The organism is Allobacillus halotolerans (assembly GCF_018967645.1).
In the GTDB taxonomy this organism is placed as follows: domain Bacteria; phylum Bacillota; class Bacilli; order Bacillales; family Alkalibacillaceae; genus Allobacillus; species Allobacillus halotolerans.
Genome location: NZ_JAHLZF010000007.1, coordinates 72,604 through 119,114, shown reverse-complemented (window position 1 = coordinate 119,114; position 46,511 = coordinate 72,604). Strand labels below are relative to the sequence as shown.

Genomic DNA, 46,511 nt, shown 5'->3' with positions numbered 1-46,511 from the left:
CTAACTGTTGAAAAAGCAACGCTGACTGCTGATAAATGAGGGCTAACTGTTGAAAAAGTGCGGCTAACTGAGTTCCAACTGTTGAAAAAGCATAGCCAACTGCTGATAAATGAGGGCTAACTGTTGAAAAAGCATAGCTAACTGCTGATAAATGAGTGCTCACGACCCCTTTAATCACGATCATCACTTATTTTGATAAACCCAAACCATAATGCAAACAAAAACCCGAGCGATTTATTTTTAAATCGTTCGGGTTTTCATTTCATCTATAAACTTTCATACAATTCAATTAGTAACTTGATTGTCCTTCTTGACCATTCACAATATCTACGCCTGCTGAAGCGCCAATACGAGTCGCTCCTGCATCTAACATTGCATTGGCATCTTCTAGGTTGCGGACACCACCAGATGCTTTGACACCCATTTCAGGGCCAACTGTCAAACGCATGAGACGGATATCATCAACAGTTGCACCGCCACCGGCAAATCCTGTGGAGGTTTTGACGAAGTCAGCACCAGCTAGTTTAGCTAGCTCGCACGCTTTCACTTTTTCATCTTGGTCCAATAAGACGGTTTCAATGATCACTTTAACAATCGCTCGACCTTTTACAGCTTCTACGATTTCTTTGATTTCCGTTTCAACTTCTTCAAAGCGATGATCTTTTAGTGAACCGATATTAATGACCATATCCACTTCAGTTGCACCGTTTTCAACAGCTTGTTTTGCTTCAAATACTTTTGTTTCTAATGTTGTTGCACCTAAAGGGAAACCGACCACGGTACAGACTTTCACATCTGAATCTTTCAATAGTTCATGACAATGTGCGACCCATGTAGGGTTTACACAGACGGAAGCAAACTTATATTCCTTTGCCTCTTCACATAGTTGATTGATTTGTTCTGCTTGAACATCTGGTTTCAATAACGTATGGTCAATCATTCCTGCGATATTCCGGTCCATCTCAAATCTACTCCTTTTATGAACTGATTACTTGATTATAAACTTCATCATCTTCCATGACACGGACAAACTGCCCTTTATTATAAGGATAACCAGCTTCTGTGATTTTTACTTTAACTACATTTCCAACCATATCCGGAGAACACTCAAGCACAACTTTCATATAGTTGTCTGAATACCCTTCATATAAACCACTATCTGGATCTAATTTATATGGAACTTCCGGAATGACTTCTAACACTTCACCTTCAAAGAGAGAAGCATATTCTTTCGCTTGCTGATCGGATAGCTCAATGAGTCGATGAACTCGGTCATTTTTTGTTTCGTCGTCAATTTGATCTTTCATTCGTGCAGCAGGTGTCCCGGTTCTTTGTGAATATGGAAACACGTGTAATTCAGAAAAACCGATCTCCTGAATGGAACGATAGGTTTCCATGAATTCTTCTTCCGTTTCACCTGGGAAACCAACAATGACGTCTGAAGTAATGGCTAGTCCAGGTAAAGCTTCTTTCACTTTCTTCACCCGTGTGAAATAAAACTCCATGGTGTATTTTCTTCGCATACGTTTTAAGACGGTATCAGAACCTGATTGTAGTGGAATATGCAAGTGACGGACAATCTTTTTCGATTGATCGAGCACTTCAATCACTTCATCAGAAATCTGACTCGCTTCAATGGAGGAAATTCGAATCCGTTTTAGACCGACAACTTTGCTTTCCAAATCACGGAGCAAAGCAGCTAGGTTATAGTCTTCTAAATCTTCTCCATATCCGCCGGTATGAATACCTGTAAGTACAATCTCCTGGTACCCGGCGTCCACAAGCTGTTGCGCTTGTTTAATGACATCCTCTGGTGGACGAGAACGCATTAAACCTCTTGCCCAAGGAATGATACAAAACGTACAGAAATTATTACATCCTTCTTGAATTTTCAAAGAAGCACGTGTACGGTCAGTAAATTCAGGTACGTCCATCGCTTCAAAAACGCGATTTTTCATAATGTTTTTAACGGCATTGATCGGTTCTCTTTCTTCTTTATAAACTTCGATGTACTCTAGCATCTTTTTACGATCCTGCGTACCGACAACAATATCCACTCCAGGAATTTCCATGATTTCATCTGGAGAGGTTTGTGCATAACACCCTGTTACACAAATAACGGCTTCAGGGTTTTTACGCACGGCTCTACGGATTACTTGTCGGCTTTTTTTATCGCCGGTATTCGTTACAGTGCATGTATTGATGACGTAGACGTCTGAATGCTGGTCGAAATCAACACGTTCATAATCATGCTCTTTAAAAAATTGCCAAATTGCTTCTGTTTCATAATGATTGACCTTACAACCTAGGGTGTGAAAAGCAACGGTCGTCACACGATCAACTCCATTCTTCAAAATAAAAAGACAAAGCAGCAAGTACATAAAGTGGTGCTGTCTCCGTCCGTAATATACGTTTTCCAAGTCGTATCGAATACACGTGCTCATGATCCAAGAAAGCTAGTTCCTTCTCAGAGAACCCACCTTCTGGACCAATGACTATAAGTATTTGATCATTTTTATTTATCTTACCAAGAACTTCTCGAAAAGTCGAAGAATGATCTGTTTGCTTGGCTTCTATTTCATTAGCTACCAAACAATAATCATACTGATGAAGATCCAACTCTTTTAATGATGTCATCGGTAGTATGTGAGGGATGATTGTTCGATGCGATTGCTCACTAGCTTCTTTTACAATTTTTTCTAAACGAGCTCGCTTTTTCGCTTCTTTTTTTCCATCCCATTTAACAATCGATCGATCCATTTGAACAGGTAGAAGCGAATGCATGCCGAGTTCTGTCCCTTTTTGTGCGATTAGTTCAAGTTTATCACCTTTCGGCATACCTTGTGCTACAGTGACCGTTATTGGTAACTCCTTCTGTTCATCTAACTCTTCCAGCAAAGTAATTTTAATTTCTTCTGGATGAATTTGGTCGATAACACCTATATGGCTCGTTTCGTCAGGTTGGCAAATAACCACTTGATCTCCAGGTTGAAAACGCATGACATTCGCCATATGATGACGGTCATCACCTTGGATGGTAACCGTATTCATTTGTACGTCATTTACTGACACAAAGTATCTTTGCATATTATTCCCGATCCTTTTTCGCACCATCTGGCTTTTGCGCCACAATGGAGACCCAGTCCTCTAAATCTTTCGTTTCAACGATTTGAAATCCTTTATTCGTCAAATCTTCTAAAACCTCTTGTTTTTTTCTTTGGATAATACCAGAAGTAATAAGTAATCCATTCGGTTTTAGCAAGTGAAAAGCATCTTCGGTCAATTGAATGATGATCTCAGCTAAAATATTGGAGACGATTACATCCGGCTCTTGTTCCACGTCTTTTAATAAATCATTCTTCTGGACGGTAATCCTCTCATCTGTTTCATTCAACGTCGAGTTATTTTGTGTGCTAGTAACCGCTACTTCATCCAGATCGTATGCATAGACATGAGATGCTCCTAATTTTGCCGCAGCAATACTAAGAATACCTGAACCCGACCCCACATCTAGTACGAGATCTTTCGAATTCAAGTAACGCTCCAATGCTTGCAAGCTTAAGATCGTTGTAGGATGGGTACCTGTACCAAAAGCCATTCCGGGATCCAACTCAATAATCAATTCGTCTGAGGAAGGTTGATATTCCTCCCATGTCGGTTTTATGGTAATTCGTTCGGATACTTTGACGGGCTTATAATATTTTTTCCACGCTGTTGACCAATCTTCTTCGTGAACCTCTGACAGGGTCACTTCATTGCGCCCAATCGGAATATCAAATCTTGGCAAATCACTGATGGCCTGTTTGATGAAAGACACTTTCTCAGTCAGAGAATCGTCTGTAGGTAAATAAGATTTTACATAGACTCCATCTGTTGGATAGTTGGATGCGTCGAGCTCATAAATTGTTCCGTATAATGTAACATGATCCTTATATAAGTCATGTGGATCAACAATGACTACGCCACTCGCTCCAGCTTCTTGAAATATATGAGAAACAGCTTCAATTGCCTCGTTTGTTGTATGAACTTTAATTTCAGACCACGTCATCAGTGAATCGACCAACTTTCTTTTACGTCTTTATTAATCACCTTTAAATGCTCGTTTCATTCGCTGAAACAAGTTGTCGTGATGCTCATCTAGGGTTTCATCACTTTCCATTTCATGAAGTTCTCTAAGCAGTTCTTTTTGTCGTTCATTCAGTTCTTTTGGAACCATTACTTTAACAAGGATATGCTGATCTCCCTGTCCATAACCATGAACATTCGGTACACCTTTTCCTTTTAAGCGGAAATGGGTGCCTGTTTGTGTTCCACCTGGTATTTTAAACTTGACTTTGCCATGCACTGTCGGAACTTCGACTTCATCACCGAGTGCCGCTTGTGCATAGGTGATTGGCATCTCACACAGAATATCATCACCGTCACGCTCAAAAAATTCATGACTTTTTACCCGGATCACAACAAACAAATCTCCTGGAGGTCCCCCGTTTTCACCAGGGTTCCCTTCGCCGCTTACACGAATTTGTTGACCATCATCGATCCCCGCTGGAATATTAATGTCAATTTTCTTTCGTTTACGGACGGTTCCTTTACCACCGCAAGTGGAGCATTTCTGTTCGACTTGTTTTCCGGTTCCACTACAATAATGACAGACACGACGATTGACGACGCGACCAAAAGGCGTATTCTGCGTTTCATTCAACTGTCCTGTCCCTTGACAGTGTGAACAAGTGTTTACACTCGTGCCTGGTTTGGCGCCTGAGCCTTCGCACGTATCACATGTTTCTTCTTTCGGGATATGAATTGTCGTTTCTTTTCCAAAAACGGCTTCTTCAAAATCGAGTTCCATCGTATATTGAAGATCTTGACCTTTTTGTGGCGCATTTGGATCTCTTGTACGTCCGCCTCCGCCAAAGAACATGTCAAATATATCTTCGAAGCCACCAAACCCTTCTGCTCCGAAACCACCGGCACCAAAGCCGCCTTGGCCGCCTTGTGTTCCTGCATGGCCGAATTGATCATACTGAGCTCTCTTTTGCTCATTGCCTAAAATTTCATAAGCTTCTTTTGCCTCTTTAAATTTATCAGCCGCATCCTCTTCTTTATTCACATCGGGATGGTACTTGCGCGCCATTTTTCGATAGGCTTTTTTAATTTCATCCTTAGAGGCATCTTTAGAAACCCCTAGGACCTCATAATAATCTCTTTTACTCATGAGACCACTCTCCTGCATCATATAACATAAAATTTATCATAACATTAGATGATTTCTTTCTGCAACGTAGAGTCGGATTTACTGATTGATCATGTATCGATAATTTGCTTACGAATGATTAATTATGTTTTTTCTTAAAGACAGAATCCAACTATACATATTAAATGATCGGCATAGAGAAAATCACCTTAAAAAAAGCCAAAGCCAGTAAGTTGACTTTGACTTTTTTTAAACCTTTTACACATGAAGCTTATTTTTTCTCTTCATCGTCTTGAACTTCTTCATATTCAGCGTCTACAACGTTGTCATCTTGAGACTGTTCGCCGCCTTCTTGTTGCGCTTGCTGTGCTGCCTGCTCATATAATTTCACGCTGAGGTTCTGTACCTCTTGCTCAAGTGCTTCTTTTTTCTCTTTGATTGCATCTAGGTCTTCGCCTTCAAGAGCAGACTTCAATTCTTCTTTGAGCTCTTCAGCTTTCTTCTTCTCATCTTCTGAAACTTGTTCGCCTAGATCTTTGATCGTTTTATCCGTTGTGAATACGAGTTGATCAGCTTCGTTGCGTAGCTCTACTTCTTCACGACGTTTTTTATCTTCTTCAGCATTTTCTTCTGCTTCTTTTACCATACGTTCAACTTCATCATCGGATAGACCTGAAGAAGATTTGATCGTAATGGATTGTTCTTTGTTTGTGCCTAAATCTTTTGCACTAACGTTTACAATTCCGTTGGCATCGATATCAAAAGATACTTCAATTTGCGGAATACCACGTGGTGCCGGTGGAATATCCGTTAACTGGAAACGGCCAAGTGTTTTGTTGTATTGTGCCATTTCACGTTCACCTTGAAGGACGTGAATATCAACTGCTGTTTGATTATCAGCCGCAGTAGAGAATACTTGTTTTTCACTTGTTGGAATCGTTGTGTTACGTTCAATCAGCTTAGTGAATACGCCACCCATTGTTTCAATTCCAAGTGAAAGTGGTGTAACGTCCAATAGTACAACGTCTTTAACGTCTCCTTGAAGCACGCCACCTTGGATTGCTGCGCCTAGTGCAACAACTTCGTCTGGGTTAACGCCTTTTGATGGCTCTTTTCCAATTTCTTTCTTAATCGCTTCTTGTACTGCTGGAATACGAGTGGAACCACCGACCAATAGTACTTTATCAATGTCTGAAGCTTTCATATCCGCATCATTTAATGCTTGGCGAGTTGGCTTCATTGTCCGCTCAACCAATCCAGCAGATAGTTCTTCAAACTTCGCACGGCTTAGTGTCATTTCTAGATGAAGTGGTCCTGCTTCTCCTGCTGTAATAAATGGTAGAGAAATTTGTGTTTGTGCTACACCAGAAAGATCTTTCTTCGCTTTCTCAGCAGCATCTTTCAAACGCTGAACTGCCATTTTATCTTGAGATAGATCAATGCCGTTTTCTTTTTTGAATTCTTGAACCATATGATCAATAATGACTTGGTCAAAATCATCTCCACCTAGACGGTTATCACCTGCAGTTGAAACAACTTCAAATGTTCCGTCACCGATATCTAGAATAGATACGTCAAACGTACCTCCACCAAGGTCATAAACCAAAACAGTTTGATCATCATCTTGGTTAATTCCGTATGCCAATGCTGCAGCAGTCGGCTCGTTAATGATACGCTCTACTTCCAAGCCAGCAATCTTACCAGCATCTTTTGTTGCTTGTCTTTCAGCGTCATTGAAATATGCAGGTACTGTTACGACTGCTTTTTCAACGGATTCACCTAAATATTCTTCTGCATATGATTTCAAGTGTTGTAGTAAAATTGCAGAAACTTCTTGCGGTGTATATTCTTTACCTTCTGCTTCTTCTTTGTGGTCTGTTCCCATATAACGTTTAATGGACTGAATGGTGTTAGGGTTCGTGATTGCTTGACGTTTCGCAACTTCACCTACTTGGCGCTCGCCATTTTTAAAGGAAACAACGGATGGTGTTGTACGGTTTCCTTCTGGATTTGGGATGATGGTAGAATCGCCGCCTTCCATTACGGCTACGGCAGAGTTTGTTGTTCCTAAGTCAATTCCGATAATTTTACTCATAAAAAAATCCTCCTTGCACACTGTTTGATTTGGTTTATTATTACTGGTTTACTTTAACCATTGCCGGGCGGATCACACGGTCTTTTAACTGATACCCTTTTTGAAGCACTTCGATTACCTGATTTGATTCAAATCCATCTTCTTGAACTTGCATCACAGCTTGATGGACAGTTGGATCAAATTCTTTTCCTTCAGCTTCAATTTCAGTCACACCGACTTTTTCCAAGGCTTGTTGAAGTTGTTGATATACCATTTCTACGCCTTCAATAAAAGAGGCAACATTCTCTTGATCGGCGCCTGTTTGCAACGCTCGTTCAAAGTTATCCAACGCAGGAATGATTTCTGTAGCAAGCTCTTGAGATTTATATTTCAAATCCGTCTCTTTTTCTTTTTTCATTCTTCTTTTGTAATTATCAAAGTCTGCTTGCAAACGAAGGAGACGGTCATTTAAATCAGCATTCTCATCCTTTAATTGGTTGAGTTCGGATTGATTTTCTTCCGAATCAGCTTCTTGTGACTCTTCAGTTTCGTTCTCTTCTTGATTTGTATCTTCAATTGTTTCATTTTCTTCTTCAATCACTTCATCGAAATGATCTTCTGGGTCTGTTACGATGCTATCTTTTTCGTTGTTATGTTCATCGACCAATCCAGTCACCTCCTCATGTAACGCTTCCTAGATTTCCAATTGTTAAATATATCATCTATCGATTAAAAATCAACTAGTAGGGATTGACATCAAATGATTAATTTTTATCATACCAGGACTTTAACGATTGGCTCATTTGCTTACTCCATAATTGAAGCATGGCAACAGCTTTCGCATAATCCATCCGTGTTGGCCCGAGTAAAGCAATCGTACCTACTTGGTCTTCGCCAATTGTATAGGTAGATGTAATTAATGATAAATCATTTAATGCCTCGATTTTATTCTCTCGTCCGATAAAAATATGGGTTCCTTCTTCTTTCGATTTTAAAATCGGTGCAATTTGTTCTTCGCTTTCCATCATACTGAATAGAATTTTAATCTTTTCAATATCATTGAATTCTGGTTGGTTTAACATGTTCCCTTTTCCACTTACATATAAGTTGGTCGGCAAGTCGATCAATAAAGCTTCTTCTAGCAGTTGGTAAGCTTTTGAAAAGTCGGACGTATACTTCTCAATTAAACCTCTCACTTCTTTCTTGATCATCCGGTCCAAATAGACGAGTGGTATGCCCACAAGCTTCTCATTTAAGATATTGACCGTCTTCTCAAGGTCTGATCGATCTAATCCTTGAGGGATAACAAAAGATCGGTGCTCAACATGACCCGTATCTGTCACAAGAATTGCAATCGCTGAATGCTGCGTTAACGGAACAATTTGTACTTGTTTTAATTTTGTTTCGAAAATTTCAGGACCAAGAACCAATGTCATGTACTGCGTCAATTCGGATAAAATGTTAGCAGAATTCTCCATAACACGTTCCAATTCGATCATCTTATGACTAAAATATTTGTTGATGCGCATGATTTCGTCTTTTGTCAATTTTAATGGGTCCATCAGATGATCGACATAGAAACGATATCCTTTTTCAGACGGCATCCTCCCCGAAGATGAATGAGTTTTTTGCAAGAAACCCAACTCCTCTAAATCAGCCATTTCATTCCGGATTGTAGCTGGGCTAAACCCGACTTGATCTTTTTTGGCGATGTTTCGAGAGCCGATTGGTTGTGCAGTATCAACAAACTCATCCACAATGACTTTCAATATTAACAATTGGCGATCTGTAAGCATTTAACTCACCTCTGTTAGCACTCTTTTTGTTCGAGTGCTAATGCTATTATTAAATTATCAAAAACCATTTTAACTGTCAATAAGAGTGTATTGATTTTCATCCAATAGAAATGATGAGAATACTTCGTTACCGAACATTAACCCTTGCCGTGTCATACGAATGGTATCTTTGTCGTACTCAACCCATTCTTTTTGACTTAATCGTTTAATCTCTTTTCCGTAAACATCAAATAAAGAAACGCCATACTTTTGCTGAAACAAAGAATCAGATACGCCACTTCTTCTTCGCAGGCCAAGAAACATTTCTTCTTCAATTTTTTCTTTCTTCGTGATTTCATCGATATGTAATATCGGCTTTTTCCGATCATTGATCGCTTGAATATAATGATTCACCGGCCGGTAATTCACATATCGCTCATCGTTTAAATACCCATGTGCGCCTGATCCAAATGCATAGTAGGGTGCGTTACTCCAATAGGTCAAATTATGTTGACTCTCAAATCCCTTTTTCGCATAGTTACTAATTTCATAATGATTTAACCCGTTGCTTTCCATCATATCCATCAAGGCGATCAGCATATCCGCTTCTGTTTCCTCTGGCGGTTTATTCAACTTACCTTGTTGGTGACGCATGTGAAATACAGTTCGCGGCTCGATTTGTAGTGCATAAGATGAATAATGGGGCAAATCATACGCTATCGCTTGATTTAATGTTTGTTTGAAATGCTCTAACGATTGATCTGGTAGCGCGTAAATAAAGTCCATACTAATATTTGTCAGGTCATGACGCTCCAATGAGTGGACAGCTTTGTTGACATCTTCGACAGTGTGAAGCCTGTTCAACTGTTTCAGATAAGCATCATCCAATACCTGGACACCAAGCGAGACTCGGTTGACACCGAATTCTTTCATAACTTTTACATGATCTTCTGTAAACTCACCCGGGTTCGCCTCAATCGTAAACTCTTCAACTTCATCGACGTTAAAATATGTCGAGATGGACGTCATTAATTTTGTCAATTGTTCTGGATTCAAGCTTGTCGGTGTTCCTCCACCGATATAAATGGTGCGTACCGTTTTTGGTTGCTTTCCAATATATAGCTCCATTTCCTTGTCTAAAGCCTTCAAATAGTCATCTGCCAATGATTGATTGTAATACATTTTTGCAAAATCGCAGTAATGGCAAATTTCATGGCAAAAAGGAATATGAATATAAGCTGCGTTTGTCATCGGTAACCTTCTTTCTTCGAGACAGTGTGTTAAAAACAAAGAAAAGGGCGACCGAATTGGCCTGCCCTAGTCGTCGTCACCCATTTCAAGTACGGACATAAATGCCTCTTGTGGGATTTCGACTTTTCCAACCATTTTCATTCGTTTCTTACCTTCTTTTTGTTTCTCCAATAGTTTTCTCTTTCTCGAAATGTCTCCACCGTAACATTTGGATAAAACGTTTTTACGCATGGCTTTGATTGTCGTCCGAGCAATAATTTTATTACCGATTGCCGCTTGAACCGGCACTTCAAATTGTTGCCTTGGGATAATCTTTTTTAACTTTTCGGCGATATGCTTTCCTCGATGAAATGCAAAATCCCTATGGACAATGAAAGACAATGCATCGACGGATTCACCGTTCAGAAGAATATCCATTTTAACCAGATTCGAAACTTGGTAGCCTTTGAAATCATAATCGAACGAAGCGTATCCCTTCGTCTGTGACTTCAATTGGTCAAAGAAGTCGTAAACGATTTCGGATAAAGGAATTTCATACGTAATATTTACACGGTTTTCATCTAAATATTGCATGTCCTTGAATTGACCACGTTTCTTCTGACAAATTTCCATCACCGCACCGACAAAGTCATTCGGCACCATAATAGTCGCTTCAACATATGGCTCTTTAATTTCTGAAACTTCCTGGGGATCAGGGAGCATAGATGGGTTATCGACATGAATAAATTCTCCATCATTTAGTTGAACTTCGTAAATAACGCTTGGTGCTGTTGTGATTAAGTCAATGTTAAATTCTCGTTCAATTCTTTCTTGGATAATTTCCATGTGTAGAAGTCCAAGGAACCCACAACGGAACCCAAAACCGAGCGCTTGAGAAGTTTCCGCTTCGTATTGTAAAGAAGAATCGTTGAGCTCCAATCGTTCCAGGGCTTCACGTAAATCATTATATTTGTCTGCATCAACTGGATACAAACCACAGAAAACCATTGGGTTCATTTTCTTGTAACCTGGTAATGGCTCAGCTGCTGGGTTGTTCGCTAATGTAATCGTATCCCCAACTCGGGAATCCCCTACATTTTTAATCGATGCCGTCAAGAAACCAACGTCTCCGACAGTAAGCTCGTCTTTTTCAATAGGGCTTGGCGTGAAAACACCTAGTCCGTTTATTTCAAAAGTTTTCCCAGTCTGCATCATTTGGATTTTATCGCCTTTTTTTAGGCTGCCTTCTTTTATACAAATATAAGCAATGACACCGCGGTAAGAATCATACAAAGAATCAAAAATCAAAGCTTTTGTTGGCTCTTCTTCATCTCCAGCCGGAGCAGGTATATCTGTCACAATACGTTCTAAAATTTCATCTATACCTTTTCCTGCTTTTGCAGAAGCCAAGATAGCATCATCCGCGGGTATCCCGATGACATCTTCTATCTCTTGTTTCACACGTTCTGGGTCTGCACTTGGTAAGTCAACTTTATTAATAACTGGAATGATTTCCAAATCGTTATCCAAAGCTAAATAAACGTTTGCAAGTGTTTGGGCTTCAATACCTTGCGCTGCGTCAACGACTAGGATCGCCCCTTCACAAGCTGCCAGACTACGTGATACTTCATATGTAAAGTCGACGTGTCCAGGCGTATCGATCAAATGAAATAAATAATCTTCACCATCTTGATCCGTATATCCTAATTGTACGGCATTCAATTTGATGGTTATTCCACGTTCTCTCTCCAAATCCATGGCATCAAGAAATTGTTCTTTCATTTCTCTTTGGGTCAACGCATTCGTTCTTTCTAATATGCGATCGGCTAGAGTAGATTTACCGTGATCGATATGGGCAATAATTGAAAAATTTCGTACGTTTCTTTTCTTTCTCTCTGTCAAACTGCATCACTCCTGTAATTCGCGAAAATACGCTAGCTTGATTATAGCAATACAATCGACAACATTCAATTGATTTTCGTTACCAGAATAGCAAAGAAAATCGATGAAGGAATTCGAACAGGAATGAGAACAAGCTTTTTAGTCCTGTTTCCAAAAAGCTAGCAATCATGAATAGCTCGCTTCCTTTAGGCTTCTCATTTAATTGCTTCGTATGTTTTACTTCAAATGATTCAATATCCTGCTCTTTCTCTTCCAACTCTGTTTCATTTGCTATAACTTTTGATGCGTTTGGTTCCGCATGCTTCCCAAAAGACACACCTACTTGGAAAATAAAGAACAATACAATGAGAATACCTAAAAGCCTTAACATGATTACACCTCTTCCGCCGTTTTATTGTAATAATAATCCGCTAAAATTTCACTGAAGTACTTAATGGTCAAATAAAGTTCTTCAAATGTATTTTCATAACCACCAACCTCAAGAACAATTGAGTGCTCGGCTAAATCTTGGTTATAGACTCCGTTAACCCCAGATCCTCTTTTCACTTCCACACCCCGACTTAACGTTGGATATTTTTCTTCAATCCGTTCGTGAAGCTCTGCTGCGAATGCTAAGTTTTTCTCATAATTCTCATGTTCGCCACCGATGACAAACATTATCTTCGCGGCCTTTTGACCGTTAATTTCTGTCGTTGTTATATTCCTTGGCTGCGCATCACGATGGATATCGATCATAAAACTTAAATCTTCATTGTTTGCTTGCGCTTGTTGAACCACTCTTCGTGCATAATCATATGACTGGTGATAAACCATTCCTTCTTTTTTCAGTTCATTCCAAATATCCGTTTCATCCACAAACGATTCAATTTGCTGATTCTTTAAGTGTTCACTCATTTTTTTGGAAAGCTTCATAACGTTCTCCGTCTGATGGAAGGCTTCATCTGGAACTCGACCTTCTGATAGTTCAGGTAAAAAAGATTCTCTATTATGGGAGGTATAAATGAAAACGGACTCACCGGTATAGGTTTGATCTGGCTTACTGTCCTCATCAATTTCTTCATCTTCGAACAGATCTTCTGGAGGAGCTGACTCGACAGATGTGGTAAATTGGTTCGTTCCACTCCCTCGAATAGCAATCGTACTATTATTAATCGAAAAATTCGGTAGTTCATGCCCAAACAACAAACGAATATCCTGATACGGCAAGCTCGTAAGCATCGGCAATAAAACAGATGACAGTGACAATTGCTCATCTGCAGAAACAACCCCATCCATAATCGGCTGGTCAATGGTTAATAAATGGCTTAACGAAACAGCGTCCACATCAGCTAACCATTCATCCATAAAAGAATCAGATCCGTTTGGAATCGGTCTGATTGTAAATGCTGGAATTAACAGCCACAAGACGATAAACAAGACAATGAACAAAACAAATGGATTTTTCATCTTCTTTTTAAAGTTTTTTGAGTTGAAGGATATTGGATTCTTCATTCATTTCAACCTCTCTAGTAAAGTTCTACTAAAACTCTATTCAAGAGATGCAGATGATAGAACGATGAATCAACGAAAAACAAAAAGAACCCTAGTCTCGAACTTCTTAAACGTCCGCTAACTAGGGTTCATTTTATTGACTCTATAAAAAATCTTTAGCATTCTTTGGATTAATTGATGCATGAAGTCCTTGATTAAGCCCGTTGGCAATCACTTTGCTTAATTCTTCAATCACCTCATCGACTTCTTTTGGTGTGACCATTAAATTATGTCCGATCGGATGAAGAACCTCTTGAATCAGCTGGCGTTTTTCCTCTTCTCCTAAAGCTCCGATCACACCCATGAATTTCTTTCTTGTATCTTCATCTGGTAAATCTTCTTGTTTCAACTGTTTACGTTTGCCGAAAGACATTCCTGCAGGTGTTAGTGCTTTACTCGCTCGGTCTTGTTCAGAAATTTCCCTGCCAAAGTGTTTAAGCATGTAATCAATCGTGTCGCTTGTAATCGTAACCGCGTCGACGACAGTCGGTATTCCTATTGAAAAAACAGGAACATTTAAAGTTGCTTCACTGACTTCTTTTCGGTTATTTCCCACTCCAGAACCTGGGTGAATCCCCGTATCAGACATTTGGATTGTCGCATTCACTCGGTTAATACTTCTTGCCGCAAGGGCATCAACGACAATGATAAAATCAGGTTCGGATTGTTTGGTCACACCGAAAATCATATCACTCGTTTCAATTCCGGTCATTCCCATCACACCAGGAGTAAAGGCAGCGATCGGACGGAAGCCTTCATCGACCGATTCTGGATGAAGCTTGAAGAGATGGGCATTTACATAGGTCTTATTCATCGTTCTTGGACCTAGTGCATCCGGTGTTATATATTCATTCCCTAAACCGACGATTAGGCACCGTGCGTCAGCCGGGATTTGATGCTTTTGAATCAACCGACTAAGCTCTTTAGCCATCATCGTACTGATTTGATTCAGGAAATTTGATTGTAATTCTCTTAACTTCTGTGACTCCAACGTGATATATTCTCCTGGACTTTTTCCTACACGTTTACTTCCTTCTTCGTCAATTTCTACGCGGGTTAATTTCACATCATCTTCCTGAAATTCTCGAATAATGATTCCGTCAAGCTCGTGTTCTTTTTCTGGATTTTTCTCAACAAACATTTCTTTTGCTTCTACAGCCAAATCTGTTCGTGGTTTGAATTCATTTTTCATCTAATACCCTCCAATCTCTGCTCCTTAGTCTGTTCTAAATTCCATATTTTACTCGATAAGCATTCGCGCTTGACAGGAATTAATTGAAATTTGGACCAAGCTTTGGTACAATAATTTTTGTCCAACGAATATTTCTTGGACATTTCATCAGGAGGTGAATGAATATGGCGAATACTAAAAGTTCAACAAAAAGAATCCGTGTGAATAATGAAAAGCGTACAGGAAACCAAACGATTAAATCTGACATGCGTAGTTCTATGCGTGAGGTGGAGAATCATGTACGTAACAACAATGTAGATGAAGCAAAAGAATCTTTAGTTACAGCGGTCAAAAAAATCGACAAAGCACAACAAAGAGGTATTATTCATAAAAACAATGCAAGTCGTAAAAAACGTACGCTTATGACAAAAGTAAATGAATTGACTTCATAAGTGAAAATTTAGTTGGAATTTATTAAAAAAAGAGCTGGTCTTCAAGCAAGCTTAACTCGAGTGCTTGAACATCAGCTCTTTTCATTTGATTTATTTGATTGATTTCAGCTCGATTCTTTAACCTCTAAGCAGGCTCACCAATTTTTCTTCCGGCTCTTTCTAAAAACATCTCCAAGGCTAACCATTTATCCTTTTCACCTGTTTTCATTTGCTCATCACAACGTGCTGCTTCAATGATCATTTGTTTCAATTGATCTTCTGTGAATCTTCTTTCCCTTTTTAGAGCCATTTTGACCGCATACGGATGCACTTTCAACTGCTTTGCCATTTGTTGTTGTTGGTAATTCGATTTTTTCAGCAATTTGCATTGCAAAATTAAACGGATTTGGGATGCGACAAGTGCCAACAGTGCAATCGGTTCTTCATTTCGTTTACGGAATTCCTTTAAAGCTGAAAGTGAATGACCTAGGTTTCCTTCAGTCAATGCATCAATCAATGTAAACGTACTCGTTTCTGCATGAGTGGAGACTAGTGACTGTGCTTGTTCATAATTAATTGCTCCGTCAGTCGCATATAAAGCGATCTTTTTTAATTCGTGATCTAAGGCTTCTATATGCTCCCCAATTCTTTCGATCAGTAGATCAATCACTTCATTGGACAACTGTAGGCCATGTGATGCTGCCATTGGTTCAATTGTACTTTTCATGTCATATAAGTTTGGTGGTGTGCAATCAATCACCATGCTATTTTCTTTCACTATTTTGGTGATTTTTTTTCGTTGATCGAGTTTTGGATAGGGAGCAATGATGATTACGGTCGTAAAATCAACTGGATGATTGATAAAATCCATCAATACATCCACCTGGTGATCAACATCTCCTTTATGTACTTGACCCGTCAAAAAATGTGCGCGATTGATAATCACTATTTTATGATTGCTGAAAAAAGGAAACGTTTCTGCATCATGAATGGCTTCTTGGATTGGGGTTGTTTCCATGTCATAAAGCTGAACATCATCATTTTCGTTTCCAATACCTGATGATTGAACAATTTTTTCTCTTACCTTTTGAATATAAAACGTTTCTTCTCCATATAATAAGAAAACATTGTGCTTAATTTTGTTCCCTTTTGCGTTCAAAAATTCCTTTGCATGCATTTTGATTCATCTCCTCCTTTTTTATCGTATAACGGATTACCTGCAATGACAATGCAAATATATAGAGGGTGTCAGAACTGACACCCTCGAATCTATATAAACGCCAAAAAGACAAAATCCCGGGCCGTTTTTGTCTTTGGCGGCGTTTGGTGGTATACTTATTGTGTGTATTGTTAGCAGGAATATAGCTGACAACTCTTAACAATCATTTGTTAAAATTTTATGGAAGTTATCGAAAAGACTAGACGTTAACTTCTGTCTACCAGTATAATGTATATGAAACGGGAGGGATGAACGTGAACGAATTCGAACAAGAAGTACAATCAAAAAACAATGATGTCGTTGATTCAATTAAAGGTTTTGGTTTTTCTTTCTTATTCTTTTTCATTATTTTCTTCATTGGAACAGTCTTTCAGGTGATCGGTTCTTAATCAGTATAGTTAGTTCAAAGAGGCTGAGTTATTCAGCCTCTTTTTTCTATTCTATGGTGTAAACGGAGAAAATGTGCTTTGTCCATTTTTATAGATCATTTCGACAGCACCATGGGTATCCGTTCGCCAAACCTTTATTCCATGATCTTCCAAGCGTTTAATGACTACTTGAGATGGATGGTTAAAGGTGTTGTCTTCTCCAACCGAAATCAAAGCATTCTTCACATCTACACCGACTTCTCTAATAAATGCTTCACTCGTAGAAGTTTTGCTTCCATGGTGGGCTACTTTCAATAAATCAATCGGAGGCAAGTTCCTTTGTAGAATGCGTCTCTCCCCTGGTTCCTCTAGATCTCCGGCAAATAATGTGCGATGTCCATCTACTTCCAGAATAAATACTAATGAATGATTATTTTCACTTCCGGATGATCGATTTGTTTTAGGTGCTATGACTTCAATTGTTCCACCACCAAACTGTAGGCGATGACCGTGCATGAGATGAATGGGTTGATATTTGTCACCAAAATAGCGTGTAATTGGTTCGAGATCCTGTCTTTCCGCAATAAACAACCCTTTTGGTTTGAATGAATCCATGATTTCTTTTCCGCCTGCGACGTGATCGTAATCAAAATGACTAATCAATAAGGCGTCAATCTGAGTAATGCCTTTGGACCATAAAAAAGGTTGAATGATATTCTTTGTGTTTCTATTTGATTGGTCCAAATGAGAATATACAACCTCTTCTCCTGCATCTACCATTAAAACACCCGATCTCCTTGGTAGCTCAATGACGAATGAATCACCTTGGCCGACATCAAGCATTGTAATTCTGTAGGCATTGTCCATATAAGGAAGGGCTTGCTGCATCCACCAGCATCCAATCAAAGCAATCGCGAATACTGCAGCGAATCTCAACTTTCCACGATTCCACATAGCCATCATGATGAGAAAAATTACATAATAAATGCCAATCACAAGAATTGATGGTTTGCCGACAATCCATTGAGCAATCGAAAATTGTTCAAGACCGAATAACGCATCCATCATTGGTTGGTTGATCCATATAAATAACTTTTCCAATAATACAGCAAATGGAGTGTGCAGAAGCTGCAACAACAAGAGAGTGATTAATACCGGTAGCATAAACACGGTGAAATATGGGACAAACAATAAATTGAGGAGAAATGAGAGCACATTTGTGTAGTAAAAGTGATAAAACTGAAGAGGCAATAATGCGAGTTGGCTAATTAAACTAATTTTTATCGAAGTCCACAACCATCCATCCGTTGTAATGATTTGCTTCGACAAGATTAGACTACACGTCACAAGAAAAGAGAACTGAAAAGAGAGCTGATAGAACAAATAGGGATCGAACACGAGAGAAATAATATAAATGATGGCCAAAACATCCAGCAATTTAACAGTCATTTTCAGCTTTGTAACCAGAATGACCAAAACAGCCATCAGGCCTGCACGAATGACAGATGGTTGGCTTCCAGCAAGCACAATATAGACCGGAATGCTAACGAGCAATATGTTCATAGCAGATTCTTTTGAAATGCGAAAACCAAAATACAACACAGCATAGGATAAGGCCAAAAGTAACCCTACATGTAATCCACTGATCGCAAGCAAATGTGACAGATTCCAAAATTGAAAAGTTTCCATGAGTTGGTCATCGAAATTTGACCGTTCGCCAAACAAGAGGGCTTTCATCCACATAGAAGTGTTTGGAGAAAAAACATCGTCAATTTGTTCCAACAAACGATCCCGATACTCATATAAGGGGGATACGAACGATGAACCAACACACTCTTCAATAGTTGCATCATATGCAATTCCCTGAATGCCTTGATGATTCAAAAATGAACGATAATCAAATTGGCCCGGATTCGTTGCTTGATTAACTTGCTCGATAGACATCTCTGTTAGACAGACGGCACCATGCTTGATCGCATTTTGCTCAACTTTTTGCTGGCGGATGAGCACCATTTGCTGATTGGATAACTCAACTTCAAATTCAGTGTAGAATTCTTTGGTGATTGGATGACTTTTAATAATGGCTGGTCCAGCATATTCTTCTGGTAGAGTGTTCTCTTCCGAGGGGGCTGTTGTTTGAGGCGAGAGATATATGGAGAGGATAAAAAGAAAAAGGGATACTCCGAGAAACCATTTATGACTGTACCAAAAACGGAGAAGTGTTAGTAACAATGCTCCAAGCAAACAAAGGCTCACTGCAAACGGCAAGTATCCCAACGTATAGATTACGGCAGCTAAATAGATATTACCTTTCAATTCGACCTCACATCATTCGACATGCATGAATAGGTCATTGACTTGTTCTCGGTAATGACGTAATTTTTCCTCTTCGACCCCTTGCGCTTCCAACTCTTGAATTAATTTTGTCATTAAGGTGATTTTTTCTTTCGTCCCAGTGTCAATATGTAAATAATCCAATTCTACTTTTTCATATTCAACACCTGCAGCTTCAAGCAGTTCAATCGCATACGGATGATTCCGATAGTCTTCAGCATAATAAATTTTACTGATCCCACTTTGGATGATCGTCTTGCAACAATTCAGACATGGAAAGTGGGTGACGTAAATTTCAGCCCCCTCTGTTGGCACGCCGAATTTTGCACATTGTAATATCGCATTAATTTCTGCGTGAATTGTTCGTACACAATGACCTTCAATAACTTTACATCCGACTTCAATACAGTGATCGCCGCCAGAAACACTTCCATTATATCCACCAGCAATTACACGTTTTTCACGTACGATTGTCGCTCCAACTGATAACCGTTCACACGTACTGCGCAAGGCCAATAAATGACTTTGCGACATAAAGTATTGATCCCAAGAAATTCGCTCCATTGGTTATGATCCTCCTAGGTATTTTCAGTTTATTATTTTCCTTTAGTATATCATGTCAGCTCTATGGGACAATCACCATTTCTCTAAACCGCTCAAGCGTTTTTTCTCCGATGCCAGAGATTTGTAACAAATCATCAACGGATTGAAATTTACCATTTGTATCACGAAATTCGATAATACTTTTCGCTTTTTGTTCGCCAATTCCTGGTAAAGTCATGATTTCATCTAAACCCGCAGAGTTAATCCTTACCTTCCCTTCTTCCACTTTTCCACCTGTGGAAAAAATATTGGCGTCTTCTGTTTCTCCCTTAGCTGGTACGTAAATAACCATTTCATCTTGGATCAATGCAGCCATATTGACCATCAATTCATCAGCATCCTTTAAAAAGCCACCTGCTACCTGGATCGCATCCTTGACACGATCTCCTTCTTTTAACTGGTATACACCTGGCTTTTCAACCATGCCTTTAATATCCACCCATATTATTTTCGATTCAATCGAATCATCGATTGAATTAGTCACCTCTTCCTCCGCTTCAATTGGCTCTTCAATCACAATTGAAGAAGTTTCCGGGTTTTGCTGAAAGAGAAATAACGCAATAAGTAAAAGTAAAAAGATCAGTACATAAATCAACCATTTCTTTTGAATAATCATGTTCAAGACCTTCTTTCATATATTAATTTAGGGATACCTTTAAGGAGGTTGTGAAATGAATTGGGGAATTATCGGAACAGGCAATATGGGGAAAGTTCTTTTGCATTCTTTAACGCAAAGTCAGGCTGTGGAAGAAAAGAACCTTTACCTTTATAATCGAACATTGATGAAGGCTTATGAGCTATTAAATCAGTATCCAAACGTCCATGTCGAACGAAGTTTAACAAGCATGGCCAATAAATGTGATGTGTTACTATTATGTGCTAAACCGAAAGAGATCCTTGAAATTGCCAAAAAGCTTCAACCGAACATTAGAAAGGACCAACTGATTATATCGATTACGAGCTCGATTTCAACGGATCATCTTGATCAAATCTTACCGTGTAAAACTGCACGTATGATTCCGAGCATAACGAATCAATCATTGACTGGAGCCACGTTATTGTCTTTTGGTCAGCGAACGAACGCAATTGATCAGCAAATGATTAAACAAACATGCAAATTGTTTTCAGAGCCCGTTGAAGTCAAAGATGAAACGGTACGTGCCGCTTCTGACCTCGTTTCTTGCGGTCCAGCTTTTCTAAGTTACGTATTGGAAGATATGATTCAATCGGTTGAAAAGGAGACTTTGCTTAAGAGGGAAGATGCTGAAAAGTTTATAGAGACAATGGTGATTGGTTTTGGCCGTTTACTGGAAGAGAGACATTTTTCACTTCAAACTTTACGGGAAAAGGTGATGGTTAAAGGTGGAATCACCGGAGTAGGTATGAAGGCGTTGGAAAAAGAGATTCACAACAGTTTTAATCAGGTATTCATTAATACGCATGAAAAATTTGCTACAGAGCAAGAAATGGTCGAGGCATTAATCCATGAGGCAAAAATGAATTTCAGTGGATAATTCTATTGTTAATCAAGTCAAAGAAAAAAGCAACAAATTTATGTTGCTTTTTTCACTATGCTTCACAGACAAAGAACAAACGGTCTCCATCTTCACTTTCCTCAAAAAAATTAAAATCTGCATATACGCGTACAGTCGAAAAACCCGCTTGCATCAGCCAGTGTTTATATTGTTCGACCAAAAAAGTCCGTTGGGTATGCTCTTCGTCAAATCGTTGATAACGCCCGTCATCATCAGCTACGAAAAATGTGAGGTCGTAATGGACCTCTCCTTTTTCTTGTCCAGGTAGACAAAACCAAATATAACTTAGATCATCTGTTACATATGAATAAATTTCATCTTTAATTAGTTGGTTCATATGTTCAAGACTATGAACATCAAAAAGAAATTTTCCACCTGGATTCAGGTGCTTTTTTATTCGTCGGAAGGATTCCTTCACTTGATCTTTTTCTGTTATATAGTTGAGAACATCCAAAAAGCTGACAATGACATCGAACTGTTCATCGAGTGATAACTGAACCAAATCCGCTTGCTCAAACTCGGTCGAACTGCCGTGTGGTTTTTTATCATTCGCTTGCTCAATCATTTCTGCGGACAGATCGATACCGACGACTTTTTTTGCGGTCGGCTCCAAGCGTAATGACATCTCCCCCGTTCCACAACCGAGGTCCAAAACCGACGGATTCAAATGTTCTTTGGTAAACGCTTTGTAAAAATCAACCCATTGATTATATGGTACGTCGGTCATGAAGTAATCATAGATTTTTGCCATTTGGCCATACATGAAAATTGCGTCCTTTCTTAGATCGGCAAGTCAACTTTTGACGCGTCGCCCCATAACTTTTCCAAGTTATAATACGCTCTTTCTTCTTTATGGAAAATATGGACAACAACATCTTCTAAATCAACGAGCACCCATCTTGCTTGCTCTTTTCCTTCTATTTTTTTCACTTCTTTTCCTTGTTCTTCTACTGCGTCTTTTATGGACTTGCTGATTGCGTCCACTTGACGTTCATTGTTTCCAGAACAAATTAAAAAGTAATCTGCAATTAATGATACTTCTTTCATATCGAGTGCAACAATATCTTGACCACTTTTATCATCACAAGCCTTTGCTGCAATCTCGAGTAGTTGTTTACTATCCAAATAAAACCCTCCTATTTTTTTGTTAATTCATTATATGCATGAAACGTATCAGGGTAAATCAATTGATTTTTACTCATTAAAAACTGAATCGTTTCCCTTAGTGAATATCGGCAAGCTTCATTCAAGTCTTCAGTAGCTAACTCCCTTACTTTATATACGGCAGGAAAATCTCTTCCTGGTTCAATATAATCCGCTAAGAAAACAATTTTTTCTTCAAGAGACATTCTCGCTCGCCCTGTCGTATGGTAACGAATTGAATGAAGAATATTTTTTTCTTCTATATTAAATTTTCGCCGGATGAGCTCTGCACCTGCTGGACCATGTAACAGCTCTTCATTAAACAACAATAAGTCTTTGGGCAGATGAACGGATGACTCAATCGTTTTCGTAAGAAATGCTTTATCAAACTCTTTTGCGTAATCATGTAGTGCAGCGGCAATACCTACTTGTTCTTGATCAGCATGATACAATTTAGCTAATTGCAATGCCTCTTCGGTTACACGCTCTACATGTGCTTGACGTTTGCTACTTAATACTTTTTTGGATTCCGCTAATGCCATTTCAACGTTCATAAAGATGATTCTCCCTTATATACCGTTCTACTTCTTTCTGCAAACCTTCTACCGGTTCATTTTGTTGCAATCCCTTTCGAATGCTAGTCGATGAATAGGGTAGGTCGGGAATCTCCAGCATCTGAACTTGATCGGATTCCGTATAAGAATAGCCTTCTCTTCTCACCCCAATAAATTGTACCAATTCTTTTAATTCCTCGATTTGATACCAATTGGATAAGAAAGCTATTTGATCGCCTCCGATAATAAAGTAAAACGCTACATCTGGATGAAGCTCTCGTAATGCTTTCACTGTATCGATTGTATAAGAACGGCCTTCTCGGTCGAACTCAATGGTTGATATGAAAAGTCCATCCTCACCATCAATCATTCGTTCCAACATACGTAGTCGGTCGTCTGGTGATGCCGTTGCTTCATCTTTATGAGGGGGTTCATAAGTTGGTATAAACCAGACTTCATCCAAATCCAATTTTTCTTTGACGGTTTTCCCGATCACAAAATGTCCTTTATGTGGTGGGTCAAATGTGCCCCCAAACAAACCTACTTTCATAAGATCACCTTCTATATCGGTATAATTATCTTTCCACACTCGTCGACCAATATAGCTCGCAAGAAACATGGGTGGTTGACACCCTATTATTGAAACTACGCATTATGGTAATTCAATCTGTTTATTTTCTTCAGAAGGCTTGTACAAAATAACGATATTCCCAATGATCTGCACCAACTCAGCATTTGTTCCCCGCACAATCTGTTGGGCGATCTCTTCTTTATCTTCAAAGACATTTTGTAAAATATTTATCTTGATCAATTCTCTTTTCTCAAGCACATCATTTAATTGGGCAATCAAATTGTCATTGACACCTTGTTTACCAACTTGAAAAATTGGTGATAAATGATGGGCTTCTTTACGTAAAAATCGTTTTTGTTTTCCGGTTAACATCTGATCACTCCTTCAGCCATTCTAACAGCCTTTCATTAGGTCGATGTCCTGTCCAAATTTCAAATGATTTTGCCGCTTGATGAATCAACATATCAATACCGAATAAAACTTCAATCCCCAATTCATCCGCTTGCTCTAGAAATTTCGTCCATTTCGGTTGATAAACGATATCACTCACTATAGCCTGTGGCTTTACGCGATCTAATCGGATTATTTGTGTATCGATATTCGGTTGCATTCCAACGGTAGTCGTTTGAATAATAAGGTCATATTTACCTAGATGTTCTTCAGCTTCAGTTAGATCGTATACTTGGCTTGTTTTTAGTTTCTTCGTAAGTTCAATTGCTTTTTCTTCGGTACGATTCGTAATATCAATCGTAAAATTTTCTATATCATTCAATGCAAGTGCGATTCCTTTTGCTGCGCCCCCTGCTCCGATAATCAAGATCTTTTTTTTCGTTTGATTGAAAAATTCTGATTTAGCTTGTCTTAAAGCTTCAATATATCCAATTCCATCTGTATTGTAACCAACAAGCTGCCCATCCATCAATTTAACGGTATTCACCGCATTCATTTCCTGCGCATAAAAGTCCAGTCGATCCAAATAAGGAATGATTGATGCTTTATATGGTGCAGTCACATTAAAACCCATCAATCCGTCTTGCTTCACTTGTTCTGTAAAGGCATCCAATTCTGCATGTGTTAATTCATATAATTCATATGCACCATTTACCCCAAAATCTTTCAAAAAATGTTGATGGAGTTCAGGGGATTTGGAATGTTTGATGGGATTTCCAATCAGTCCGAAGTGATACATGGAATTCTTCTCCTTAGATAATTGCTTCGCGTATGATTACATTGACCCCTTCAGGTGCATACGCATCTACCGTGATTTTTCCGGCTGGAATCGTAATCCACCCAAGACCAGAAACAACAATATCCATTTTCTTTTCGTGAATATGAAAAGTTTTTCGTTTTAAAGCTGGCCACTTCTCTATTGTTTCTTCACTTGGTGGAGACAGCATTTCACCTAAATGATTTTCATATAAGTCTTCTGCTTTTTCCGTTTTCGTTCGGTGAATAGACAATCGGTTTGAAAAATAACAAATATAGCCATATTTATCATCCGCTTCAGAAATGTCCAACCGAACCATTCCGCCGACGAATAACGTTTGTCCATCATTCAATTGGAAGACTCTCGGTTTCACTTCTTTTTTCGGAGTAATAATCTTCAAGTCTTTCGCAGTCATCAAATGGGCCATTTGATGATCATTAATAATTCCCGGAGTGTCAATCAAATTTGATTGTTCATCTAATGGGATTTCGATGAATCCAAGCGTTGTACCAGGAAAATAGGATGTCGTAATAACATCTTTCTCACCGACCGATTGATGAATTAAATGATTGATGAAAGTCGATTTGCCAACGTTTGTACAACCGACAACATAGACATCTTTACCTTGCCTTAGTTGATCGAGTTGTAAAGAGGCCTCTTCAATTCCTGTTCCTTTGACAGAACTGACTAAAAAAACATCCTCAATAATCAACCCATACTCTTTGGCTACATTTCGCAACCAAAGCTTAACTTTGTTCAAGTTTGTAGACTTTGGCAACAAGTCAACTTTATTACCGACTAAAACGATCGGGTTATTTCCAACAAACCGTTTTAAGCCTGGAATAAAACTTCCGTGGACATCAAATAAATCAACAATATTAACGACCACTGCATCTTGGTCACTAATATCATGAAGCATTTGAAGAAAGTCATCTGCATGCATGTTGACGTCTTGCACTTCATTATAATTTTTCAACCGAAAGCAACGCTGGCAAATCAATTGTTCTTGATGCAATGCAGATTCAGGTACATATCCAGGCTCTTGCTTATTTTCTGTCTGAATGGGTGCCCCACAACCTTGACAGTACAGTTGCTCATTCATACTATTCCTCCCAGTTCAACTTACCTTTTCGTTTAAAGTAATTCATGATTCTTCTTTCGATCATCCGATTGAATTTTGTAAAAAACCCATCCGATTCAACAACGGGTATGACAAGTATTGTATATAAACCTCCACGATTCCCACCGAGAACGTCAGTCAATAACTGATCACCTACCACCACAATTTCCTCTTTCGGAAGGTTCATGGTTTTTCTTGCCTTTCTAAAAGCTTTTTGTGTAGGCTTTTTAGCATTATGGATAAAAGGAATATCTAAAGGATTCGAAAAAAACCTTACCCGTTCTTCATTGTTATTGGAGATAATCGTCACTTGGAGTCCAGCTTCTCTCAATGATTTGAACCATTCAATGATTTCAGGAGTTGCCTCCGGCTGGTCCCAAGCTACTAACGTATTGTCTAAATCCGTAATAACGCCTTTAATTCCTCGTTCTTTTAAATAAGCAGGTGTTATTTCGAACACGTCTTTAACTTGGTCATTGGGCAAAAAATCTGAAAGCATACTTACACCTCACCTATATTCGCTAGTATTCATCATAAAGGAACGTCTAACAATTGAAAAGCGTTTTTAATGGATAAACATGAGCGAATCATTTTTTAGTGTATTATATGTTTACTTTATGAATTGAACGGTAATAATGAATAATAAGATTTCTTAAGCAAAACAGCACGAATGTATGCTAAAAATCGTTCGACAAATTCATACATTTTTCTCTCTGTGGATAAACAAATCAACAGGATAAACACTAATATCGCAACATTTTTAAGTGATTTTTGTTGCATTACGCACAACTTATGCACAAGTTACACACAAAAAAATCGAATTGTTTATTCACCTTATTAGTGATAGGATAAATCACGTAGATTAGAGATTGACTCAGAGATTTATGGGAGGTGCGCCCTGCTAGGGTATTCATAATGGAACAATTATCAGACCGTTTACTCATTGAGTCTTATTATCGTGCCGTTAAGTTGGATTTAAATGATGACTTTATTAACTTAATCGAACGAGAGCTTGTCATTAGAGGGCTGGATGAAAAAATCAAAGAAATGTCATAAATAGCTTTTCTACCTATATATAACTAACACGAATAACTGTGTTAGTTTTTTTATTGGCTGATGGTTTACTCTTTTCAATTTTAATCATTAGCCATTATAATGGTTACTATATTTGTATTTATACCGTTGAAAGGATGTCACCATTCATGATTTACGCAGTTTTTGCACCACTTCTATTTGCAATCGTCATTCCATTCCTCAGCAGGATGAAACATAAAATACATACTGGATGGCTCATCCTGCCTGTTCCGTTACTGGTTTTTATTTATTTTGTCTCATTCGTCGGGAGTGGTTTTGAAAGTCAAGTAAGCAGCTATAGTTGGATACCTTCACTTGATATATCGCTTAGTTTCCACTTAGATGGGCTGAGTCTTTTATTTGCTCTATTGATCAGTGGGATTGGTTCGTTGGTCGTCTTATACTCCATCTATTATTTAGACAGAGAGGAACGGCTCGGTCATTTTTATACATATTTGTATATTTTTATGACAGCTATGTTGGGTGTTGTCCTATCCGATAACGTGTTTGCCCTCTATGCTTTCTGGGAGTTCACGTCCCTCTCTTCGTTTCTTTTAATTGGTTATTGGCATTTTAAAGAAAGATCCCGTTATGGAGCAATTAAGTCTCTATTAATTACGGTCAGTGGTGGTTTTAGTTTATTAGCTGGGTTAATTTCATTAACCGTCGTTACCGGGACGACAAGTATACGCGAAATGGTTGGCCAAGCGGATGTTATTTTGGAAAGCTCCTTTTTCCCCTTGATTTTAATCTTTTTATTACTTGGAGCATTTACGAAATCCGCACAATTTCCTTTCCATATTTGGTTACCGGATGCGATGGAAGCGCCGACACCTGTCAGTGCTTATTTACACTCGGCAACAATGGTAAAAGCCGGAATTTATTTAATGGCTCGTTTCTCAGCCATTTTCGGTGGCGAACCTAGTTTTTTCATGTTATTAAGTTTATTTGGAATCATTACTTTAGTATGTGGTTCCTATATGGCTGTCCGTCAAACGGATTTAAAGGCGATTCTTGCTTATTCAACGATCAGTCAATTAGGTATGATTATGGCTATGTTAGGTTTTGGTACGGATATCGCAATCTTCGCAGCTGTTTTCCATATTTTAAACCATGCAACCTTTAAAGGAAGCTTGTTTATGATTGCGGGTATTGTCGACCATGAAACCGGCACGCGGGATATTCGAAAGCTGGGTGGGCTGATGACGTTTATGCCAATGTCTGCCACACTGGCCCTGTTTGGAACATTTTCGATGGCCGGGGTGCCAATGCCATTTTTAAACGGTTTTTATAGTAAAGAGATGTTTTTTGATGCATCACTCCAATTATCTGGATATGCAGGAACCTTTGTGGAAGTACTTGCTGCCGTGCTTCCTTACTTAGCAGTGATTGGTAGTATTTTCACGTTTGTTTATTCGATGTATTTATTCTTCGGAACATTCAGAGGTAAATATAAAGAAGAACAATTACCAGTTAAGCCGCATGAAGCACCATTCATGATGCTTTTATCGCCCATCATTTTAGTAGTTGGTGTAATTGTCATTGGGCTTTTCCCTAGTCTTTTCAACAATGGCTTATTGACCCATGCAGCAGATGCCGTTTTCGGTGCTGAAGTTACAAAAGAAATCAGCTTCTGGCATGGATTCATTCCACCGTTGTACATGTCTCTAGCAGTAGTCGCGCTTGGAACAGTACTGTATTTAACCAAAACAAGTTGGGAAAAAGTTTACACGATTATACCAGGTAACTTTTCCTTTAACCGGATTTATGATTGGGGAGTCAATCAATTAGAAGCTGCTAGTAATCGGATTACATTCACTTATATGAATGGTTCTTTACGGCTTTATATGATCTTGTTACTAGCTTCTGTCACCACGATTACAGGAACTGTGTTATTTATTAGTGATGGCATCAATTTTGAAGTATCAGATGTGGCTCCTGTCACTGTTCATGAGGTTTTAATTGCGATTGTGATGGCAATCGCAGCAGTCGCAACCATTTTTGTGACCAATCGCATTGCTGCCATTCTAGTTGTAGGTGTAGTTGGATATGGTCTTGCGATTTTGTTCGTTCTATACAGTGCACCGGATTTAGCGCTGACTCAGCTGATTGTTGAGACTGTTACTGTCGCACTGTTTTTACTTTGTTTCTATCACTTACCGAACCTAACCAAACGAACAGAATCAATCGCCCATCGCGGTATGAACGCATTGATTTCGGTTGGATTCGGCGCATTGATGCTCGTCATATCCATTAGTGCATACAACAGTCAATTTTTCAGTACGATCTCCGATTACTTTACAGAAAACGCTTATAAGCTAGGCGGAGGAGACAATATCGTTAACGTGATCTTAGTTGATTTCCGTGGAATGGATACATTATTTGAAGTTTCTGTACTGTTTGGAGCAGGACTTGCAATTTATTCATTAATCCGTTTACGGAAGAATAAGGGGGCGAAATAATATGGAAATCTTGATGGCTATCTTGGCGTCCATTTTGTTCGCCACCGCCATATATAACTTATTGCAAAAGCAGTTTTTAAGAATCATCATAGGTACGGTACTACTTTCACATGCTGCCCATCTATTTTTGCTTACGATGGGAAAATTAAAACGAGGAAATCCTCCTGTATTGGTTGAGGGTGTAACAAACTATGCGGATCCTCTACCACAAGCTCTCATTCTGACATCCATTGTCATTAGCTTTGGGGTAACTAGTTTTCTACTCGTATTGGCTTACCGAACCTACACACTGAACAAATCTGATAATATGGACGAATTGAGAGGTAGTAGTGATGAGTAACTTAGCAGTTTTACCGATAGTTATACCTTTGATAGCTAGTGTTATCTCAGCGTTTATACCAAAAAAGCTTGGTCTATCACGGTTCATTGCGAAACTATTCGCGATAATCTTTTTAGTATATGCGGGGTACTTAGCTTGGGTCGTTTTCACGGACGGAATCATCGTTATGCAAGCAAGTGGCTGGGCCGCTCCATTCGGCATATCGATTGTGGCTGATTATTTATCTGTGACGCTTGTTTTGATTACATCAATCTTGACCACTGCAGCCGTCTTCTATGCACCAAGCTCATTAAGTCAACTTCAAGAAAGCTACTATTTTTATACGTTTATGTTCTTGATGATTAGTGGGGTTGTCGGTGCTTTCTTGACCGGAGACTTATTTAACCTGTTTGTATTCTTTGAAGTATTGTTGATGGCCTCGTACGGGCTCATCGTACTCGGAGGAGGAAAAGTACAATTAAGAGAATCTCTTAAATATGTACTATTTAACGTTTTCTCTTCCATGCTATTTGTCACGACGATTGGTTTTATCTATGCCTCCGTCGGAACCGTAAACATGGCTCACTTAGCTGAAAGAATTCAAGAAGCTGAGCAAGCAGGAATATTAACAGGACTCGCTGTCTTGCTGTTTTTCGTATTTGCGATTAAAGCGGCCATATTCCCACTTTATTATTGGTTACCTAATTCTTATATCGTCCCAAACCCGGTCGTTTCCGCATTATTTGGGGCATTACTTACGAAAGTCGGAATCTATTCCATTCTTCGTGTTTTTACATTAATCTTCAATCATGATATAGGTATTACACACGAAATTTTCACCTGGTTAGCCATATTCACCATGTTATTCGGTGTAATTGGAGCCTTGTCTACGCAAAATGTTAAACTGATTGTTACGTATAACATTATACCGGCAATTGGCTTCATTCTAATGGGGATTAGCTTATATTCGTCAGCCGGCATTGAAGGCTCAGTCTATTACTTAGTGCATGATATGATCATTAAAGCAGCCCTTTTCTTTCTCGTTGGTGCTTTGGTTGTAGCCGCCGGTACGGACGATCTGCGAAAAATGGGTGGATTAATTACCCGATATCCTGTGCTTGGCTGGCTTTTCTTTATTGGTTCTCTCGTATTGGCAGGTGTACCGCCATTCAGTGGGTTTATTGGAAAGATACTATTATTAAGAGGATCATTAGAACAAGAAGAAATCCTTTTAACCGTAGCAGCCCTAATAACAAGCTTATTGATCCTTTATTCGATGATTCGTATCTTCGTACGTGGTTTTTGGGGAGACACTGTTGAAGGACTTCCAGAAGGACAAAATAAAAAAGTTCGCCATCTAACCATTCCAGCCGCAGTATTACTTGCGATCAGTATTTTTATTGGAATCGGTGCTGAGTTTATCTATCCTCACGTTGAAACAATTGCTAATATGTTGTTAGATCGAGCAGAATACATTAACGCCGTACTAAGGGAGTAAGATTTATGGCTATTCAAATAATATTCAATTTACTTATTGCAGTTTTATGGATGTTTATGACAGAGTCTTATACATTCGTCACTTTTCTGATTGGTTATATCATCGGCATTGCTTTATTGTTCTTACTTCGTCGCTTCATACCAGATGCATTCTACTTTAAGCGAGTCTTATTGATGATCAAGTTGATCTTGTTATTTTTAAAAGAATTAATTGGATCGACCTGGCAAATAGCCAAACTTGTATACAAGCCCAAGTTGAACGTAGAACCCGGGATCTTTGCACTACCGACTGAACTTCGTACGAATTGGGAAATTACGTTGCTTGCCAACTTAATTTCATTGACTCCTGGAACGTTGAGCGTTTCAATTTCTGATGATCATACGACAATCTATATCCACGCGATGGATATGCCGGATATCGAAAAAGAAATTGAAGGTATTAAGGAAACCTTTGAAAAAGCGATTATGGAGGTGACGAGATAATGTTAGAAGATTTCGGAGGCGAACTATTGGAATGGACAGTGATCGTTTGTCTGGTCGCAGTAGCTTTTTCGGTAGTTATCCTATTGATTCGCATTATCATTGGTCCGACAAATGCGGACCGTGCTGTCGCCTTAGATACGATGGGAATCAATTTAATGGCTTTCGCCGGTCTGACAGCGATCCATCTAGTGACGACAAAACTAAATGATGTTATTTTATTGATTGGAATTTTATTGTTTATCGGTACGATCGCAATTGCGAAATTTATTGAAAAGGGTGTTATCATTGATCGAAATAATCATTAGTTTATTTTTACTTGTTGGCACCTTTTTCATTTTTTCAGGGTCACTCGGCATACTGCGGTTTCCTGATGTCTATACACGACTTCACGCAGCAACGAAAGCTTCTACACTCGGTGTGGCCAGTGTCTTGCTAGCAGCGTTTTTATTTTTGTACGTAGACCACGAAATCATTAGTGGAAAACTTTTAATTGGGATATGGTTTATTATGCTAACCGCCCCGATTAGTGGACACATGATCTCCAGAGCTGCACATAACGCAGGAGTTAAATTACATGAAAGTAGCATTCGTGATGAATTACGAGAAGCAAATGAACGAACGGATGCTGAACGACAATCTGAACAGCCAGATTCGTAAAATCTAATCTGAGACAAACTGTGCTCCAAGTAAAAGGAGCACAGTTTTTTTATAGTTTTTAAGGTGGATAGGCACTAATTGAAATTTTCGCCATATAATTGGGGTGTAGGCAAATATCTAATCAACAGGAGTGATGTTTTGCTTAGTTTCTTAAAACTGCTTTCATTATTCGTGCAGCACCCATACTTTTTTGCCCTTTATATTAAGGGACAAATTTTTCCTCAACCGCTTTCAAAAGAAGATGAAAAGAAGTATTTGGACCTTTGGCAAAATGGTGATTTGGATGCCCGAAATAAACTAATTGAACATAACTTACGACTTGTAGCACATATTGCAAAAAAATATGAAAATAATAAAGAGGATCAAGAAGACCTTATTTCCATTGGTACAATCGGTCTCATCAAAGGAGTAGAGAGTTTCTCACCAGAAAAAGGCACGAAACTAGCAACTTATGTGGCGAGATGTATCGACAATGAAATACTCATGTTCTTACGATCTACGAAAAAGAGCAATAAGGATATGTCTCTACAAGACCCGATTGGCAACGATAAAGAAGGAAATGAAATTAGCTTAATTGACATATTACAATCAGACCAACCCGACCTTGCTGATAAAGTTCAAACAACGATGGAAATTGAAAAAATCTTTCAATATATTCATTTATTAAATCCACGCGAAAAAGAGGTTATTGTCAAAAGATATGGATTGAATAACCAGAAGGAGTTCACACAGCGAGAGATTTCTCAAGAACTCGGCATTTCACGTAGCTATGTCTCTCGAATCGAAAAACGAGCTTTAATGAAAATGTTTCATGCATTTTATCGTGAAAAAGAAAAGGCAAAAAAGCAAAAAAACCCTAAATGATATTGACCACTAAGCAAGATCAAAAGTACATTTTCACTGCTTAAAACACGGCTTACAAAACTGTTTGATACCCAATTTCCGAAGGTGAGTGACCTGATTACCGACCGAATTCATCGTCCAACAGACTGTTCAGGTAGTGGTCGTATTTCATCCACTCACCGATATCTTCCTGGAACATAACGAAACCCTAGACGGAGATCGATTTATGAATCGATTCCCATCTAGGGTTTTAGCTTACAGCATATTTAATATGAACGTTGCGCTGTTTTCCGCTGCTTTCTCGAGAAATTTTTCAAAACTGACTTCAGACGTTTTTCCGGCAATGTCAGACAATGATCGGATGATTAAAAATGGTGTTCCATATTGGTAGCAAACTTGTGCAATTGCAGCTGCTTCCATTTCCAATGCTTTCACTTCAGGAAACCGTTCGATAACTTGGCTGACTCTTTCAGCATCAGACATGAATGAGTCAGCTGTACCAATGATTCCTACTACCTTCTGAAAATCGCCTGTAAGCCGCTCAATCGATTCTTTTGCTCGTTGGACCAACTGGTCATCTGAAGTAAATACTTCTGGCATTTGTGGAATTTGCCCGAATTTATAACCAAATGCAGTCGCATCTGCATCGTGGTGAAGAATATTCTCACCAATAACGATGTCGCCAACCTCCAAGGTTGGATCCGTTCCACCGGCGCTACCTGTATTTATGACATAGTCAGGCTTAAACCGTTCATGTAAGATGGTGGTCGATAAAGCTGCATTGACTTTACCGATGCCAGACTGTAATAGAATAATTTCATGATCGCCATAGCTACCTATATTATATTCGCAATTTGCTATAGTCGTTGATGAATGAATTGTTATCCGTTCTTTGATTGCTTCCACTTCTTCTTCCATTGCGCCAATAATTGCGTATTTCATTTTCTATCTCCTTCGTCGAACTATTCAAACCGATGTTTTTGATCATTTTCTTCTAAAACTTTTACGAGTTGTGGTTGCCATCCTTCATTTTCAACCCACTCTAAGTGGACACGGTATATCTCACCATCTGTTTGATTTTCTATCGTCGCTTCTACATAATTCGGATTCCCGTCACTTCCAAACCACCAATAGGTAATATCTTCGGAATTACCGTTGATCGCTGAAGCTGAAGCTTCTTCCAGTTCTTGACGATCTTGGCTTCCTTTGTCTAAATCAATCGAATGTGGTTCTTCTTGTTCGGTTGGATATGTTGGCCAATCACCTTTAATGACTTGTATAACATTCTCTTCATCGGATTGCTCAACTTCAATCTCTTCTCCAAAGTTACTGTATTCGCCTGTATTTTCATCTGTTGACTCGTTCGTTTCCTCATCTGATTTTTCTTGTTCGTCTGTAGACTGGTCTTCGTCGGATGGTGTATCCTCATTACTTTCATCTGTTGACTCATTATTTTCTTCTTCTTGGCCTGATGCTTCGTTTTGATTCGACTCTCCATCAGATGAATCTTCTAACTCCACACCTTCTTCTGTTTCTTCATCCCCAGCCTCTTCATCACCAGAAAAGAAATATAGCATGATCAGCAACAGGATTAAAATCCCTGCTAAGATCAACATGTAATTCATCATTTTTGTTGTTCGTCTTCTTTTCTCAAATCGTTCAGCTCTTGTGTGTTCATTTTGATACTCGTCTGCCATAACACGGACCTCCACGAAATGGATTTGGTATACAGTTCAATAATATGTAAATGTCCTACACAGCGTTGCGTAGGACAATACATGGATGATTTGGTTATTTTACTTCTGTAATTCGAACTTCTAATTCGCCACCTGGTGTAGCGACGGTCACTTCTTCTCCGACTTTTTTACCGAGTAGGCTTTGAGCCATTGGAGAATCATTTGAGATTCTACCCTCAAATGGATCAGCTTCTGCACTTCCGACGATTTGATATTCTTCTTCGTCACCATCCGGTAACTCTACGAATTTAACTGTCTTACCTAGTTGGACAATGTCTGAGACGTTTTCATCGTTTTCGATGATCACTGCATAACGAAGCATCGTCTCAATTTGAGAAATACGAGATTCAACAAATGCTTGTTCATCTTTTGCCGAATCGTATTCTGAGTTCTCGGACAAGTCACCAAAATCTCTAGCTATTTTAATACGCTCGACCACTTCTGGACGACGAACGGTAATTAACTCGTTTAATTCATCTTCTAGTTTCTTTTTCCCTTCCTCTGTCATAAAAAACTGTTTTTCTTCTGCCATTTCTAACACCTCTCGTTAATTTCTAATCTGTTTGTTTCTAATCCATTGTTATGAATGTTTGTCTTCAATAATACTTTTAATTTTTGTCGTCAGTAAATCAATCGCAACGTAATTATGGCCACCTTCAGGAATAATGATGTCTGCATATCTCTTCGCTGGTTCGACAAATTGGAGATGCATCGGTCTCACGACATTAACGTATTGGTCGATGACTGATTCGATCGATCTTCCACGTTCATTGATGTCCCGCATCATTCGGCGGATAATTCGCAGGTCGGAATCCGTATCAACGAATACTTTAATATCCATCATCTCACGTAATCTTTCGTCTTCAAGGACTAAAATTCCTTCTAAAATGATAACATCTTTTGGTTCGACGCTAATTGTTTCGTCAGATCTCGTGTGCATTTCATAATTATAAACTGGTTTTTCAATCGATTGTCGATTTAAGAGCTTGTTTAAATCTTCCCTTAACAAGTCATTATCGAATGCTAATGGATGATCATAATTTGTTTTTAATCTTTCTTCAAATGGTAAGTGTGATTGATCCTTATAATAATAGTCTTGTTCAATCACTAACATGGATGTATCTTTAAATTGATCGTATATTGCTCTCGTTACAGTGGTTTTGCCCGAGCCGCTTCCTCCGGCAACGCCAATGATAATTGGTTTCTTACTCACGGGAATCCGAAGCTCCTTTCTTGTTTGTCTGTTTGATTGCCAGTGCGATTCCGTCTCCTACTTCTACGATCGTCGTCTCGTAACGTTCATCGTTCATTAACCACTGATTAAAGGAGCTAATTTTGGAACCAAGCTTGGATAACCGTCTGGATTCATTATTCTCTCCAGAAACATATCCCTTAAATAATACATTGTCAACTACCAATAAGCCATCTTTTTTTAAGAAAGGATCTGCGTAGTTTACAAATTCTTTATTTTTTCCTTTGGCTGCATCGATGAAAACTAAATCAAATAGTTCATCTTCTGTACGTCTTTTTAGGAAATCAAGGGCGTCTTGATGATACGCTTTTATTTGATTTTCGTAGTTCAACGTTTGAATATTTTCGATGGCTTGTTGATACCTAGATTCATCGACTTCCAGGGTTGTTACATGAATACTCGGATCTACCTTCGCCATTTGTATGGCAGAATAGCCAATTGCTGTTCCGATCTCAAGTATTTTTTTGGGTCGATGAATTCGAATCAATTGCTTGATGAATCGGATGCCATCAATTTCCATAATTGGCACCTGATGTTCTTCTGCATATTCTTCAATCTTTTGAAGGTCTGAATCCCATTCTTCATATAAAGACTGGATATATTTTTGTGAAGCACGCATGACTTTCCTCCAACGGTGCATTATTCTTCAATTTTGCTATTTTATCATAAAAAAAGGTGGGAACGCGAATAGCAGGCGCTCCCGATCAATTGATCCATTAATCTTTCGGCGGACGATATTCTTGGATATTTTGCTCATGTTCCGCATAAGTCTCTGCGTAATAAACTTCACCTTCATAAGACGCAACGAAATAGAGATATTCATGGTCCTCTGGATTTAATGCCGCTTCCATCGAATTCTTATGGAAATTGGCAATCGGTCCAATCGGTAACCCTTGAATATGATAGGTGTTATATGGAGATTCAATCTCCAAATCGGAATACAATACGCGTTCTTTATGTTCACCGTGAGCATATAACGCAGTTGGATCAGTTTGTAACTTCATGCCCTCTTCTAATCGGTTATAGAATACGCCAGAAATCATTTTACGATCATCCTTACCGACAGCTTCACGCTCGAGCAGGGATGCCATCGTAATCGCTTCGTGCACATTGAAGTCCGATGCTTCTATTTGTGTCATAAAAGGTTGTAATTGATTGGATGTTTCGGTCAACATCTTGTTAACAATATCTTCAACCGTTAAATTTTCTTGATAGACCGGATACGTAATGGCGAACAAATAACCTTCTAACGGGTATCTGATTTCTTCTTGTAAAATATCTTCTCCAAGAATTGTCGGATATTGACCGATGAGTGATTGGATATAATCTCGATCTTGCATTTTATCTAAAAACTCATCTTCATCGATCGGCGTCTCTTTACCCAACCGGGCAGCAATTTGTTCCACTGTGAACCCTTCTGGAATCGTTATCGTATACAATGGATCGACGAGAATCTTTCCTGTTTTTAACGTTTCGGTAATTTCATCAAGCTTCATATTTTGAGCCAATAAATATTCTCCAGCTTGGAAGCCCGATTCGTTTTTAAACTTCACATACAACCGAAAGATCAAACTATTATTGATGATGTTATTTTCTTCAAGGATGCTGGCAATCCCTTCCGTGCTTGTCCCTAACGGAATTTCCACTTCGATAATCTCATTATTATCTGGATCGACTGGACTCAGCCCTTCGTCTATGTAGTTATAAATAGACAGCCCACCAATGATTAACACGATCACCACGATCAAAAGGATGGTAACAATCCATTTCCGTGCAACCTTTGCTTCACCTATTCGCTTTTTCTTTACATCTTTATAGGTTAATTTTGAATCATCATTGGAAGTTGACATTTCTCTTCCCCCTATCTACCCGCTTCATTATAAAGTATTCATGGAATAATTTCTATAATTTCAATAGAGATTCCATAAAATTTGTCTAAATATTATTTTTTATGACGAATGTAAACACGTTTTTAGAGGGTGAGATTCATTAAAAATCATGTAAGTGGATTTAGAAAAAAGCCGCGTCCATCATGGACGCGGCTTTTTTGCTAAAACAATGTTACTAATTTACTCTGTATCTTCTTCTTCTGAGAAAGTCGCGAGCATTTCCTCAACCATTTCCCACTCTTCATCTGTTTCGATTTCAAATAGTGCCATGTCATCTTCATTTTCACCGTTTTCTTCGTAACGAAACGCATAAACTTCCACTTCGTCTTCATCCACTTGGTCAGATGGAACAACGACGATATACGATTTTTCTGTTTCATCTACATCAAACGAGAACAACACATCAAATAGATGTTCTTCACCATTTTCGTCTGGAATAATAATTCGTTCTTTCTCTTCCATTTTCAACACTCCTTTTTAATTGGATTGATCCAGATAACCTTGTAGGATCAACACGGCTGCCATTTTATCAATGACTTTTTTTCTCTTTTTGCGACTCATATCCGCTTCAAGAAGAACACGTTCAGCAGCCATCGACGTCAACCGTTCGTCCCATAAGATCGTTTCGATACCAAGTTCATCTTCAAGAAACGTGGCAAAACGCTTCGATGCCTCTCCACGATCGCCGATCGTTCCATTCATATGCTTGGGAAGACCGACGACGGCTTTATTGATTTCGTGTTCTTTGATGATTGATTCCAATTTCGAAAACACTTGGTCAAAACCCGCTTTTTCATCCCAAGAAATTGTTTCAATCCCTTGAGCCGTAAAATGTAGGGCATCAGAAACAGCTACGCCGATGGTTTTCTCCCCCACATCTAATCCTAATATCCTCATCGATGATCCTCTTTATTCGTTTTTAAGTAATGCTTGACCACTTCCTCAATCAACTCATCTCGTTCAACTTTGCGGATCATATTCCGTGCATCTCGATGACGGGGGATGTAAGCAGGGTCCCCTGATAATAGATAGCCAACAATTTGATTGATTGGATTATAGCCTTTTTCCTCAAGTGATTCATACACCGAATGTAAAATTTCATTTACGACTTGTTCTTGAGAGTCATCAGAAAACTGGAACTTCATCGTATGATCTTGATTATCCATAATTGATCCCCCTCACTTCTACTTACCCTCATTATAAACGTAAATGTATTCAAGAAGAAACATTTTTAATATAGTCTTTTGCTGATTCCAGTGCTTCATTGATTTTTTCAGGATTTTTTCCGCCTGCTTGAGCCATGTCTGGACGGCCTCCACCGCCGCCACCGCAAATACTTGCTGCTTGTTTAACCATATTTCCTGCATGGTAACCTTTTTTAACTAAATCTTCCGAGACACTGCCGGCAAGTTGTACTTTTTCACCGTTTTCGATTGCCAACAGGATGATTCCTGAAGTCAATTGCTGTTTAAACTCATCTACCATTTGTCTGAGTGCATTCATGTCTTTCACATTAACTTTTGCAGCCAAGAGTGGAACACCTTCAATATTTTCCGTTTGTTCGATTAAGTCAGCTGCTTCAGCATTTGCTAGACGGGCAGATAATGATTCGTTTTCTTTTTGTATTGACTTCATTTCTGTAAACAATGATTCGATTCGTTGTGGAACTTGATCTTCCTTCGTTTTCAACAAGGTTGCTGCCTGTTGTAATTGGGATTCTTTCTCTTCAAAAAATTCATAAGCACCTTTGCTCGTCTTTGCTTCAATACGTCTCGTACCAGCACCTATTCCCGACTCTGAAATAATCTTAAATAAGCCAATCTCAGCTGTGTTTTGCACATGGCAACCACCACATAGCTCGAGACTATATTCACCAATCGAAACGACACGAACTTCTTTTCCGTATTTTTCACCAAAAAGCGCCATTGCACCCATTTCTTTAGCCTCTTGAATGTCATGATAACTGACGCCTACGTTGATGGAATCCCAAATTTTTTCATTCACGTTTTTCTCGATTTCACTCAATTCCTCTTCCGTAACAGCATTGAAATGAGAGAAGTCGAATCGTAGACGACCGGGCGCAACAAGTGACCCTGATTGATTGACGTGATCGCCTAGTACATCTTTTAGCGCTTGATGCAATAGGTGCGTAGCTGTATGATTTTTGATCACTTTCTTCCGTTTCTGCTGGTCGACTGTCGCTTTTACAGATTCCTGATTACTCAATCTACCTTCCTCTACTTTAATGCGATGTAGATGTTGTCCATTTGGCGCTTTTTGAACGTCCAATACAGAAGCTTTTCCGTTTTCTGATTGGATGATTCCTTCATCCGCAACCTGACCGCCACTCTCTGCATAAAAAGGTGTCTCCTTCAAAAATAAATAGGCTTCATCACCTTGGTTTACTTCTTGAACTTCTTGTCTGTCCTTAATTAATGCTGCGACGGTAGATTGAATAGTTAATTGTTCATAGCCTGTAAATTGACTTTCTACATGGATTTCTCTTAGTACTTGGTCTTGAACCTGCATGGAGTCAACGTTTTGTCGAGCTGCCCGCGCACGTTGACGCTGTGCTGCCATTTCTTTTTCAAATCCTGCTTCGTCTATTTGAAAGCCTTCATCTTGGATATATTCTTCAGTCAGTTCTTTCGGAAATCCATACGTGTCATAAAGAACAAACACTTCATTACCAGGGAAGATATAACTTCCTTTTTCTTTTTCTTGTTTCATTATTTTTTCTAAAATCGCAAGTCCCTCTTGAAGCGTTTCATGAAAACGTTCTTCTTCCTTCCGGATGACATTCTGGATGAAGTCACTTTTCTCACTGACTTCTGGATAGAAGTCCTTCATAATATCTGCAACGACTTCGACCAACTGATAAATGAACGGTTGGTTCATACCCAGTTCTTTCGAAAAACGTACCGCTCTTCTTAATAGTCTTCTTAAAACGTAACCTCTTCCTTCATTTGAAGGCAACGCTCCATCTCCAATCGCAAATGCTACGGTTCTTACATGATCGGCGACGACTTTAAATGCTGTATCGACTTCTTTTGCTTTACCATATGTTTTCCCACTGATTTCTTCAATTTTTTCAAGGATCGGTTTAAATAGATCCGTTTCAAAATTCGTAGGTGTATCTTGTATGACAGAAACAATCCGTTCCAAGCCCATACCTGTATCAATGTTTTTGTTCGGTAATGGTGTATACGTATGGTCTGGATTATGGTTAAACTGAGAAAAGACTAAATTCCAAATTTCCAAATATCGTTCATTTTCACCGCCTGGATATAACTCTGGATTTTTTGGATCGTTTCCATATTTTTCGCCACGATCATAAAAGATTTCTGAGTTTGGACCACTTGGACCTTCACCGATATCCCAAAAGTTTTCTTCAATACGAATAATTCTCTCTACAGGCAGGCCAATTCTTTCTGCCCAGATCTTATATGCTTCCTCATCCTCTGGGTGAACTGTTACCGATAATTTTTCCGGATCAAATCCAACCCAATCCTTGCTCGTCAAAAATTCCCATGCCCACTCAATCGCTTCTTCTTTAAAATACTCACCAATGGAAAAGTTGCCGAGCATTTCAAAAAATGTGTGGTGACGAGCAGTAAATCCAACGTTTTCAATATCATTTGTTCGGATAGCCTTTTGAGCATTGACGATTCTTGGATTATCCGGAATGACTCGTCCATCAAAATACTTTTTTAACGTTGCAACCCCACTATTAATCCATAATAAAGTCGGGTCTTCATGGGGAACCAATGATTGACTAGGTTCCACCGAGTGTTTTTTCTCTTGAAAAAAGTCCAAAAACATTTGTCGTACTTCACTTGATGTCAGTATTTTCATCGTTTTTCCTCCTTAAAAATTCTCATTTAAAATATAAAGCATTGTTAACGTCTGTGGTTGCTCTTTGGCAGCTTTGCTCGATTTTTCGACGGCTTCGCTCGGCTTTTCGACGGCTTCGCTCGACTTTTCGACGGCTTCACTCGATTTTTCAGCGGCTCCGCTCGTTTTTTCGACGGCTCCGCTCGTTTTTTCGACGGCTTCGCTCGATTTATCGGTGGCTTCGTTCGACTTTTCGGCGGCTTCGCTCGACTTTTCAGCGGCTTCACTCGACTTTTCAGCGGCTTCACTCGACTTTTCAGCGGCTTCATTCGATATTAAGAATTTAATACGTACGTTTAACTGAGCCAAATACAAAAAAGCCCCTACAGTATGATGTAGGGACGGTTATCCGCGGTGCCACCCTGATTATAGACTTTGCCTTGGTCAATTCTTCCCATTCAGAATGATAACCAAATAAAGCCTATCAGCTCAAACACCGTAACGGAGTGGACCGGCGGGGATTAGCCGCTCTCTGGAATAGCGTTCAATGACATTCACTTAGCGTCTTTTACAGCCAGGAAGACGCCTCTCTTGAAGTGATTCTGTCATTTACTCGTTTCCTTCATCGATTTCGTGAATTTTTGCTTCTGTCGTTATTATATTGAATCTCTATAAGGCTGTCAATTTCTACTATCATTCATCAGAAAATAAATCTTCTAAAAAATACTCAGGTTGGTGCAATTGGCTGACCATTTCTCTTGATTGTTGGTTCTGATTGACTTCTACGAGGCAATTCCAGCAATAAAATCGTCCTTCATTGATCAGTCCTATGTTGGGTGTGTGACAATTTGGGCATTTCATGGAAAATAACTCCTTTGTATTTTCCTCTCATTTTTTGTTATGAGCGCCCAATTTATGCATTTTAAATTCAATCGTTTGCCGCTTCAATACTCAACTTCATTATGACACAACGTTTGTATCATATTATTCCATAAAATCATAGGGTGATAAATCATCATCATGTTTTTCGGCATCTTCTAACGGAAGGCCTTCAAAATCATCTTCTGTATTGTTCTCCGTTTTCACATCATTTGCTTCGGTCGTTTTAGTAGGTTGTGCTTTTTCTTGCGTCCTACCCAGTTCTTTTGATGAGTGATTGACTTCCGTCGCGTCATTACGATCGATTTCTTCTACACTCATTCCCCAAACATACTTAAGCCGTTCGACTAACGTCGTATTACGGTTAAAAAAGTTCTTCTGCTTCAACCCATCCATGAATTGATTATATTCACCACAAATAATGAGTGATGACTTTCCTCGGGTGATCGCTGTGTAAATTAAATTTTTGACGAGCATTCTTCTGAAAGAGCGAACAATTGGAATGATCACAATTGGAAATTCCGAGCCTTGTGATTTATGGATCGAAATGGCGTAAGCGAGCATCAACTGATTGAAATCTTGCCGTGTATATGAAACTTCTAATCCTTCAAAGTCCACAATCATTTCTTCTTTTTTCGTTTCCGTTTCCGTTGGTTTTTTAATGGCTCTGATTTCTCCGATATCTCCGTTAAACACTTTCTTTTCTGGTTGATTAACGAGTTGAATCACTTTGTCCCCGGATCGATAGACCGAATCGAAGTGCTTGATTTCTCGTTTTTGCTGAGAAGGCGGATTAAACAGCTGCTGCAACGTTTCATTTAATGCATGAATACCCGCTTTCGATCGGTACATAGGGGCCAATACTTGTATATCCCGTTGCGTATATCCTTTTGCCAATGCACGCTCGACTATTTTTTCAATGACGATTCCTGTGTTTTCAGTTGATGTCGGGAAAAAATTAAAGTCACTGGACTTCGATAAATCGAGTTCTTCTAAACGGTCATTTTTAATCGCATGTGCTAACTTAATAATCGATGAATCTTCTTTTTGTCGATAGATTTCTTCCAATCTGGCCACTTTAATGCAATCCGACTTCAATAAATCAGACAGTACTTCACCTGGTCCGACGGAGGGCAATTGATCTTCATCCCCTACAAGGATGACTTTCATCGAAGAAGGTATAGCTTTGACCAACCGATTGGCAAGCCAAACATCGACCATCGAAAATTCATCGATGATGATTAACTTTCCATCCAGTTGGTTACCAGCATCATACTCGAACTCACTCTCTCCGCTCCAACCGAGCAAACTGTGGATGGTTTTCGCCTTCATCCCTGTCGATTCACTCAATCGCTTGGCAGCTCGGCCTGTCGGTGCACATAGCAAGTAATCGGAATCTTTGATTGTTTTCTCTTTATCACACAGTTTTTGGTAGCTCTCCAAGATACCTTTTACAACGGTCGTCTTACCAGTGCCTGGACCGCCAGTCAATATCATGACTTTTTCATCCAAAGCCATCTTGATCGCTTCATATTGTTCTTCACCGTATGAAATACCTTCTCGCTCTTCTAAATCACCAATGAATTTCAACAGTTCGCTTTCTTCATAGGATGTATCCTCTTTTACCTCTTGGATTCGAGCTAATTGAGACGCAATTCCTTCTTCTGCAAAGTAAAGCTGAGGGAGATATATCCGATCATCTTCTTTCACAAGTAAAGATTCTTCGATTAGTGATTGAAAAAAGGTTTGAAATGAAAAACCAACTTGTGCTCCACGCGAAAATAATAATTCCGTTGCCTGACGAATCAAGTAATTTTCGTAGACGAAAACATGACCGTTGAGTGACTCTTCTTCCAACACATGCAAAATACCTGCTTGAATTCGTGTTGGATGATCATTGCGGATTCCAATCTGCTGGGCAATTTCATCTGCACGCTGAAAACCGAACCCTTCAATTTGGAATACAAGTTGGTAGGGATTTTCTGTTAATACGTCCAAGGTTTTTTCTTGATGTAACGCATAAATTTTTTGCGCAAGCTGCAGTCCTATTCCGTATTTGGATAATTCAACGGTGACACGATCGAAACCTTGATGAAGTCGTAAGTCTTGAATAAACTGCTGCTTTGTTTCTGTTTTCAACGACACAATGCCATCTAAAACTGTTTCATCCCTGAGCACTTTTTCGACGGTATCGATTCCCAACTTACCAACAATTTTTTGTGCTGTTTTCAATCCGATCCCATAAAATAAATCGCTTGAGAGATAGCGGATTAAGCTTTCCTCTGTTTTCGGCAACTCTTTCTCATACGTGAAGGCATGAAATTGATCACCAAATCGAGGATGACTTTCCATTTTGCCGTAAAATATATAATCGTTTCCATACGTAAGTTTCGGAAAATGACCTTTAACAACAAATTCATCTTCTTTTAAGTCTATATTCGTTTCATCCAGTTTGATCGATGCGATGGAAAATTGTTTTTCGGCATTATGAAAAATCATATGATTCAATTGGCCTTTGATATAAAGTTGATCAGTCATTCCATCTATCTCCTTCAACGATCCAGTTGAGTTACCCTTCACTCAAATATTCTTCGACTTTAATTTTACCATCTGCCGCAAGCATGTGGTCTGGCTGTGCATCGAGAGTTTTTTTGAAAAAAGTTAAAGCTTTCTTCGGCTGCTCCTTATGCAAATAACATACAGCCGTATTATAAAGTGCATCTGCATGTTGGTCATCCAATTCCGTGACATACAACAACTGATTCAGTGCATGGTCGATCTGCTCATTATAAGCTAAGCTTAAGCCATACTGGAACTGAATTTCTGTGTCTGACTTTTTCAACTCACTTGCTCGTTGAAAGAATGGAAGCGCCAGCTTTTCGTTTTGCTGATTTCTCAAAGAAACAGCGAGCATATAATAAGCATCTGCATCATCTAATCCAAATCGAACCGCGTTTTGAAATTCTTTTGCGGCTTGTTGGTAATTTTTCTGTTCGAAATGGAGCACACCTAGGCCGTAATAAGCGGTTCCTGATTTAGAATCAATTTCGATCGCACGATTAAAGAAATTTTGTGCTTTATCATATTCACCTACATGGTTTAATAGATTTCCGAAATTGATAAAGCCTACTGGATCTGTTGGATTTTCTTCGATGTATTGATTGAATGTATTAGCGGCTTCTTCTAGCTCATTCGCTTGCATATGTTCGATTCCTTTTTCAATTAAGTTCATCAGGTTGACTCCTTTCGGTTAATTCGTTGATCGTCTTTTTATTCTATCGTATCGTAGAAGTAATGCGAAGAAAATATTTTCGTTATAAAAGTATGTATTTTCTTATCAATATCCTTCTATTGAATCAATCGTTTATCTGGCAAAAAAGCCACCACAATAAATGTGCTGACTTTTAAGCTAGATATGTTAGTTGTTTACCGTCTTTAAAAGCGCGATCGATGGTTCCGCCACCTAAGCAACGTTCGCCATCATAGAAAACGACTGCTTGACCTGGTGTAATCGCTCGTTGAGGTTCTTTAAAGATGACTTCTGCCTGATCTTTCTCCGAATCCACGACGACACGAACGGCATAATCTTCCTGTCTATATCTGAATTTGGCCGTACACTCAATAG

51 protein-coding genes and 1 other annotated feature (1 of these 52 running past the window's edge) are annotated in these 46,511 nt (G+C 39.0%); of the genes, 11 read left to right on the top strand and 40 right to left on the bottom strand.

What is annotated here, in order from left to right; genetic code table 11:
* Positions 1-289: 289 nt before the first annotated feature.
* The 13 genes from deoC to gpr form a co-directional block, all read right to left on the bottom strand.
* A complete protein-coding gene (gene deoC, locus KQ486_RS06765) occupies positions 290-961 on the bottom strand; it encodes a deoxyribose-phosphate aldolase (RefSeq protein ID WP_144160337.1) in 672 nt (223 codons plus the stop codon).
* A 16-nt stretch (positions 962-977) separates the two neighbouring features.
* On the bottom strand, positions 978-2,333 hold the full coding sequence (mtaB, locus tag KQ486_RS06760) for a tRNA (N(6)-L-threonylcarbamoyladenosine(37)-C(2))-methylthiotransferase MtaB (RefSeq protein WP_216687128.1): 1,356 nt from the start codon (positions 2,331-2,333) through the stop codon (positions 978-980).
* A gap of 4 nt (positions 2,334-2,337) precedes the next feature.
* Positions 2,338-3,087, bottom strand: coding sequence for a 16S rRNA (uracil(1498)-N(3))-methyltransferase (locus KQ486_RS06755; protein ID WP_216687127.1), 750 nt, complete (start codon positions 3,085-3,087; stop codon positions 2,338-2,340).
* A gap of 1 nt (position 3,088) precedes the next feature.
* The gene (gene prmA, locus KQ486_RS06750) at positions 3,089-4,048 is read right to left on the bottom strand and encodes a 50S ribosomal protein L11 methyltransferase (protein ID WP_216687126.1); all 960 of its coding nucleotides are present in this window, start codon (positions 4,046-4,048) and stop codon (positions 3,089-3,091) included.
* A 33-nt stretch (positions 4,049-4,081) separates the two neighbouring features.
* Positions 4,082-5,215 (bottom strand): molecular chaperone DnaJ, encoded by a 1,134-nt coding sequence (gene dnaJ / locus KQ486_RS06745; RefSeq protein WP_144160349.1) that lies wholly within the window; start codon positions 5,213-5,215, stop codon positions 4,082-4,084.
* 250 nt (positions 5,216-5,465) lie between these two features.
* The gene (dnaK, locus tag KQ486_RS06740; RefSeq protein WP_216687125.1) at positions 5,466-7,289 is read right to left on the bottom strand and encodes a molecular chaperone DnaK; all 1,824 of its coding nucleotides are present in this window, start codon (positions 7,287-7,289) and stop codon (positions 5,466-5,468) included.
* Between the two features lie 40 nt (positions 7,290-7,329).
* Positions 7,330-7,935, bottom strand: coding sequence for a nucleotide exchange factor GrpE (gene grpE, locus KQ486_RS06735; protein ID WP_246569219.1), 606 nt, complete (start codon positions 7,933-7,935; stop codon positions 7,330-7,332).
* Positions 7,936-8,032: 97 nt separating this feature from the next.
* A complete protein-coding gene (hrcA, locus tag KQ486_RS06730) occupies positions 8,033-9,064 on the bottom strand; it encodes a heat-inducible transcriptional repressor HrcA (RefSeq protein WP_144160355.1) in 1,032 nt (343 codons plus the stop codon).
* Positions 9,065-9,133: 69 nt separating this feature from the next.
* Positions 9,134-10,294 carry a radical SAM family heme chaperone HemW gene (gene hemW, locus KQ486_RS06725; RefSeq protein WP_144160358.1) on the bottom strand — a complete coding sequence of 387 codons (1,161 nt, stop codon included), beginning with the start codon at positions 10,292-10,294 and terminating at the stop codon, positions 9,134-9,136.
* 66 nt (positions 10,295-10,360) lie between these two features.
* Entirely contained in the window at positions 10,361-12,175 is a 1,815-nt protein-coding gene (gene lepA / locus KQ486_RS06720) for a translation elongation factor 4 (RefSeq protein ID WP_216687124.1), read from the bottom strand.
* Between the two features lie 79 nt (positions 12,176-12,254).
* Complete coding sequence (locus KQ486_RS06715) at positions 12,255-12,545, bottom strand: hypothetical protein (protein WP_216687123.1); 291 nt, start codon at positions 12,543-12,545, stop codon at positions 12,255-12,257.
* A 2-nt stretch (positions 12,546-12,547) separates the two neighbouring features.
* Positions 12,548-13,666, bottom strand: a complete 1,119-nt coding sequence (gene spoIIP / locus KQ486_RS06710; protein WP_216687122.1) for a stage II sporulation protein P — start codon at positions 13,664-13,666, stop codon at positions 12,548-12,550.
* 142 nt (positions 13,667-13,808) lie between these two features.
* Entirely contained in the window at positions 13,809-14,897 is a 1,089-nt protein-coding gene (gpr, locus tag KQ486_RS06705; protein WP_216687121.1) for a GPR endopeptidase, read from the bottom strand.
* A gap of 164 nt (positions 14,898-15,061) precedes the next feature.
* Between gpr and rpsT the strand changes: the two genes are divergently transcribed.
* Positions 15,062-15,328, top strand: a complete 267-nt coding sequence (gene rpsT, locus KQ486_RS06700; RefSeq protein ID WP_144160373.1) for a 30S ribosomal protein S20 — start codon at positions 15,062-15,064, stop codon at positions 15,326-15,328.
* A 124-nt stretch (positions 15,329-15,452) separates the two neighbouring features.
* On the opposite strand, the gene holA is transcribed toward rpsT, so the two are convergent.
* Positions 15,453-16,484: a DNA polymerase III subunit delta gene (gene holA, locus KQ486_RS06695; RefSeq protein WP_216687120.1), complete on the bottom strand. Its 1,032-nt coding sequence runs from the start codon at positions 16,482-16,484 to the stop codon at positions 15,453-15,455.
* Positions 16,485-16,780: 296 nt separating this feature from the next.
* Here holA and KQ486_RS06690 point away from each other — a divergent pair, with 296 nt between their 5' ends.
* The gene (locus tag KQ486_RS06690; protein WP_144087524.1) at positions 16,781-16,915 is read left to right on the top strand and encodes a YqzM family protein; all 135 of its coding nucleotides are present in this window, start codon (positions 16,781-16,783) and stop codon (positions 16,913-16,915) included.
* 51 nt (positions 16,916-16,966) lie between these two features.
* On the opposite strand, the gene KQ486_RS06685 is transcribed toward KQ486_RS06690, so the two are convergent.
* From KQ486_RS06685 to KQ486_RS06675, 3 genes are all read right to left on the bottom strand, one after another.
* Positions 16,967-19,210: a DNA internalization-related competence protein ComEC/Rec2 gene (locus tag KQ486_RS06685; protein ID WP_216687119.1), complete on the bottom strand. Its 2,244-nt coding sequence runs from the start codon at positions 19,208-19,210 to the stop codon at positions 16,967-16,969.
* Positions 19,211-19,222: 12 nt separating this feature from the next.
* Positions 19,223-19,792 carry a ComE operon protein 2 gene (locus KQ486_RS06680; RefSeq protein WP_144160382.1) on the bottom strand — a complete coding sequence of 190 codons (570 nt, stop codon included), beginning with the start codon at positions 19,790-19,792 and terminating at the stop codon, positions 19,223-19,225.
* Positions 19,793-19,853: 61 nt separating this feature from the next.
* Positions 19,854-20,447 (bottom strand): helix-hairpin-helix domain-containing protein, encoded by a 594-nt coding sequence (locus KQ486_RS06675; protein ID WP_144160385.1) that lies wholly within the window; start codon positions 20,445-20,447, stop codon positions 19,854-19,856.
* A 55-nt stretch (positions 20,448-20,502) separates the two neighbouring features.
* Between KQ486_RS06675 and comER the strand changes: the two genes are divergently transcribed.
* Positions 20,503-21,345: a late competence protein ComER gene (gene comER, locus KQ486_RS06670; protein ID WP_144160387.1), complete on the top strand. Its 843-nt coding sequence runs from the start codon at positions 20,503-20,505 to the stop codon at positions 21,343-21,345.
* 55 nt (positions 21,346-21,400) lie between these two features.
* Here the strand turns inward: comER and KQ486_RS06665 are convergent, their stop codons facing one another.
* The 8 genes from KQ486_RS06665 to KQ486_RS06630 form a co-directional block, all read right to left on the bottom strand.
* The gene (locus KQ486_RS06665) at positions 21,401-22,129 is read right to left on the bottom strand and encodes a class I SAM-dependent DNA methyltransferase (RefSeq protein WP_216687118.1); all 729 of its coding nucleotides are present in this window, start codon (positions 22,127-22,129) and stop codon (positions 21,401-21,403) included.
* Between the two features lie 17 nt (positions 22,130-22,146).
* The gene (gene rsfS / locus KQ486_RS06660) at positions 22,147-22,491 is read right to left on the bottom strand and encodes a ribosome silencing factor (RefSeq protein WP_144160393.1); all 345 of its coding nucleotides are present in this window, start codon (positions 22,489-22,491) and stop codon (positions 22,147-22,149) included.
* 11 nt (positions 22,492-22,502) lie between these two features.
* Entirely contained in the window at positions 22,503-23,063 is a 561-nt protein-coding gene (gene yqeK / locus KQ486_RS06655; protein ID WP_216687117.1) for a bis(5'-nucleosyl)-tetraphosphatase (symmetrical) YqeK, read from the bottom strand.
* Complete coding sequence (locus tag KQ486_RS06650; protein ID WP_216687116.1) at positions 23,053-23,613, bottom strand: nicotinate-nucleotide adenylyltransferase; 561 nt, start codon at positions 23,611-23,613, stop codon at positions 23,053-23,055. The genes yqeK and KQ486_RS06650 overlap by 11 nt, the downstream gene beginning before the upstream one ends.
* 102 nt (positions 23,614-23,715) lie before the next feature.
* Entirely contained in the window at positions 23,716-24,006 is a 291-nt protein-coding gene (gene yhbY, locus KQ486_RS06645; RefSeq protein ID WP_144160404.1) for a ribosome assembly RNA-binding protein YhbY, read from the bottom strand.
* Positions 24,007-24,010: 4 nt separating this feature from the next.
* The gene (aroE, locus tag KQ486_RS06640; RefSeq protein WP_216687115.1) at positions 24,011-24,823 is read right to left on the bottom strand and encodes a shikimate dehydrogenase; all 813 of its coding nucleotides are present in this window, start codon (positions 24,821-24,823) and stop codon (positions 24,011-24,013) included.
* A gap of 13 nt (positions 24,824-24,836) precedes the next feature.
* Entirely contained in the window at positions 24,837-25,943 is a 1,107-nt protein-coding gene (gene yqeH / locus KQ486_RS06635; protein WP_216687114.1) for a ribosome biogenesis GTPase YqeH, read from the bottom strand.
* 1 nt (position 25,944) lies between these two features.
* The gene (locus tag KQ486_RS06630) at positions 25,945-26,460 is read right to left on the bottom strand and encodes a YqeG family HAD IIIA-type phosphatase (RefSeq protein WP_144160413.1); all 516 of its coding nucleotides are present in this window, start codon (positions 26,458-26,460) and stop codon (positions 25,945-25,947) included.
* Between the two features lie 416 nt (positions 26,461-26,876).
* On the opposite strand from KQ486_RS06630, the gene KQ486_RS06625 reads away from it, so the two are divergent.
* From KQ486_RS06625 to sigK, 8 genes are all read left to right on the top strand, one after another.
* A complete protein-coding gene (locus KQ486_RS06625; protein ID WP_216687113.1) occupies positions 26,877-27,017 on the top strand; it encodes a sporulation histidine kinase inhibitor Sda in 141 nt (46 codons plus the stop codon).
* Between the two features lie 146 nt (positions 27,018-27,163).
* Positions 27,164-29,497: a Na+/H+ antiporter subunit A gene (locus tag KQ486_RS06620; RefSeq protein ID WP_216687112.1), complete on the top strand. Its 2,334-nt coding sequence runs from the start codon at positions 27,164-27,166 to the stop codon at positions 29,495-29,497.
* A 1-nt stretch (position 29,498) separates the two neighbouring features.
* Complete coding sequence (locus KQ486_RS06615) at positions 29,499-29,837, top strand: Na(+)/H(+) antiporter subunit C (RefSeq protein WP_144160422.1); 339 nt, start codon at positions 29,499-29,501, stop codon at positions 29,835-29,837.
* Positions 29,830-31,314 (top strand): Na+/H+ antiporter subunit D, encoded by a 1,485-nt coding sequence (locus tag KQ486_RS06610; RefSeq protein WP_216687111.1) that lies wholly within the window; start codon positions 29,830-29,832, stop codon positions 31,312-31,314. Before KQ486_RS06615 ends, KQ486_RS06610 begins: the two co-directional genes overlap by 8 nt.
* Positions 31,315-31,319: 5 nt before the next feature.
* Positions 31,320-31,796 carry a Na+/H+ antiporter subunit E gene (locus tag KQ486_RS06605; RefSeq protein WP_216687110.1) on the top strand — a complete coding sequence of 159 codons (477 nt, stop codon included), beginning with the start codon at positions 31,320-31,322 and terminating at the stop codon, positions 31,794-31,796.
* Positions 31,796-32,101 (top strand): Na(+)/H(+) antiporter subunit F1, encoded by a 306-nt coding sequence (locus tag KQ486_RS06600; protein WP_144160430.1) that lies wholly within the window; start codon positions 31,796-31,798, stop codon positions 32,099-32,101. Before KQ486_RS06605 ends, KQ486_RS06600 begins: the two co-directional genes overlap by 1 nt.
* Positions 32,082-32,453: a monovalent cation/H(+) antiporter subunit G gene (mnhG, locus tag KQ486_RS06595; RefSeq protein ID WP_216687109.1), complete on the top strand. Its 372-nt coding sequence runs from the start codon at positions 32,082-32,084 to the stop codon at positions 32,451-32,453. The genes KQ486_RS06600 and mnhG overlap by 20 nt, the downstream gene beginning before the upstream one ends.
* A gap of 156 nt (positions 32,454-32,609) precedes the next feature.
* Positions 32,610-33,317 (top strand): RNA polymerase sporulation sigma factor SigK, encoded by a 708-nt coding sequence (sigK, locus tag KQ486_RS06590; protein WP_375713312.1) that lies wholly within the window; start codon positions 32,610-32,612, stop codon positions 33,315-33,317.
* A gap of 234 nt (positions 33,318-33,551) precedes the next feature.
* Here the strand turns inward: sigK and mtnN are convergent, their stop codons facing one another.
* From mtnN to mnmA, 15 genes are all read right to left on the bottom strand, one after another.
* Positions 33,552-34,238, bottom strand: a complete 687-nt coding sequence (mtnN, locus tag KQ486_RS06585; RefSeq protein ID WP_144160439.1) for a 5'-methylthioadenosine/S-adenosylhomocysteine nucleosidase — start codon at positions 34,236-34,238, stop codon at positions 33,552-33,554.
* Positions 34,239-34,258: 20 nt separating this feature from the next.
* Positions 34,259-34,993, bottom strand: coding sequence for a YrrS family protein (locus KQ486_RS06580; protein ID WP_144160442.1), 735 nt, complete (start codon positions 34,991-34,993; stop codon positions 34,259-34,261).
* A 94-nt stretch (positions 34,994-35,087) separates the two neighbouring features.
* Entirely contained in the window at positions 35,088-35,564 is a 477-nt protein-coding gene (greA, locus tag KQ486_RS06575; RefSeq protein ID WP_144160445.1) for a transcription elongation factor GreA, read from the bottom strand.
* Between the two features lie 48 nt (positions 35,565-35,612).
* Positions 35,613-36,245, bottom strand: a complete 633-nt coding sequence (gene udk, locus KQ486_RS06570; RefSeq protein ID WP_144160448.1) for a uridine kinase — start codon at positions 36,243-36,245, stop codon at positions 35,613-35,615.
* On the bottom strand, positions 36,238-36,903 hold the full coding sequence (locus KQ486_RS06565; RefSeq protein ID WP_186278523.1) for an O-methyltransferase: 666 nt from the start codon (positions 36,901-36,903) through the stop codon (positions 36,238-36,240). The genes udk and KQ486_RS06565 overlap by 8 nt, the downstream gene beginning before the upstream one ends.
* Positions 36,904-37,000: 97 nt before the next feature.
* Positions 37,001-38,134 carry an endolytic transglycosylase MltG gene (mltG, locus tag KQ486_RS06560; RefSeq protein WP_144160454.1) on the bottom strand — a complete coding sequence of 378 codons (1,134 nt, stop codon included), beginning with the start codon at positions 38,132-38,134 and terminating at the stop codon, positions 37,001-37,003.
* A 219-nt stretch (positions 38,135-38,353) separates the two neighbouring features.
* The gene (locus tag KQ486_RS06555) at positions 38,354-38,641 is read right to left on the bottom strand and encodes a DUF1292 domain-containing protein (RefSeq protein ID WP_144160457.1); all 288 of its coding nucleotides are present in this window, start codon (positions 38,639-38,641) and stop codon (positions 38,354-38,356) included.
* 9 nt (positions 38,642-38,650) lie between these two features.
* Positions 38,651-39,070 (bottom strand): Holliday junction resolvase RuvX, encoded by a 420-nt coding sequence (gene ruvX / locus KQ486_RS06550; RefSeq protein WP_144160460.1) that lies wholly within the window; start codon positions 39,068-39,070, stop codon positions 38,651-38,653.
* Entirely contained in the window at positions 39,067-39,339 is a 273-nt protein-coding gene (locus KQ486_RS06545) for an IreB family regulatory phosphoprotein (RefSeq protein WP_216687107.1), read from the bottom strand. Before KQ486_RS06545 ends, ruvX begins: the two co-directional genes overlap by 4 nt.
* Before the next feature lie 49 nt (positions 39,340-39,388).
* Positions 39,389-42,028, bottom strand: coding sequence for an alanine--tRNA ligase (gene alaS, locus KQ486_RS06540; RefSeq protein ID WP_216687106.1), 2,640 nt, complete (start codon positions 42,026-42,028; stop codon positions 39,389-39,391).
* Between the two features lie 12 nt (positions 42,029-42,040).
* A complete protein-coding gene (locus KQ486_RS06535) occupies positions 42,041-42,376 on the bottom strand; it encodes a hypothetical protein (protein WP_144160469.1) in 336 nt (111 codons plus the stop codon).
* A 25-nt stretch (positions 42,377-42,401) separates the two neighbouring features.
* Positions 42,402-42,642, bottom strand: a binding site (T-box leader).
* 58 nt (positions 42,643-42,700) lie between these two features.
* On the bottom strand, positions 42,701-42,868 hold the full coding sequence (locus KQ486_RS06530) for a YrzR-like zinc ribbon domain (RefSeq protein WP_216687105.1): 168 nt from the start codon (positions 42,866-42,868) through the stop codon (positions 42,701-42,703).
* Between the two features lie 123 nt (positions 42,869-42,991).
* On the bottom strand, positions 42,992-45,424 hold the full coding sequence (recD2, locus tag KQ486_RS06525; protein ID WP_216687104.1) for an SF1B family DNA helicase RecD2: 2,433 nt from the start codon (positions 45,422-45,424) through the stop codon (positions 42,992-42,994).
* Between the two features lie 31 nt (positions 45,425-45,455).
* Complete coding sequence (locus KQ486_RS06520; protein ID WP_216687103.1) at positions 45,456-46,118, bottom strand: tetratricopeptide repeat protein; 663 nt, start codon at positions 46,116-46,118, stop codon at positions 45,456-45,458.
* A 172-nt stretch (positions 46,119-46,290) separates the two neighbouring features.
* Positions 46,291-46,511 carry the 3' end of a tRNA 2-thiouridine(34) synthase MnmA gene (gene mnmA, locus KQ486_RS06515; RefSeq protein WP_216687102.1) on the bottom strand. It continues 895 nt past the right edge of the window, so the window shows 221 of its 1,116 coding nt (coding positions 896-1,116); the start codon falls outside the window, past its right edge; it ends in the stop codon at positions 46,291-46,293.

Excerpts from the sequence above, each read along its gene's own strand:
- greA (WP_144160445.1), bottom strand. The coding sequence starts at position 35,564 with ATGGCAGAAGAAAAACAGTTTTTTATGACAGAGGAAGGGAAAAAGAAA.
- prmA (WP_216687126.1), bottom strand. The coding sequence starts at position 4,048 with ATGACGTGGTCTGAAATTAAAGTTCATACAACAAACGAGGCAATTGAA.
- KQ486_RS06650 (WP_216687116.1), bottom strand. The coding sequence starts at position 23,613 with ATGAAAGTAGGTTTGTTTGGGGGCACATTTGACCCACCACATAAAGGA.
- recD2 (WP_216687104.1), bottom strand. The coding sequence starts at position 45,424 with ATGACTGATCAACTTTATATCAAAGGCCAATTGAATCATATGATTTTT.
- yqeK (WP_216687117.1), bottom strand. The coding sequence starts at position 23,063 with ATGAACGTTGAAATGGCATTAGCGGAATCCAAAAAAGTATTAAGTAGC.
- comER (WP_144160387.1), top strand. The coding sequence starts at position 20,503 with ATGAATTGGGGAATTATCGGAACAGGCAATATGGGGAAAGTTCTTTTG.
- KQ486_RS06615 (WP_144160422.1), top strand. The coding sequence starts at position 29,499 with ATGGAAATCTTGATGGCTATCTTGGCGTCCATTTTGTTCGCCACCGCC.
- rpsT (WP_144160373.1), top strand. The coding sequence starts at position 15,062 with ATGGCGAATACTAAAAGTTCAACAAAAAGAATCCGTGTGAATAATGAA.
- KQ486_RS06545 (WP_216687107.1), bottom strand. The coding sequence starts at position 39,339 with ATGGATAATCAAGATCATACGATGAAGTTCCAGTTTTCTGATGACTCT.
- KQ486_RS06675 (WP_144160385.1), bottom strand. The coding sequence starts at position 20,447 with ATGATTATTCAAAAGAAATGGTTGATTTATGTACTGATCTTTTTACTT.
- KQ486_RS06665 (WP_216687118.1), bottom strand. The coding sequence starts at position 22,129 with ATGTATGGCCAAATGGCAAAAATCTATGATTACTTCATGACCGACGTA.
- yhbY (WP_144160404.1), bottom strand. The coding sequence starts at position 24,006 with ATGTTAACCGGAAAACAAAAACGATTTTTACGTAAAGAAGCCCATCAT.
- KQ486_RS06600 (WP_144160430.1), top strand. The coding sequence starts at position 31,796 with ATGTTAGAAGATTTCGGAGGCGAACTATTGGAATGGACAGTGATCGTT.
- hrcA (WP_144160355.1), bottom strand. The coding sequence starts at position 9,064 with ATGCTTACAGATCGCCAATTGTTAATATTGAAAGTCATTGTGGATGAG.
- spoIIP (WP_216687122.1), bottom strand. The coding sequence starts at position 13,666 with ATGAAGAATCCAATATCCTTCAACTCAAAAAACTTTAAAAAGAAGATG.
- mltG (WP_144160454.1), bottom strand. The coding sequence starts at position 38,134 with ATGTCAACTTCCAATGATGATTCAAAATTAACCTATAAAGATGTAAAG.
- KQ486_RS06610 (WP_216687111.1), top strand. The coding sequence starts at position 29,830 with ATGAGTAACTTAGCAGTTTTACCGATAGTTATACCTTTGATAGCTAGT.
- gpr (WP_216687121.1), bottom strand. The coding sequence starts at position 14,897 with ATGAAAAATGAATTCAAACCACGAACAGATTTGGCTGTAGAAGCAAAA.
- KQ486_RS06530 (WP_216687105.1), bottom strand. The coding sequence starts at position 42,868 with ATGAAATGCCCAAATTGTCACACACCCAACATAGGACTGATCAATGAA.
- holA (WP_216687120.1), bottom strand. The coding sequence starts at position 16,484 with ATGCATGCAAAGGAATTTTTGAACGCAAAAGGGAACAAAATTAAGCAC.
- KQ486_RS06630 (WP_144160413.1), bottom strand. The coding sequence starts at position 26,460 with ATGCTTTCAGATTTTTTGCCCAATGACCAAGTTAAAGACGTGTTCGAA.
- hemW (WP_144160358.1), bottom strand. The coding sequence starts at position 10,294 with ATGACAAACGCAGCTTATATTCATATTCCTTTTTGCCATGAAATTTGC.
- KQ486_RS06625 (WP_216687113.1), top strand. The coding sequence starts at position 26,877 with ATGGAACAATTATCAGACCGTTTACTCATTGAGTCTTATTATCGTGCC.
- KQ486_RS06520 (WP_216687103.1), bottom strand. The coding sequence starts at position 46,118 with ATGAACTTAATTGAAAAAGGAATCGAACATATGCAAGCGAATGAGCTA.
- aroE (WP_216687115.1), bottom strand. The coding sequence starts at position 24,823 with ATGTATCACTTCGGACTGATTGGAAATCCCATCAAACATTCCAAATCC.
- KQ486_RS06755 (WP_216687127.1), bottom strand. The coding sequence starts at position 3,087 with ATGCAAAGATACTTTGTGTCAGTAAATGACGTACAAATGAATACGGTT.
- KQ486_RS06580 (WP_144160442.1), bottom strand. The coding sequence starts at position 34,993 with ATGGCAGACGAGTATCAAAATGAACACACAAGAGCTGAACGATTTGAG.
- dnaJ (WP_144160349.1), bottom strand. The coding sequence starts at position 5,215 with ATGAGTAAAAGAGATTATTATGAGGTCCTAGGGGTTTCTAAAGATGCC.
- KQ486_RS06605 (WP_216687110.1), top strand. The coding sequence starts at position 31,320 with ATGGCTATTCAAATAATATTCAATTTACTTATTGCAGTTTTATGGATG.
- KQ486_RS06565 (WP_186278523.1), bottom strand. The coding sequence starts at position 36,903 with ATGCGTGCTTCACAAAAATATATCCAGTCTTTATATGAAGAATGGGAT.
- deoC (WP_144160337.1), bottom strand. The coding sequence starts at position 961 with ATGGACCGGAATATCGCAGGAATGATTGACCATACGTTATTGAAACCA.
- mtnN (WP_144160439.1), bottom strand. The coding sequence starts at position 34,238 with ATGAAATACGCAATTATTGGCGCAATGGAAGAAGAAGTGGAAGCAATC.
- ruvX (WP_144160460.1), bottom strand. The coding sequence starts at position 39,070 with ATGAGGATATTAGGATTAGATGTGGGGGAGAAAACCATCGGCGTAGCT.
- alaS (WP_216687106.1), bottom strand. The coding sequence starts at position 42,028 with ATGAAAATACTGACATCAAGTGAAGTACGACAAATGTTTTTGGACTTT.
- KQ486_RS06620 (WP_216687112.1), top strand. The coding sequence starts at position 27,164 with ATGATTTACGCAGTTTTTGCACCACTTCTATTTGCAATCGTCATTCCA.
- yqeH (WP_216687114.1), bottom strand. The coding sequence starts at position 25,943 with ATGAATGAGCAACTGTACTGTCAAGGTTGTGGGGCACCCATTCAGACA.
- KQ486_RS06680 (WP_144160382.1), bottom strand. The coding sequence starts at position 19,792 with ATGGAGCGAATTTCTTGGGATCAATACTTTATGTCGCAAAGTCATTTA.
- dnaK (WP_216687125.1), bottom strand. The coding sequence starts at position 7,289 with ATGAGTAAAATTATCGGAATTGACTTAGGAACAACAAACTCTGCCGTA.
- KQ486_RS06715 (WP_216687123.1), bottom strand. The coding sequence starts at position 12,545 with ATGTTAAGGCTTTTAGGTATTCTCATTGTATTGTTCTTTATTTTCCAA.